46 protein-coding genes, 2 pseudogenes and 1 other annotated feature (2 of these 49 only partly in view) are annotated in these 57,671 nt (G+C 51.9%); of the genes and pseudogenes, 10 read left to right on the top strand and 38 right to left on the bottom strand.

Translation table 11 applies throughout. The features are described from left to right. The 5 genes from ACI1P2_RS10310 to ACI1P2_RS10290 form a co-directional block, all read right to left on the bottom strand. Positions 1-443: the start of a YicC/YloC family endoribonuclease gene (locus tag ACI1P2_RS10310; protein ID WP_355319372.1), read on the bottom strand. 445 nt of this gene lie to the left of the window's left edge; the window shows 443 of its 888 coding nt (coding positions 1-443); the start codon lies at positions 441-443; its stop codon lies off the left edge, out of view. Positions 444-475: 32 nt separating this feature from the next. Then, the gene (locus ACI1P2_RS10305) at positions 476-2,365 is read right to left on the bottom strand and encodes a bifunctional homocysteine S-methyltransferase/methylenetetrahydrofolate reductase (RefSeq protein ID WP_355319370.1); all 1,890 of its coding nucleotides are present in this window, start codon (positions 2,363-2,365) and stop codon (positions 476-478) included. A 303-nt stretch (positions 2,366-2,668) separates the two neighbouring features. Then, positions 2,669-3,685 (bottom strand): hypothetical protein, encoded by a 1,017-nt coding sequence (locus ACI1P2_RS10300; RefSeq protein ID WP_355319368.1) that lies wholly within the window; start codon positions 3,683-3,685, stop codon positions 2,669-2,671. A 390-nt stretch (positions 3,686-4,075) separates the two neighbouring features. Beyond that, on the bottom strand, positions 4,076-4,912 hold the full coding sequence (dapF, locus tag ACI1P2_RS10295) for a diaminopimelate epimerase (protein ID WP_355319366.1): 837 nt from the start codon (positions 4,910-4,912) through the stop codon (positions 4,076-4,078). A gap of 138 nt (positions 4,913-5,050) precedes the next feature. Beyond that, positions 5,051-7,843, bottom strand: coding sequence for a calcium-translocating P-type ATPase, SERCA-type (locus ACI1P2_RS10290; protein WP_355319364.1), 2,793 nt, complete (start codon positions 7,841-7,843; stop codon positions 5,051-5,053). Positions 7,844-8,109: 266 nt separating this feature from the next. On the opposite strand from ACI1P2_RS10290, the gene ACI1P2_RS10285 reads away from it, so the two are divergent. Then, positions 8,110-9,864: an Rqc2 family fibronectin-binding protein gene (locus ACI1P2_RS10285; RefSeq protein WP_355319362.1), complete on the top strand. Its 1,755-nt coding sequence runs from the start codon at positions 8,110-8,112 to the stop codon at positions 9,862-9,864. A gap of 264 nt (positions 9,865-10,128) precedes the next feature. Here ACI1P2_RS10285 and ACI1P2_RS10280 read toward each other — a convergent pair whose 3' ends face one another. From ACI1P2_RS10280 to ACI1P2_RS10240, 9 genes are all read right to left on the bottom strand, one after another. Further along, the gene (locus tag ACI1P2_RS10280; RefSeq protein ID WP_355319360.1) at positions 10,129-10,980 is read right to left on the bottom strand and encodes a PHP domain-containing protein; all 852 of its coding nucleotides are present in this window, start codon (positions 10,978-10,980) and stop codon (positions 10,129-10,131) included. 3 nt (positions 10,981-10,983) lie between these two features. Beyond that, a complete protein-coding gene (locus ACI1P2_RS10275; protein WP_355319357.1) occupies positions 10,984-11,928 on the bottom strand; it encodes a selenium metabolism-associated LysR family transcriptional regulator in 945 nt (314 codons plus the stop codon). A gap of 139 nt (positions 11,929-12,067) precedes the next feature. Next, positions 12,068-12,505, bottom strand: a complete 438-nt coding sequence (locus tag ACI1P2_RS10270) for a hypothetical protein (protein ID WP_355319355.1) — start codon at positions 12,503-12,505, stop codon at positions 12,068-12,070. 301 nt (positions 12,506-12,806) lie between these two features. Beyond that, the gene (locus ACI1P2_RS10265) at positions 12,807-13,067 is read right to left on the bottom strand and encodes a YlbG family protein (protein WP_355319514.1); all 261 of its coding nucleotides are present in this window, start codon (positions 13,065-13,067) and stop codon (positions 12,807-12,809) included. A 40-nt stretch (positions 13,068-13,107) separates the two neighbouring features. Continuing rightward, complete coding sequence (locus ACI1P2_RS10260; protein WP_355319353.1) at positions 13,108-13,545, bottom strand: YlbF family regulator; 438 nt, start codon at positions 13,543-13,545, stop codon at positions 13,108-13,110. A gap of 104 nt (positions 13,546-13,649) precedes the next feature. After that, complete coding sequence (locus ACI1P2_RS10255) at positions 13,650-15,527, bottom strand: helicase-associated domain-containing protein (RefSeq protein ID WP_355319351.1); 1,878 nt, start codon at positions 15,525-15,527, stop codon at positions 13,650-13,652. A gap of 7 nt (positions 15,528-15,534) precedes the next feature. Continuing rightward, on the bottom strand, positions 15,535-17,238 hold the full coding sequence (locus ACI1P2_RS10250; protein WP_355319512.1) for a DNA repair helicase XPB: 1,704 nt from the start codon (positions 17,236-17,238) through the stop codon (positions 15,535-15,537). A 308-nt stretch (positions 17,239-17,546) separates the two neighbouring features. Beyond that, positions 17,547-17,972, bottom strand: a complete 426-nt coding sequence (locus tag ACI1P2_RS10245; protein WP_355319349.1) for a CBS domain-containing protein — start codon at positions 17,970-17,972, stop codon at positions 17,547-17,549. A 95-nt stretch (positions 17,973-18,067) separates the two neighbouring features. Next, positions 18,068-19,255 carry an amidohydrolase gene (locus tag ACI1P2_RS10240; protein WP_355319347.1) on the bottom strand — a complete coding sequence of 396 codons (1,188 nt, stop codon included), beginning with the start codon at positions 19,253-19,255 and terminating at the stop codon, positions 18,068-18,070. A gap of 197 nt (positions 19,256-19,452) precedes the next feature. Here ACI1P2_RS10240 and ftsW point away from each other — a divergent pair, with 197 nt between their 5' ends. Then, on the top strand, positions 19,453-20,712 hold the full coding sequence (gene ftsW / locus ACI1P2_RS10235; protein ID WP_355319345.1) for a putative lipid II flippase FtsW: 1,260 nt from the start codon (positions 19,453-19,455) through the stop codon (positions 20,710-20,712). Between the two features lie 65 nt (positions 20,713-20,777). Here the strand turns inward: ftsW and ACI1P2_RS10230 are convergent, their stop codons facing one another. Further along, entirely contained in the window at positions 20,778-21,140 is a 363-nt protein-coding gene (locus ACI1P2_RS10230) for an Asp23/Gls24 family envelope stress response protein (protein WP_355319343.1), read from the bottom strand. A 198-nt stretch (positions 21,141-21,338) separates the two neighbouring features. On the opposite strand from ACI1P2_RS10230, the gene cax reads away from it, so the two are divergent. Next, positions 21,339-22,409 carry a calcium/proton exchanger gene (cax, locus tag ACI1P2_RS10225; RefSeq protein ID WP_355319341.1) on the top strand — a complete coding sequence of 357 codons (1,071 nt, stop codon included), beginning with the start codon at positions 21,339-21,341 and terminating at the stop codon, positions 22,407-22,409. A gap of 70 nt (positions 22,410-22,479) precedes the next feature. Here the strand turns inward: cax and ACI1P2_RS10220 are convergent, their stop codons facing one another. The 5 genes from ACI1P2_RS10220 to ACI1P2_RS10200 all read right to left on the bottom strand — a co-directional run bounded on the left by ACI1P2_RS10220 (position 22,480) and on the right by ACI1P2_RS10200 (position 27,404). After that, positions 22,480-22,770 (bottom strand): YlaN family protein, encoded by a 291-nt coding sequence (locus ACI1P2_RS10220; RefSeq protein ID WP_355319339.1) that lies wholly within the window; start codon positions 22,768-22,770, stop codon positions 22,480-22,482. Between the two features lie 138 nt (positions 22,771-22,908). Then, the gene (locus ACI1P2_RS10215; RefSeq protein WP_355319337.1) at positions 22,909-23,154 is read right to left on the bottom strand and encodes an HPr family phosphocarrier protein; all 246 of its coding nucleotides are present in this window, start codon (positions 23,152-23,154) and stop codon (positions 22,909-22,911) included. 113 nt (positions 23,155-23,267) lie between these two features. After that, on the bottom strand, positions 23,268-24,383 hold the full coding sequence (locus tag ACI1P2_RS10210) for an aminopeptidase (RefSeq protein ID WP_355319335.1): 1,116 nt from the start codon (positions 24,381-24,383) through the stop codon (positions 23,268-23,270). Between the two features lie 74 nt (positions 24,384-24,457). Next, on the bottom strand, positions 24,458-25,285 hold the full coding sequence (locus tag ACI1P2_RS10205) for a hypothetical protein (RefSeq protein ID WP_355319333.1): 828 nt from the start codon (positions 25,283-25,285) through the stop codon (positions 24,458-24,460). 145 nt (positions 25,286-25,430) lie between these two features. Beyond that, positions 25,431-27,404 carry a sensor domain-containing diguanylate cyclase gene (locus tag ACI1P2_RS10200; protein WP_355319331.1) on the bottom strand — a complete coding sequence of 658 codons (1,974 nt, stop codon included), beginning with the start codon at positions 27,402-27,404 and terminating at the stop codon, positions 25,431-25,433. 471 nt (positions 27,405-27,875) lie between these two features. Between ACI1P2_RS10200 and rpsD the strand changes: the two genes are divergently transcribed. Then, complete coding sequence (gene rpsD, locus ACI1P2_RS10195) at positions 27,876-28,475, top strand: 30S ribosomal protein S4 (RefSeq protein ID WP_355319329.1); 600 nt, start codon at positions 27,876-27,878, stop codon at positions 28,473-28,475. A 66-nt stretch (positions 28,476-28,541) separates the two neighbouring features. Here the strand turns inward: rpsD and tyrS are convergent, their stop codons facing one another. Next, the gene (tyrS, locus tag ACI1P2_RS10190) at positions 28,542-29,795 is read right to left on the bottom strand and encodes a tyrosine--tRNA ligase (protein ID WP_355319327.1); all 1,254 of its coding nucleotides are present in this window, start codon (positions 29,793-29,795) and stop codon (positions 28,542-28,544) included. Between the two features lie 53 nt (positions 29,796-29,848). Beyond that, positions 29,849-30,106, bottom strand: a binding site (T-box leader). Positions 30,107-30,249: 143 nt separating this feature from the next. Here tyrS and ACI1P2_RS10185 point away from each other — a divergent pair. Further along, a complete protein-coding gene (locus ACI1P2_RS10185) occupies positions 30,250-33,291 on the top strand; it encodes a transglycosylase domain-containing protein (protein ID WP_355319325.1) in 3,042 nt (1,013 codons plus the stop codon). A 693-nt stretch (positions 33,292-33,984) separates the two neighbouring features. On the opposite strand, the gene acsA is transcribed toward ACI1P2_RS10185, so the two are convergent. Then, positions 33,985-35,700, bottom strand: coding sequence for an acetate--CoA ligase (acsA, locus tag ACI1P2_RS10180; RefSeq protein WP_355319323.1), 1,716 nt, complete (start codon positions 35,698-35,700; stop codon positions 33,985-33,987). A gap of 217 nt (positions 35,701-35,917) precedes the next feature. On the opposite strand from acsA, the gene ACI1P2_RS10175 reads away from it, so the two are divergent. Beyond that, complete coding sequence (locus ACI1P2_RS10175; RefSeq protein ID WP_355319321.1) at positions 35,918-36,550, top strand: GNAT family N-acetyltransferase; 633 nt, start codon at positions 35,918-35,920, stop codon at positions 36,548-36,550. A 1-nt stretch (position 36,551) separates the two neighbouring features. Here ACI1P2_RS10175 and ACI1P2_RS10170 read toward each other — a convergent pair whose 3' ends face one another. From ACI1P2_RS10170 to ACI1P2_RS10155, 4 genes are all read right to left on the bottom strand, one after another. After that, a complete protein-coding gene (locus ACI1P2_RS10170) occupies positions 36,552-37,253 on the bottom strand; it encodes a 5'-methylthioadenosine/adenosylhomocysteine nucleosidase (protein ID WP_355319319.1) in 702 nt (233 codons plus the stop codon). 96 nt (positions 37,254-37,349) lie between these two features. After that, on the bottom strand, positions 37,350-38,357 hold the full coding sequence (ccpA, locus tag ACI1P2_RS10165) for a catabolite control protein A (protein ID WP_355319510.1): 1,008 nt from the start codon (positions 38,355-38,357) through the stop codon (positions 37,350-37,352). 99 nt (positions 38,358-38,456) lie between these two features. Further along, positions 38,457-38,804, bottom strand: coding sequence for a bacillithiol system redox-active protein YtxJ (gene ytxJ, locus ACI1P2_RS10160; RefSeq protein WP_355319317.1), 348 nt, complete (start codon positions 38,802-38,804; stop codon positions 38,457-38,459). A 208-nt stretch (positions 38,805-39,012) separates the two neighbouring features. Further along, positions 39,013-39,429, bottom strand: a complete 417-nt coding sequence (locus tag ACI1P2_RS10155) for a hypothetical protein (protein WP_355319315.1) — start codon at positions 39,427-39,429, stop codon at positions 39,013-39,015. 294 nt (positions 39,430-39,723) lie between these two features. Here ACI1P2_RS10155 and ACI1P2_RS10150 point away from each other — a divergent pair, with 294 nt between their 5' ends. Further along, positions 39,724-40,254 carry a type 1 glutamine amidotransferase domain-containing protein gene (locus ACI1P2_RS10150; protein ID WP_355319313.1) on the top strand — a complete coding sequence of 177 codons (531 nt, stop codon included), beginning with the start codon at positions 39,724-39,726 and terminating at the stop codon, positions 40,252-40,254. Positions 40,255-40,343: 89 nt separating this feature from the next. On the opposite strand, the gene ptsP is transcribed toward ACI1P2_RS10150, so the two are convergent. The 9 genes and pseudogenes from ptsP to ACI1P2_RS10105 all read right to left on the bottom strand — a co-directional run. Further along, positions 40,344-42,077, bottom strand: coding sequence for a phosphoenolpyruvate--protein phosphotransferase (ptsP, locus tag ACI1P2_RS10145; protein WP_355319311.1), 1,734 nt, complete (start codon positions 42,075-42,077; stop codon positions 40,344-40,346). Then, entirely contained in the window at positions 42,074-43,957 is a 1,884-nt protein-coding gene (locus tag ACI1P2_RS10140) for a glucose PTS transporter subunit IIA (RefSeq protein WP_355319309.1), read from the bottom strand. Before ACI1P2_RS10140 ends, ptsP begins: the two co-directional genes overlap by 4 nt. A 274-nt stretch (positions 43,958-44,231) precedes the next feature. Beyond that, positions 44,232-47,123, bottom strand: coding sequence for a glycoside hydrolase family 78 protein (locus tag ACI1P2_RS10135; RefSeq protein WP_355319307.1), 2,892 nt, complete (start codon positions 47,121-47,123; stop codon positions 44,232-44,234). Positions 47,124-47,160: 37 nt separating this feature from the next. Then, positions 47,161-47,994, bottom strand: coding sequence for a carbohydrate ABC transporter permease (locus ACI1P2_RS10130; protein WP_408976194.1), 834 nt, complete (start codon positions 47,992-47,994; stop codon positions 47,161-47,163). Beyond that, positions 47,991-48,857, bottom strand: coding sequence for a carbohydrate ABC transporter permease (locus ACI1P2_RS10125; protein WP_355319506.1), 867 nt, complete (start codon positions 48,855-48,857; stop codon positions 47,991-47,993). The genes ACI1P2_RS10130 and ACI1P2_RS10125 overlap by 4 nt, the downstream gene beginning before the upstream one ends. Before the next feature lie 16 nt (positions 48,858-48,873). Continuing rightward, the gene (locus ACI1P2_RS10120; protein ID WP_355319305.1) at positions 48,874-50,199 is read right to left on the bottom strand and encodes an ABC transporter substrate-binding protein; all 1,326 of its coding nucleotides are present in this window, start codon (positions 50,197-50,199) and stop codon (positions 48,874-48,876) included. A 126-nt stretch (positions 50,200-50,325) separates the two neighbouring features. Next, the gene (locus ACI1P2_RS10115; RefSeq protein ID WP_408976193.1) at positions 50,326-52,008 is read right to left on the bottom strand and encodes a cache domain-containing sensor histidine kinase; all 1,683 of its coding nucleotides are present in this window, start codon (positions 52,006-52,008) and stop codon (positions 50,326-50,328) included. Between the two features lie 82 nt (positions 52,009-52,090). Next, entirely contained in the window at positions 52,091-53,581 is a 1,491-nt protein-coding gene (locus ACI1P2_RS10110; RefSeq protein ID WP_355319301.1) for a response regulator, read from the bottom strand. 595 nt (positions 53,582-54,176) lie between these two features. Continuing rightward, positions 54,177-54,446 (bottom strand): annotated as a pseudogene (locus tag ACI1P2_RS10105) (sigma factor-like helix-turn-helix DNA-binding protein); the annotation flags it as partial. Between the two features lie 20 nt (positions 54,447-54,466). Here ACI1P2_RS10105 and ACI1P2_RS10100 point away from each other — a divergent pair. Further along, positions 54,467-54,616 (top strand): annotated as a pseudogene (locus tag ACI1P2_RS10100) (aldo/keto reductase); the annotation flags it as partial. 63 nt (positions 54,617-54,679) lie between these two features. Next, positions 54,680-55,081 (top strand): hypothetical protein, encoded by a 402-nt coding sequence (locus ACI1P2_RS10095; RefSeq protein WP_355319299.1) that lies wholly within the window; start codon positions 54,680-54,682, stop codon positions 55,079-55,081. Between the two features lie 67 nt (positions 55,082-55,148). Here the strand turns inward: ACI1P2_RS10095 and ACI1P2_RS10090 are convergent, their stop codons facing one another. Together ACI1P2_RS10090 and aroA are read right to left on the bottom strand one after the other, a co-directional pair. After that, positions 55,149-55,598, bottom strand: coding sequence for a CoA-binding protein (locus ACI1P2_RS10090; protein ID WP_355319297.1), 450 nt, complete (start codon positions 55,596-55,598; stop codon positions 55,149-55,151). A 34-nt stretch (positions 55,599-55,632) separates the two neighbouring features. Further along, positions 55,633-56,925, bottom strand: a complete 1,293-nt coding sequence (aroA, locus tag ACI1P2_RS10085; protein WP_355319295.1) for a 3-phosphoshikimate 1-carboxyvinyltransferase — start codon at positions 56,923-56,925, stop codon at positions 55,633-55,635. 163 nt (positions 56,926-57,088) lie between these two features. On the opposite strand from aroA, the gene ACI1P2_RS10080 reads away from it, so the two are divergent. Then, entirely contained in the window at positions 57,089-57,397 is a 309-nt protein-coding gene (locus ACI1P2_RS10080) for a rhodanese-like domain-containing protein (RefSeq protein ID WP_355319293.1), read from the top strand. Between the two features lie 253 nt (positions 57,398-57,650). Here ACI1P2_RS10080 and ACI1P2_RS10075 read toward each other — a convergent pair whose 3' ends face one another. After that, positions 57,651-57,671, bottom strand: the end of a protein-coding gene (locus ACI1P2_RS10075; RefSeq protein ID WP_408976192.1) for a shikimate kinase. It continues 498 nt past the right edge of the window; the window shows 21 of its 519 coding nt (coding positions 499-519); its start codon lies beyond the right edge, outside the window; the stop codon is at positions 57,651-57,653.

Below are 57,671 nucleotides of genomic sequence, written 5' to 3'. Positions count from 1 at the left end.
TCTAGCATTCCGGCGACAGCCTCTCCCAGGCCGTCAAGAAGAAGCTGCTCCCATTCCGGGTCATCCGCTTCGTCGATGCTGTCCCGGTCGACCCACACATTCGGGAGGGAGAGCAGCTCGCTGACTCCGATCCTCCTGTCGAGGCCGTATTTGTCAGCAAGCAGCTCGGCGGTCTCCAGATATGCTTGCACTACCGGTTCGTTTAACTGTACGTACGAGTCCTGTCCCTCATCCCGTTCCTTTTGAATGAAGACATCTACGCGGCCTCTCTTCACCTGCCGCTGTACCTCTTTTCTCAAGCCGTCTTCAAAACGGGCCCATTCACGCGGAATCCGCATCATCACCTCGCAATACCTGTGATTTACGGACTTCACCTCAAAGCGCACTTTATAGCCTCCGTGATAAAGAACGGCTTGACCGTATCCGGTCATACTCAATGACATCGGCATCACATCCATTACACTATTTTAATGGATTATGTTGAACGAAACAAGTGGGACGGACGGTGTCCGGATTTTTCCCAAATGTAGGAGGTCAGCTCGGCGGACATTTCATAGAACATGAACGGTGTCATAAGATAAATTCCGTTAAAATGATCCATTGCGGCATCTACCAATTCCTTGGCGATTGCAACGCCCATCGCCCGTCCTTCCGGCCCCTGCAGGCCTGACATCCGGGAGCGTACCGCATCCGAGAGCTGAATGCCCGGTACCTCGTTATGAAGATATTCCGCATTGCGCCCGCTGGCCAGCGGCATGATGCCGATGAAGATCGGTGTCTCCAAATGGGCCGTCTGACGCTTGATCTCCGCAATCAGCTCGATATCATAAACCGGCTGCGTCATGATGTAGTCCGCCCCTGCGGCGATTTTTTTCTCAAGCCTCTCCACAGCCTTGTTCAAGTGCTTGACGTTCGGATTGAAAGCTGCGCCCACAACGAATTTTGCCTTTTGCTTCAGCGGCTTGCCCGAGAAGGCAACTCCGTCGTTCAGCTGTTTGATCATACGGATGATTTCAAATGAGGTCATATCATAAACGGAGCTGGAGCCCGGCAGATCCCCGAACCGCGCCGGATCTCCCGTCACCGCAAGCACATGATCGATACCGAGGGCGTCAAAGCCCATCATATGCGACTGGGTTCCGATGGAATTGCGGTCACGGCAGGCGATATGGATGAGCGGGCGTATCCCCACTTCACTGCGGACCAAGTGGCCGAGCGCCATATTGCTCATGCGTGTCACAGCCAGCGAGTTATCCGCCATCGTTAACGCATCCACTCCTGCGGCCTTCAGGGCACGTGAGCCCTCCATAAACTTCGTGATATCCAGATCACGAGGCGGATCCAGCTCTACAATGACCGTATGCCGCTGCTTTACAAGATCAACAATCGTAGGTTCCTGCGGGGGAGCGCCAGCCGCTTGATCCTCTACACCGTTAGCATTCATAAATACCGATGGGCGGATTGATGCCGCCGCAGGCTTTTCAGGCAGCGCCGCCGGAATATATCCCTGCAGTGCAGCCGTGATGGCAGCAATATGCTCAGGTGTTGTGCCGCAGCAGCCTCCAATCAGTCTGGCTCCCCGGTCTGCAAAGGAAACCGCACACTCCGCCATATACTCCGGCCCTGCTCCGTATACATACCGGCCCTCTACGTAATCCGCCAAACCTGCATTAGGGAAGACGGACAGCGGGACTTCCAGAGGTCCGTCCAGTGACTCCACTACGCTCATAATACCTTGCGGTCCGGAATGGCAGTTGAAGCCGAGCACATCCGCCCCCTCATCGAGCAGAGCGGCAAACGCCTCCTTGATGCTGTAACCGTCGCGGGTCATGCCAACCTGATCCACAGCGAACTGGCAGATGACCGGCAAATCGCTGTATGCCCGGATACAACGCAGGGCTGTGCGCATTTCCTCCAGCTCATAAAACGTTTCCAGCAGCATTCCGTCCACACCTTCTGCAAGCAAAGCGGTAATCTGCTGATCAAAGTTTCGGTTCAGTTCCTGATCCGTAATATTAATGCGCTTGGCTCCATAAATAGAGCCCATGGCCCCCACGACATAGTTATCTGGCCCGGCTGCCTGGCGTGCGATTCTGACACCGGCCCGGTTGATTTCATCCACCTTGGATTCGAGGCCAAACTTGCCAAGCTTATAGGCATTGGCCGAATACGTATTGGTCTCCAGCACACGGGCGCCAGCCTGCAAATAACGGCGGTGAACATCCGCGATCACCTCCGGAGAGGTCAGGTTCAGTTCCTCATAGGAAATTCCGACCGGAAAACCCAGCTGATACAAAAATGTTCCCATAGCGCCGTCCCCGACCAGTACTTCCTTTTTCCATGCCGTGCGCAAATCCGCTTTCATCTGCTTCCTTCACCCCGTCATTTTGTTTCATACTAATGTAACATAAACCTTACCGGAACATAAGAAAAACATCTATCGACGTACATTCACAGAAGCCAGACCGCGTTTAGCGGTAGTTTTTCTTGCGATATTAGGATGATTATTCCAGGAAGTTTATACTTTCTAATATCTTAAGAAAAACATCTATCGATGTACACTCAAAGAAGACAGACCGCGTTTAGCGGTAGTTTTTCTTGCGATTCCAGGAAGCTTATACCAAGAAGTTTATACTTTCTAATATCTTAAGACAAAAGATTAACATCGTTATTGAAGCTTTCCATTGGACGGAGAGAGACTCAGTTCATAAAAGACGCCTTTTTTGTTTATTTTGGCGGTGAGGACAGCCTGCCCCTTTCTGGTGAAGGTGTAGGTATTCTTATCAATCTCTACGGTGTAGCCGGACAAACTCATGTTAAATAACCTTTTTGCTTTGACTGCCGCTGCTTTCTTGGCTTGCTCCGGCGTATATTTCGGCACGGAGAACGAAGCCGCAAAGTCACGGTCACTCTTCCAGTCGGTCTGAGGAGTGGATACCTTGAGCACTCTTCCCGTCACGGCCCCAATCTTAACGCTGCTTGATTCATTCGCATCCTCGAACAGCCAGTAAAAGCCCCCGTCTGCTTCGTCTTTATGCCGCGAAGCATGGGCGATGGCAACCGATTTGCCCCAGGTGTTCCGGATGGCATTCTCCGCGCGTGTCACCAGCTTGGCATTCACATTTGCGAGCGGATATTCAGCATGAATGGAAATGCGGTTTTCGTCTGCAATGTCCACATACAGTGATGAAGAGCTGTCCCCCGCTCCCCAGAATACCCAGTAGTCCTTCGGTTCGTTGTTCTGATACGGCGAATGCACGCGCCAAAATGCTTCAAACTCCAGGCTTTTGTTCTTGTCAAAGGATTCGATGGCCCTGAGCACTTTTTTCTTCAACTCGGAAGGCAGCACCTGGTCCATACTCCCTATTTTGTATCTTAAGGTGGTGGACTCCACTCTGCTGTTCACTTTATTGTATTCCGTCTGGAACACGGCCGACCCATCATTCAGTTCTCCTTCAACGATCCATGTTTTCCCCATATCCATGACCGTATCAAAAGAGAAAGCCTCGCTCCCGGCCATTTTTTTCACAGCTTCCTCCAGACGGCTGGTTACCGTCGGTGTCAGAGATGAAACGGTTTTGACCGTCGTTTCTCCGGTTGAAGGAACAGATGCCGCTTGGGCAGGAACCGCAGCCATAAGCAAAATCACCACCGTCGCTGCAACTAACCATCCTTTTTTCCGCATTCGTCTTACTGCCTCCTTCTCGCTCATTCCCTATGATTATAACGTTTTTTTGCACGCAAAACAGACAGGAGTTTCTGAAAAGTGACAAAAATTCCTGTCCTATGATGACCTGGGGCATATTTTCGAAAGTTGTGTGGCGCTCCGAGAACGAAGCATTCCTACAATCGCTGTTGACCCGCCTCCCCCCTCATTCAAACGACCTGAAAAAGGCGTGTGAATGTACAACTTAAATGGGCCAAAGGGAAGGAGAAAGGGCGAATGTTGGTGGATATCCAGCCACCAATACTCGCCCTTTTAAATCATGAGGATTTTCGTAGTCGAGGCTGCTTGTTAACTTTGAAAATCACTCATGGAACAGCCTCTTCCTATAATCCTGCATCAATCAGCTTGTTACACTTGCATGGTTCCGGTAAAAACGGTCTCAGCCGGACCTGTCATGTAGACACGGTTGTCCCGTTCATCCCACTCGATCCACAGATCTCCGCCCTTCAGGCTGACAACCGCCTCCCGGCCGGTATACCCGTTCAGCACTGACGAGACAAGTGTGGCGCACGCGCCCGTGCCGCAGGCCAGCGTCGGACCCGCGCCTCTTTCCCATACGCGCATCTCAATGCGCCGACGGTCGAGCACAGTTGCAAATTCCACATTCGTCTTTTTCGGAAACAGGGGATGAACCTCTAAAATTGGCCCCCAGGTATTCAGATCAAATTTCGCCGCATCGTCCACATAAATGACGCAATGCGGATTGCCCATCGATACGGCCGTAAAGCGGAAAGCAGACCCGCCTGCCTCCAGCAGCCGGTTCTGCACCGGCTTCTCATCCAGCACCGTCGGAATAAGCAGCCCGTCCAGCACGGGCTCGCCCATATCGACCCGCACGAAGCTCACCTGGCCGTTCTCAACCGTCAGATCAACCTGCTGAACCCCCGCACCCAGCGTTTCAATCGTCAGCGTTTGCCTGTCCGTATATCCGTGATCATAGACATATTTGGCGACACAGCGAATCGCATTTCCGCATTGCTCTGCTTCAGAGCCATCTGAATTGATAATTCGCATTTTGAAATCAGCCTGCTCCGAGGGCAGAATGAACACCAGTCCGTCTGCACCTATGCCAAAAAAGCGGCTGCACCATTTCACGGCCCAATCAGACGCTTCCTTCGGCAGCTCCCGCTCTCCGTAGATCATAATAAAATCATTACCTAATCCGTGCATTTTCGTAAATTGCAAGCTTCCCCACTCCTTGCCGGCTGCATTCAATCCGGTCGGCGGCCGCCGGCGCTCAGCGCCGGCATGCCTTACCGATCATAAGCTCATGATAGCACACCGCCAAGCCGGGGGAAAAGAGCTGCGCACAATCGTTTCGACTTATGCGGATAGATTCGGGTTGCCCTGCAGGAAAGATCTTCTGCGGCGGTTGCGGCGCCCTCCCCATACGCTGCCGGCACCCATCAGGAATGTAGGAATGCCCGCACCTACAATGGCAATAGCCCATTCGCGCATGCCAAGCGGCACCGTTTTGAAGATCGGTTGCAGCGGCTCGAAGTACATAACGACCAGCATCAGAACGATCGAAGACAGCACAGCCAGCACAAGGTAACCGTTCTGCAGCGGGTTGCGGTGAAAAATGGATCTGGAGCTGCGGCAGTCAAATACATGAATGAGCTGTGCCAATACCAGCGTGGCAAAAGCGACGGACTGTGCTTTGGCCAGCTGTGCCGCATTGTCCGGAGCCACTCGAAGCGTCAGCCAGAACGCGGCAAGTGTGCAGAGGCCGATCAAGAGGCCGCGGCTGATAATTTTCCAGCCGAGCCGGCGGGCGAAAATATTTTCCTTGGCCCCGCGCGGGCGATGCTCCATCAGATCCTTCTCGGGCTGATCAACCCCGAGCGCCATGGCCGGCAGCCCGTCTGTGACCAGATTGACCCACAAAATTTGAATCGGCAGCAGCGGCAGCGGCAGCCCGGCCATCATCGCGAAAAACATCGTTAGAATCTCACCAACATTGGAGGCGAGCAGATAGCGGATAAACTTGCGGATATTCTCGTAGATGTTTCGCCCTTCTTCAATGGCCGCCACAATTGTCGAGAAGTTGTCGTCATTCAGCACCAGCGAGGCCGCTTCTTTCGTAACGTCCGTCCCGGTAATACCCATGGCGATACCGATATCGGCCGCCTTGACGGCAGGCGCGTCATTGACACCGTCGCCCGTCATCGCGACCACATGCCCCTTGCGCTGCAGTGATTTAACAATCCGCAGCTTGTGCTCCGGAGAAACTCTCGCGAACACGGACGTGCTATCCACCGCTTTGTCCAGCATATCTTCGTCCATATTGTTCAGCTGCTGGCCTGTAAGAACCTGTGAACCGCGCTGCAGAATGCCGAGCTGCTGGGCGATCGCTTCGGCAGTTGTACCGTGATCGCCTGTAATCATGATTGTGCGGATGCCGGCGCGGCGGCATTTCAATATCGCTTCTCTGACCTCGCGCCGCGGAGGGTCGATCATGCCGGTCAAACCGATGAACACGAGCTGGGACTCCGCATCGGATTCGCTGCCGATATGCTCCTGGGAACGCAGCTCGCGATAAGCGATCCCGAGCACACGCAGCGCCTCGGAGGCCAGGCCTTCATTCGCCGCCATCACCTTCTGGCGCAGCGTGCCTGTCAGCGGAATTTCTTTGCCTTCCCACAGAATACGGGTGCACTGCTCCAGCAGCATGTCCGGAGCGCCCTTGCTGAAGATGAAGCGCCCGCCGCTGCTGTTCGAAACAAGCACAGACATCCGTTTCCGCTCCGAATCAAAAGGGTACTCCTGCTCGCGCGTATAACTCTCTGCGAGCTCCTGTTGCGTGACTCCGCCTTTGGCTGCGAGCGTAACGAGGGCGCCTTCCGTAGGATCACCCTTGAGCTCCCACATGGGCAGCAGTTCCTGTTCCCCTTTCTTTTTCTTTCCCCGGGCTCCGCCTGCTTCCGCCAGGGCGATTTCCGCATTGTTGCACAGGGCCGCGCCCTGAAGCAGCCTGTTCAGTGCCTCATCGTTCTTCAGATCGGCAGGATGGCTTCCCGCAAGAATGCTTCCTGCCGGTTCATATCCCTCACCGGTAACCTGCAGCTCGTGTCCGCCGAGCCAGAGCCGGGTAACCGTCATTTTGTTCTGCGTCAGCGTTCCTGTTTTGTCAGAGCAGATGACCGAAGCGCAGCCCAACGTTTCCACGGAAGGCAGCTTGCGCACGATAGCCTTGCGTTTGATCATGCGCTGGACACCGAGGGCGAGGGCGATCGTAACGATCGCGGGCAGCCCTTCCGGAATTGCCGCCACCGCCAAGCTGACCCCTGCAAGAAACATGGCGACTGCAGGCTGTCCATGCAGAATGCCTGCTACTACAACGAGCACTGTCAAGGCCAGGGCCACCAAAATCAAAATTTTGCCAAGCTGCTCCAGTCTGTGCTGAAGCGGTGTCTCCTGGGCTTCGGTGTTTTGGATAAGGTCTGCGATTTTCCCCATTTCCGTATCCATGCCCGTGCGGACGACAACGCCTTTGGCCGTACCCCGTGTGATCATCGTTCCCATGAAGCCCATATTTTTCATATCGCCGAGAGGAACCTCTTCCGCCGGAATCGGCCGGCTGTGCTTGCTTACCGGTACCGACTCACCGGTCAAAGCCGATTCTTCCACATCACAGCTGCTTGTATGCAGCAGCCGGAGATCGGCCGGAATGCGGTCCCCGCTTTCCAGCTGCACAATATCTCCCGGAACAAGCTCTCTTGCGGGAATCAGCATGCTTTTTCCGTCCCGGATCACCTTGGCGGACGGAGCGGACAGCTGCTTGAGCGCCCGCAGTGAGCGCTCTGCCCGAAATTCCTGGACAAAACCGAGCAATCCGTTCAGCAGTATGATTGCAATGATGGTAATGGCGTCAAGGTACTCGCCCAAGAGGCCTGACACAAGCGTCGCGCCCATGAGGACAAGCACCATGAAATCTTTAAATTGATTCAGCAGCAGTGTGATCGGTGAAATCCGCTTTCCCTCTGAAAGCTCATTCCACCCCGCCTCTTTGCGGCGGAGCGCCGCCTCGTCCTCCGTCAGACCGCGCTTCGGATCCACGATCAAGCTTGACTGCAGCTGCTCCGCGCCCAATTGGTGCCAATGCCTTTGTTCCATTCTTCCGTTTCCCCTCCCGGTCTCTCATAATCCGTTCGTTCGTCGGCTGATGCAGTTCCGTCCGGCACATTGTCCTCATAACTTGCATCGCCTATTCACAGCGGCCGGACAGCCTCTAACTTCAATCTATTCGGACAGGTCTGTAATTATCACAGAGGCTGGTCTTATGTTTTGGGCCAAACTTATGTATCATATAAGGACGGGTAAATCATATATATCCGATCCAATGAGCGCTATCTATCATTCATGACAGGAGAACTACAATTATGGCATTAGACGGAATCGTTACGCGCGCCATCGTGCAGGAACTGCAGAACTGCCGTGGCGCACGCATTAATAAAATTCACCAGCCCAATGAAAGGGACATTGTATTTAACCTACGGGTTCAGGGAGGCAGCGGGAAATTGTTGCTGTCCGCCAATCCCACTTATCCGCGCGTTCACTTTACGGCCCAGACCTTTATCAATCCGGCAGAAGCTCCCATGTTCTGCATGCTGCTGCGCAAGCACTGCGAAGGCGGCATCATCGAAGAAATCCGGCAGGTCGGCATGGAGCGCATCATCCATATGGATATAAGGCAGCGCGACGAACTGGGTGATCTATCCCAGAAGCGCATCATTATTGAGTTAATGGGACGGCACAGCAACATCATCCTGGTAGACCCGGCATCGAATACAATTCTTGACGGCATTCATCATGTAACGCCTGCGATCAGCAGCTACCGTGTGATCATGCCGGGATTTTCCTACACGGAACCGCCGCAGCAGCACAAGCTTGACCCATTGGAGACGGATAAAGCCGCCTTTCTGGAGGCATTCCAGATGGAGCAGGCAGACGCGGCACAGTGGATCGTGAACGCCTTTACCGGGGTCAGCCCCCTGATTGCCGCAGAGATTGCACTGCGGTCTGCAAAAGCTGGAGGTCTCAATTCAAGCGAACAAACGGAGAATACTGAGCGTTTGTGGCAGGCTTTTTCAGATATCATGAGTGATGTCAGGGAGCACCGCTACCAGCCTGTATCCGGCCTGAATGCGAAAGGAAAGGACGTTTTCTCCACCATCCCCTTGAGATTGATTGAAGGTGAAGCAAAGACGTATGACTCCATCAGCCAATGCCTGGAGGATTTTTATGGAGATAAGGCGGAACGTGACAGCGTCAAGCAAAGGGTAGGCGACCTGCTGCGCTTCCTGCAAAATGAACGCAGCAAAAACGTGAAAAAGCTCGACAACCTGCAGCGGGATTTGGAGGAAGCTGAGGATGCGGACCAGTACCGCATTTATGGGGAGCTGCTTTTTGCCTCTCTGCATGCCATATCCAAGGGGGATAAGGAGACCGTGCTTGTCAACTTTTACGACGAAGAGCAAAAGGAGATCGCCATTCCGCTCGATCCGCTGCTCAGCCCCTCCGACAACGCCCAGCGCTATTTTAAAAAATACAATAAATACAAAAACAGCCTGGCCGTGATTGAGGAGCAGCAGCTGAAAACCCATGAGGAAATCGCCTATATCGACAATTTGCTTCAACAGCTCTCGCATGCGTCCATGAGCGATATTGAAGAAATCCGGGAAGAACTGGTGCAGCAGGGGTATTTGCGGGACCGGGCCAAGAAGGTCAAAAAGAAGAAAAAGAACGACCGCCCGTCGCTGCACCAGTACATTTCCTCCGAGGGAATCGAGATTTATGTGGGCAAAAACAACCTGCAAAACGAATATCTCACCAACAGACTCGCCGGACCAAATGACACATGGCTTCACACCAAGGATATCCCGGGCTCCCATGTGGTGATTCGCTCGGACAGCTACGGGGATGCGACCCTGGAGGAAGCGGCACAGCTCGCGGCCTACTTCAGCCAGGCCAAGCAATCGAGCAGCGTTCCCGTCGACTGTACCCTGATCCGCCATGTCCGCAAGCCGAGCGGCGCCAAGCCGGGCTTTGTCATCTACGACCGTCAGCGGACGCTGTATATTACGCCGAATGAAGAGCTTGTCAAGCGGCTTCCCGGCAAGGTAAAAAGCAGCTGACAGCCTGTCTTGCTTATAAATTAAAAACAGAGGATGAGGCCAATGCGCAAATTGCGCGGCTTCATCCTCTGTTTTTCTTAAGATTTGTCTTCACATGCTAATTTCTGCAAAGACAACCCAACGTTACTTGGCGCCAACCTTCTTGAGCTCGTTCCAAACTTCATGTAATTCAGAGTTTCGAGGCCACTTAGCCGGGTTGGAGCTGTCGTTAATAACACCAAGGCATGGTCTGGGAATTACGATTTTAGTTAGGTATAGGTGAAGTTATTTTTTCGCAGCCTGCAGCAGATCAAGCGTCTTGATGCCGACTGTACGCCCGCCCAGTTCTCCGTGAAAGACTACGCCCTGCCGGACACCGTGAAAATCGGAGCCACCGGTGGGGATGAGTCCATAGCTCTCCGCCATGGCCCTGTATTTCGCTTCGGCAGCCGCATCATGATCAGAATGGCTTACTTCCAGTCCGGCCGGCTTATCCTGCTCGATAATGGAGCGGACCAGTTCGTCGTCCCCATATAATCCTGGATGGGCCAATACCGGCACACCCCCTGTCTCGCGGATCCAGCGGCAGGCCTCGCCGGGGGAAAGGCGGGGAACGGAGACAAAGGCAGCTGCTCCTTCCGCCAAATATTTGTCAAAGGCGTCCCTGAGATCGGCGGCAAAACCCTTGGCCACCAACACATCGGCAATATGCGGCCGTCCCAGCGTTTCATCCGGCTCCAGTGCCCTGCCCAGCCGGTTCCTGACCTCTTCCATCGTGATTGGAATCCCCAGTTCATTCAGCCTGGCAATGATCAGCCCGTTGCGCTCATCACGGGTCCGCCGCAGCCCTTCGAGCCGCTCCAGAAACACAGGATCCTCGTAATTAACATAATAGCCGAGCACATGAATGTCCTTTCCCTTCATGCGGGTGCTGATTTCAATCCCAGGAACAACCTTGATTCCGTACTGCCGCCCTGCCTCAAGGGCTTCCCGGATGCCTGCCACGGTGTCATGATCGGTGATAGCTAGGGCTACCAGCCCTTTTTGCTTGGCAAGCCTGACGTTTTCGGCCGGGGATAACATGCCGTCCGAAGCCGTAGTGTGCGTATGCAAATCGCATAAACCTTGAGCTTCCATCGTTTACGCCTCCTCTGTCCGTGTCTGTTCCTTGTCCAGTGCCAGGCTCATCTGCTCCGGCTGCTTTCGGCGCAGATACGTCAGGAAGGTGACCGCTGGTATGGGAAGCAGCGAAGATTTTAAATGTATGGCATAAAACGGGCGCTTGAATGAAACATCTTCAATGTCCACAATCTTGAGCAGACCGAGGGTAACTTCATGCTTGACCGAAGATGGGGACAGCATCGTAATGCCAAGCCCTTCCTCAACCGCCGATTTCACCGCTCCGCTACTGCCGAGCTCCATCACGGCATCGAGCCGGGAGAGATCAAAATTTTTGCGCCTCAGCTCCTCCTCCATCACCTGACGCGTGCCGGAGCCCTGCTCCCGCAGCACGAAGGGATAAGCGAGCGCATCCTCCATTGTAACGATTCGCTGCTTCGCCAGAGGATGGCCTGCAGGAACGATGAGCTTCAGCTCATCCTGCATGACAGGCTCCACCGCGATATCGGCATGCTGCACCGGCCCTTCAATCAATCCGAAGCTCAGCTGGTTCTTCAGGATTTCATCCATGATCTGGGCAGTATTCATTACCTTCATCATCACCCGGATGTGGGGAAACTCCCGTCCAAACGGGCCCAGCAGCCGAGGCAGCACATATTCTCCGATTGTCAGGCTGGCTCCAAGCTGAAGTCTGCCTTCCAGCATGTGGGTGAAGGAGGACATGGACTGATCCGCTTCACGGACAAGGTCCATGCTCCTTTTGGCGTATGGCAGCAGCGCTTTTCCCGCCTCGGACAGCTCGATCTTTTTGGTGGAACGGTTCAGCAGCTTGGCGCCGAAATAATCCTCCAGGGACTGTATCTGCATCGTTACGGCAGGCTGGGTCATATGCAAGGCTTGAGCAGCAGCGGAGAAGCTGCCTCTTTCCGCAACGGTGTAAAAAATATGAAGCTGGTGAAAGTTCAATCGATCCCGCTCCTTTCTTGTACTCCTATTTTAACCGAATCACGTTCTTCCCACAAAGCATACACCGATTACTTCTCTAGAAACACCAAAAAGAGCGTGCAGTCGTCTGCACGCTCTGACCATGTAAGGATCGGGGGGATTATCTCCGCTTGCGGCTGTTCTTGATCAAGGCCATGCGTCGCGAATGCCGCAGCCATGAATAATAGGATTTCAAATCTCTAAGCTCGATCGTCTCTGACATGCGTCCAAGAAAAGTTACAATAATCATTTTATGTAATTGATTCCCTGTAATATCCATTTCCCCGGGAAGCTCGCCAAATTCGGCGACAACAACGATGTCTTTATCGACAAGATAAACATCCTGTTCATTGCGGTAGTAAGAGGTGATTCTGTTCTGCTTTAGACATTCCCACAGCCATGAGGCAATCTGATCCGTCCCGGTTTCCTTGTTCTCCACGCGATCACTATAACGTATTTTGGCATGATTCGTTATGACAATGTCGGCTACTCTCTTGTCGCCCAAAGTTATAAAGAAAGGCTCATAGGTGCTCCAACGCTGCATCGCTTTATCCCGCATGGGGTATCACTCCCGGTAGATAGGTCTTACTATCTAAATATATCCAATATATTACATCAATAGTCCCGGTGCTACAAGCTCTAAATCCGGAACCGTTACTCGGAACATCAGCTCAAGCATTCATCCGCATGTACTTATAGACCTAGTATACCCTGCTTTCCTCCCAGGGGCAAAGCTGACACAGGATGGTAAAGGCTCAAATATCAGGGTGTCGCAAAGCGACTTGGAAGTTTTAATCAAAAAAACAGCCCTGGGGCTGTTTTTTTTGGATGTTCTTATGTCTGAAAGAAGGACCGCCGTCCTACATCCCGTAAAAATTCGTTTTATCCTGGCTTTTGGAGTACTCTGTCTTGATTTCATTCCTGAAGGAACGCTCAATTTTACGTACGTATGGAAGCCTGCGGATGTTTTTTATCGTATCTTCCGCACGGTGTGCGTCCATATACATGACGACATATTGAAGGCGCTTCGAAATATAATGCACGCTTCCGTACTTCTCCAGATTGCGCGCGGCCTTTATATCTGATACCCAGATGATATAACCTGTCCGTTCGGCAAACATGCTTTTTCCCCCTTTTCCATCAAGCAGCAGGCCCGGCAGGTCAGCCGCAGGAGCATTTGCCGCCGCTTCCGCATCCGCCTGTCGGAAGCGGGTCATTGCTCGGTACTTTGATGCTGTCAGAAACAGAATAAGCAATCGTTTCCGACATTTCGTGCAGCAGATCGTCCAGCGCTTTCTCTGCCTGCTTGAAACGGCGCACCTCTTCAAACTGCTCCAGCTGCGCCTCCATAGCCTCTACCTCTTCCTTGGCTGCATGATAATTCGGATGAAAATGTCCGAAACGCTTTGTTTCCTCGAACAGCTCCTTCTTGGCTTCCAGCCTGCGGACCCACTCCGCAATTTCAGGGTTTTCCGCCACATGCTGCTTCCAATATAGATAGTCCGACACTTCGGCGGACTCGTTGATCATGTCGCCTAATTCATAGGCGTATATCAGCACTTCGGCCATATTAACCGTGTTCAGCTCGGCTACGTCCATGAATATTCATCTCGCTTCTTTTAAATTTTTACGCAAGGTAGACTAATTCATCATAGCACATCATGCGTCGGGAAAGAAGCGGTTTTAGCAAAAGCGCTATCGGTTTACCCAAGCGAAATGGGCAGCAGCAGCCGCATTTCCTTCCAGTCGGATGGTTTCAGCACGGTTTTGGCCTGCGGCTCTGTTCCATCGGGGCTGCGGAACCAGCCCGTAACCTGCCACTCTGCTCCACCGCTGACCGCTTCCGGCAGCAACTCCATATCTTGATCACCGCTGCGCAGCACGACCGCCGTCTGCCATTCAACCGCCTGCTCCATGATCTGTCTCGCTGTGGAAGAATGGTAGGCACGGAACTGGGTAGTCCATGAAGAAGGAACGGATGACCTGCCCGGGAAAAAGGATTCAGGCGAAGGTACCACTGCGTCCTTGTCATAAAAATGCAAGGTTTTCCCCGTATACACAAGCCCGGGTCGCCCTTCCGCATAAAAATCAGCATGTGCCGGTTCGGCAGATGCCCCGGGAGCTTCCTGCGAAGGCAGAGGGAAAGAAAGAGCGGTGCTGCCGCTGCCCTCCGTCCCTTTGCGCGGCGTAAGTCCGATGGCGGCCAGCACCTTGCGGGCACGCTCTTCCTCACCGGGCGCAACGATAAAATCAAGCTCGCCCAGCCGCTCCAGTAGTCCATTGAGCCGGGGATCGCCTGCCGCAGTATCCGCATCCTCCCGGCTGCGGCAGCGCAGCAGCGTGACAGCTGAGAAAGTGGTGCGGGCGGTCCCGCCAGCCCACTGCCGGACAGCATGCAGAACGTTGTCCGGCAAGCCTGTGAAGGAATTAGTCGTAAGAAATTCCTCCAGCGCCGGCAGCTCCATGCCCGACTCCACCGCCTCCGTAATGCTCTCACGGCTGAGCCGGTATATGGACATCCGGCCCGCGCTCGTCTGCTCGGCACAGCATTCCAGGAGCCAGCGAACATCGAAGCTACATTCCGGCGGAACAATGATTTCGAAATCCGGCTGTACATAAAAGCCGTTCTGCCCCGGTTCGGCAGGCGAGAAATCCGGCTCCAGCATCTCTGCGGCCGGAACCCTCCAGCGGATGAACAGCGAGCCGTCGTCTGCCATGCCTTTTTCCGCCAGGCCGAATTCCGCCAGCACCGTCAGCCATTGATCCGCCTCCTCCTTCAGATCAAGGTCGCCGGCAGCCCCCGCCTGCTGCAGCAACTCCAGCAGCGGATCCACGGCCAGCCACTCTTCTGTCCGGGTCCCTGCCAAGCACAGAAGACCGCGCACATGTTGTGCGGCAGGATGCGGCCGGCCGTAACGCTCCATGACTGTCAGCAGCAGCCAGCGGCTCATTTGCGCCTGCGGCAGCCTGATCCATGTGAAGAGGGCAGGCGTATGAACGGTATACGCAGAGGTGTCCTTCATCAGCAATCCGAGGCTGAGCAGCAGATCAAGCAGCACCGCAGCCGGCAGCGAATAAATATCGCTGTGTGCAAACTGCAGCCCCAATCCCTGCAACGAGCTCTCCTTGAACGGCGATAATTCGTTCATTTTGGCCAAAGCCCTTTTATGGACCGTGCCTTTGGAGGTCAGCGGCAGGCCGTTTCTGGCGATCCAGGCGAGCGCATGCAGCAGACGGGCTTCCACGCCTTCCCCGGCCTCAAGCAGCTTCTCCGGCTGTCCGCCCGCAGCCGGCATGGCCTCCTCCGCGAGCAGCAACCTGTGCAACTCAGGCAGCCTGTCCGCAGGGATGAACAACAGCCGTTCCCCCCACGTTTTCACGACGGCATCCAACCAGCTCTTCCGGCGGAGCCCCAGCACTGCAATTCTGCATTCGGCTCCGCTCAGCCTGCCCGTTAGCAGGCGTGGGGGCGCTTCTTCCTCCATTGGCTGTCCGGCATAGCGGATAAAGCAATGCTTCAGCAGCAGCTTTTCCTCCGGCGTCAAACCGAACAGCGTATCCTCCGCTTCCTTTGGCACCATTCCGCCATCATGCCTCCCTCTTCACAGGCTTATCCGTTTCCGCAAGCTCCGGTATCCGATCCGGTCCAATCAGGCGATATTCATATCCCTGCTCAATGAGGAACAATTGCCGTTTGGCGGCAAATTCCGTTTCCTTGCTGTTCTCCGTTACAAGGGTATAGAAAAATGCTGTGTTCTCCCCCGACTTGGGCCGCAGAATCCGGCCGAGCCGCTGGGCCTCCTCCTGCCGGGAGCCGAAGCTGCCCGATATTTCGACAGCGACAGCCGCATCCGGCAGGTCCACTGCAAAATTGGCCACCTTGGATACGACAATGGTACTGATTTCTCCCCGGCGAAAAGCTTCAAACAAGCGCACTCTTTCGCTTTGCGGCATGCTGCCCGTAATGAGCGGTGCCTTCAGTTCCCGTGCCACGTGGCGCAGCTGGTCCAAATACTGTCCGATCACCAGCGCCGGCTTGCCCTCATGCCGGCGCAGCAGGCTACGGACAGCCTCCAGCTTGGCAGGGTTCTCCGCGGCCAGCCTGTAGCGCTGTTTCCCTTCGGCAAGACTGTATTTTTCCTTAAGCGGACTGGTCATCAGAATTCGCATTTCCACGCATTCCACCTTGGCGATCCATCCTTGTTGCTCCAGCACCTTCCAGGGCATTTCATAACGTTTGGGGCCGATCAGGGAAAAGACGTCCTGCTCCGCTCCGTCCTCTCTTACCAATGTCGCAGTCAGTCCAAGACGCCGTGTAGCCTGGATGTCCGCCGTCGCTCTGAACACAGGGGCGGGAAGCAGATGCACCTCGTCATAGACGATCAACCCCCAATTCCGTTCACTGAGCAGCTTCATATGCTCGAACTCGCCCTCTTTGGAGCGGCGGTGGGTCAGAATCTGGTAAGTGGCAGTGGTTACGGGCCGGACCTGTTTTTTCTGTCCGGAATATTCGCCGATACAGCTCTCCGGAATGTCTGTCTTGTCCTTCAGCTCCTCAATCCACTGCCGCACGGATGTCGTATTGGATGTCAAAATAAGCACCTCGCACTGCAGACGCTCCATGACCGCCATGCCGATTACCGTTTTGCCCGCACCGCAGGGAAGCACCAGCACACCGCTGCCGCCCATGCCATCATTTCCCTCGAAGGCCTGAACCGCTTCCGCCTGATAATCTCTGAGCTCAAGCCTGCCCTTGCGTCCTCCTAGCGAGAAGGACATTCCGCTCCCCTGGTGGAACCCGGCCACATCAATAACCGGATATCCAAGACGGGTCAGCTCCTGCTTCAGCATCCCCCGTCCGATCGCCGGAACGTAAACGGTGTGCCTGTCGATTCTCTGCAGCCCGTACTTACCCATCTCGTTCAAAGCGAGAAGCTCACTGAGCAGCCCTTCATCCTCTGACACCAGCTTCAGCCCGTCTCCCCCGTTTTGCTCCAGCCGCAGCTTTCCGTACCGGGTTGCAAGCTTCCGAATGTTATCGGCAACTGCTGCAGGAACCTCCCATTTGGACAGGCGCTGAAGTGTGTTTACAATCCGTTCTGCGGTCCAGCCCAGCGCGGCGGCGTGCCAGAGGGAAAGCGAGGTAATCCGGTATGTATGAAAAGCGGCCGGACTTTTGACGAGCTCGGCAAAGTGCTGCAGCTCGGACCGGGCCTGCTCTGCTGCCGGGGAATCGGCAGCCAGAAGCACCGAACCGTCGCGCTGTACAATACAAGGCTTGTCCTCTTTCATGTCTGTCCCCTTTTCTCTGATTCTCACTTGCTTGTTATGTAAATACTCTCCAAAAAAGCCCCTTTTAGTGCGAGTTCAAAAAGTCAGGTTTTCAGCACCGAGAAGGTTGGATGAAGCAGGGACTGAGGAGCGGAGCGTACGTGGGGTACGTGAGCACCGGAAGGCCCGGCTGAATTCAAGATTCGATGTCGAATCCGCTTCCTGATTTACTTCGTGATCAAAAGATGACTTTTTGAACAACCTTTTAAGACAAGAAGCCCAATCCCGCGGGATTGAACTCCGTGTCGGCCATTCGTAACTTAGGCGAGCTAATGAACGTGCTCCGAGATGCGGCTTAACGCCTCCCCCGCGTTATCGACGAAGATATCGCGTACAGCGAGATCCCCGATTGACACCACGCCGACCAGATTGCCATTTTCAACGACAGGAAGACGGCGGATAAGCTCGTCTGCCATAATGTGGGCGGCATCATGCACATCTTTGTCAGGGGAAATGGTGCGGATATCCTTGCTCATCACCTGATCCACCGGAGTTGTGCCAGGATGGTTGTTGGCGTACCCGCGCACGGTCAAGTCCCGGTCGGTCAGCACCCCCACCAGCTTGCGGGAGCCCTGCTCAATTACGGGAATAAAGCCGGTATCATTTTGTCTCATTTTCATGGCTGCCTCGTGGAGCGGGTCCTGAGGGGATACCGTCACACAATCCTTGGTCATTACATCCTGAATGGTTCTCATGGGAACATCCTCCTTTCGAACAGTAGGGTGCCCAAATTTTCATGACACATTCGTTGGACGTTAGGCGACTTTAACGGAGCACCCGCCATGCAGAATTATGCCTTGCGTGCAGAATGTTCATCTGCATATGCTTCACTCATCCGGATGAACAGCTTCACTCCGCTCAGCATGACATCCTCGTCAAAATCAAACTTGGGATGATGATGCGGATAGATGGCCCCTTTCTCCGGATTGCCGGCTCCGACGAACATAAAACAGCCGGGCACCTGCTGCAGGTAATATGCGAAATCCTCGGCAGGCATCAGCTTAGGCGACTCCTGTACGCGGGAAGCGCCAAACACATACGCCGCTTCCCTGAAGAAACGCCCCGCTTCCTCCGTATCGTTCACCAACGGCGGGTAACCCATAATGTACTGGATCGAAGCGCTTGTTCCGTAGGCTGCGGCGGTCTGCTCCGTCATGGTATGCAGCCTTTCCTTCATAACGGAGCGGCTGTGCTCATCAAATGTGCGCACCGTTCCGCTGAGTTTGCACGTTTCGGCGATCACGTTCTGCGCAGAGCCGCCATGGATCGTGCCCACGGTCAGCACGGCAGGCTGAAGCGGGTCAACGGAGCGGCTTACTACACTCTGCAGCTGCATGACGAGAGCAGATCCGGCAACCACGCTGTCTATCGTCGCCTGCGGCATGCCGCCATGGCCGCCTTTTCCCGTCAGCTCGATATAGAAGTCATCGGCAGCGGCCATCATGGCCCCCGCACAGCTGGCCGCTGTTCCGGAGGGCAGCGGCGTCCACAAATGGATGCCGTAGATCACGTCGACACCTTCCAGCCCTCCTTCACGGATCACACTGACCGCTCCGCCGGGAAGCAGCTCTTCCGCCGGCTGAAACAGAAAGCGGATTTCCCCTTTGATGCTGTCCCGGTGGCGGCTGAAATACGCGGCCGTGCCGAGCAGCATCGAGGTATGCCCGTCATGCCCGCAGGCATGCATCGCCCCTTTTACAGTGGAATGGTACTCGCAGTCTTTCTCATCTTCAATCGGCAGGGCATCCATATCCGCACGCAGCATGACGACAGGACCCGGCCGGGTACCGCGGATCGTTCCGATGACGCCGTGGCCTGCCACGTTTTCCCTAACTTCAATATCCCATTGCTTTAGCTTGTCGGCTACAAACGCAGCCGTGCCGCTTTCCTGAAAGGAAATTTCCGGGTTCATGTGAAGGTGCCGCCGCCATTGTACCATTTGCTCCTGCAGTTCCTTCATCCATAATTCTTCTTTCATCCGTTATTTCCCCTTCCGTACGGTCTGCCAATTCAATTCTATCTTTTCATTGTAGCAGATCAGTATGCTTTACGGTATATAACAGCCTTGTTTGGGTTGCAGAAGGCAGGCAAACATACTATGATGGAAACTATTAGACTATACCAAATGAACGCCTGAAGCCTAAGCTTGATAGGCGAAATCAAGGGGAACGGGATATGAAAGATAAGAAGCCGGAGCGTCGAAGAGGCACACCGGATTTTCAGCTGCTCATCCTGACGCTGCTTTTGGTCGGATTCGGAGTGGTTATGATTTACAGCTCAAGCTACAGCGTTGCACTTATGAATGACAAAATAGGCAACGACCCGTTTTATTTTACCAAGCGGCAGGCCGCATTCGCCGTGCTCGGCACCTTCGTGATGTTCGTTGCGATGAATATCCGAATGGAGAAATATAAAAAGCTATTCAAACCGATGTTCATCTTTACGATAATCCTGCTCGTCCTGGTCCTGTTTGCAGGCAGACTGAACGGTGCGAGAAGCTGGTTTAATGCAGGTACGTTCGGCATTCAACCGACAGAGTTTGCCAAAATCACAATTATTCTGTATCTTTCCGCCCTGATCGCCAAAAAGGGTGAGAAATTCCGGGATCTCAAGACAGGTTTTCTGCCGGTCACTGTAATTGTCGGATTCGTGGCGGGCCTTGTCATGCTCCAGCCTGACTTTGGCTCCTGCCTCATCCTAGTAGCTACCAGCGGATTGATCATTTATGCCGGCGGCGCCAGCCTGAAGCACATTTCCGGCTCGCTGCTGCTGCTCGTGGTGGCTGCATCGATCGTATTCGGCGTCGGCTCGCTGCTGGACTCCATATCCGCTGATCCCAACGCGGTTACGGATAAAAAGGATTACCGGGCAGGACGTGTAGAGGCCTTTCTTGATCCCAAGAAAGACCCGCAGGGCTCCGGTTACAACCTGCTGCAATCCCTGCGCGCCATCGGGGATGGAGGATTTGCAGGCACAGGCTTTGGACAAGGCATTATGAAGCTCCACTATTTGCCGAACTCGTTTAACGATTTTATCTTCTCCGTCATCGGCGAAGAATTCGGCTTTATCGGCACAGGCCTGTTCCTCATCCTTTATCTGTACTTTATCTGGAGGGGAGTGCTGATTGCCTTAAGGTGCCAGGACCCGTTCGGGACGTTAGTGGGAACGGGAATTATGGGACTTATCGCCATCCAGGCATTTATTAATATCGGGGGAGTTACACAGACCATTCCGATGACTGGCGTAACCTTGCCATTTATCAGCTACGGCGGCTCTTCCCTGCTTGTGATGATGCTGTCCATGGGGATTATGCTGAGTATTTCACGTGAAAATTCCAGGGAGGTTATTCAGGAGCGCACCAAGGAGGTTGCCATCCGCAACAGTGCTCCTACCCGGTTCGAGAACCGGAGAATGAACCGTTTCAGACAAAACTAGATACAGGCAAAAAAAAGACTGGCGGAATATGCGATCCGCCAGTCTTTTTGCCATATAAACCAGTTTTACTGCTCGTCGTCCTTGAAGGCCACGCCTTCAACCTTGACGTTTACCTCCACAACGCGCAGGCCCGTCATGCTTTCGACGGCTTCCCTTACGTTCTGCTGAAGCATCCGGGACACTTCTTGGATCGGTGTTTCATACAGAACAATAATACGCAGGTCAATGGCGGCTTCCAGCTGTCCGACTTCCACCGTCACGCCCTTTTGCACATTTTTCCCGCTAAGCCTCTTGGCCCAGCCCTCGGACAAACCTCCGGACATGGCTGCAATACCAGGTGTTTCCAACGCCGCCATGCCGGCAATTTTCGATACGACGTCATTGGAGATGCGAATATTGCCCATTTCCAATTCCAGCTGTTCTGCCATACCAATATCCCCCTTTGCTTCCTTAACCGTATTGTAAATCGTTCCCCCCCAAAAATGCAAACCGGACTTTGGAGGATTGTCGTGAAACAATGAATTCCGTTTACAAAGTATGTCATTCTGGGTATATTCATAAGGCGTGCTTTTATTCATCATACCTGATCCAACAAAATACATACATCAATGAGGTGGAAAGTTACAATGAAAAAGTGGTTATCTCCCGCACTGCTGATTATCGCCTTTTTGTTGGCAGCAATCGCGCATTATGCGCACTGGAATCCGATCCTTCAGTTTGTTATTGCAGCCATAGCCGTCATTTTTGTGGCCGGCTTCCTCGGACGTGCGACCGAAAGCGTAGCCCATTATGCCGGACAGCGCCTGGGCGGCTTCCTGAATGCCACTTTTGGTAATGCCGCAGAATTGATCATTGCGATATTTTTGATTAAAGAAGGCCTTTACGACATGGTTAAAGCCAGCTTGACCGGCTCCATTATCGGCAACCTGCTGCTTGTACTTGGAGCCAGCCTCTTTGCCGGCGGCTTGAAGTATAAAGTGCAAAATTACAATGTTTCGCTCGCCGGCCTGAGCGGATCACTGATGATTGTAGCGGTTATCTCCTTGTTCGTACCTGCCGTATTTCTGAACACACACTCCATTACAGAAGGGGAAGCCGATACGCTCAGTCTGGTTGTGGCAGGCATTCTCATTCTCGCCTATTTGGCTTGGCTGCTGTTCTCCATGATTACGCACAAGGACTACCTTTCCGATGTAACAGACGATGAGGATCAGCAGCTCGCACATGAGCATGAGCCAACATGGTCCAGAGGCAGATCAATTCTATATCTGGTGCTGGCCACCGTCATGGTCGCCTTTGTCAGCGAATGGCTGGTTGGTACGTTGGAGGTCTTCACAACCCGATTCGGACTGAGCGAGCTGTTTGTGGGCGCATTCCTGGTGGCCATTATCGGCAACGCCGCCGAACATAGCGCCGCCATCATGTTGGCCATGAAGAACAAAATCGGCGCTTCCGTCGAAATTGCGGTCGGCAGCAGCCTTCAGATCGCCCTCTTTGTCGCGCCTGTGCTGATTTTTGTAAGTTATTTTACAGGGGATACCATGGACATCGTCTTCTCTACCATCGAGCTCGTGGCCATAGCCGTTTCGGTGTTCATCGCCAAATCGATCACCCAGGACGGCTCAACCAACTGGTATGAGGGCTTGATGCTGCTTGTTGTATACGCCATGCTTGGCGTGTCGTTCTTCCTTGTATAGATAATTCAGAAGCCAAAAAAGCATGCGGCCATATGGCCGCATGCTCCTTCTATAGTTGCTCGCGCCGGAGTTACTCTTCCTTCTTATTCATAGCTTCGTAGAGCATCGCAAGGTTCCGTTCCAGCTTGCTTACCAACTGTTTGCCTACCATTTCAGGGAGAAGTCCGGCACGGACGGCAAAATCGACTTCTTTGGAAAAGCCGTACATTTGAGTATCCAGCACTTCCTCGTAAAGAGGACAGTAACGGGTAGCCAGGTTTTCCATCTGCACTTCAATGAGCTTCTGTATTTTATCCGCATCTTCTTGAAGCAGAGTAATTGCTTTCAAATTAAGCTGTTCCTGTAAATCAGATGAAGTCACATTTTTCCCCCCTCTGTCTCAAAAATCACATACGCGTCCTACAGTTCATATTAGACGAAATTGCTGGCTAATACAAGAACCTGCTAAAAAAAGCATTCCTGCCGGAACCGGCAGGAATGCTTTCTTCGAGAGTTAAAACTAGTCTTCAGCGATCGTAATTTTCAGTCCATGCTTGGCGAACACTTCCGCCATCGCAGCTTTGGCTGCGTCGGCATCCGGTCCGTGGACATGAAGCTCATAGCTGTGGGTGTCCACGAGTGTAGTGAACAAGCCCAAAATACTTTTCACATCAATGTACTTGTTCTCGGAATGGAGCACGATGGATGAAGTAAATTTGCCTGCTGTCTGAGCAATTTCAACAACGGCCGCATTGTTACTGGACATAAGGAATCCCTCCGCTTTTCAACTAAATGATCATGCAGTTTCGTTTATTCATATATATAGTAATTACACCTACATGATACATTGAAATCGCTTTCCCAGCAACAATATTATGTTTACTTCAAGTTCTCAGGATTTAGAGCTTCCAGCTCAGGCAAAACAAAAATCCCGTCCTTGCGGATCAATACATCGTCAAAGTAAATTTCTCCGCCGCCGTAGTCCGGACGCTGAATCAGCACCAGGTCCCAATGAATGGAGGAGCGGTTCCCGTTATCCGCCGTTTCGTACGCCTGTCCTGGAGTGAAGTGCAAGCTGCCCGCGATTTTCTCGTCAAACAGAATATCCTTCATCGGATGCAGGATGTAAGGATTAAAGCCGATGGCAAATTCGCCAATGTGACGTGCTCCCTCGTCCGAGTTCAGAATCTCGTTAATGCGCTCCGTATTATTGCTGGAGGCTTCCACAATTTTGCCGTTCTCAAAACGGAATTGTACATTTTCAAAAGTAACGCCGTTGTACAATGTAGCCGTGTTATAGCTGATCGTTCCGTTGACGGAATCGCGGACAGGCGCCGTATACACCTCACCGTCAGGGATATTGCATTGGCCGGAGCATTTGACGGCCCCGATTCCTTTAATGGAGAACGTGAGGTCCGTACCGGGCCCGGTAATGCGAACCTTGTCGGTCCGGTTCATCAGGTCGGCCAGCGCATCCTGCGCCCGGTCCATTTTCGCATAATCCAGATTGCAGACGTCGAAATAAAAATCTTCAAACGCCTCTGTGCTGGTGTTGGCCAGCTGGGCCATACTGGCATTCGGATAACGCAGCACCACCCATTTCGTGTGCTTTACCCGCTGCTCGCTATGTACCGGATGGGAATAAACGGAATTATACAGCTTCATCTTCTCTTCAGGCACATCGGACAGATCATTCACATTCTCCCCTGCCCGGATGCCGATATAACAATGCATCTGCTTCATCCGGTTCAGATCGATATCCGCCCAGATCTCCATTTGCTTGCGGGTAGCATTCTTGAGCATCGCCCGCTGTACCGTGCGGTCTGTCAGCTGTACGAATACGTTGCCGCCCTTCCGTCCCACTTCCTCAATTATGGCGTTCAGCAAGTCTCGCTCCGAACCGATCATTTCCACCAGCACATTCTCGCCGGGTTGAACATCAACAGAATAACCGACCAGGTTCTGAGCCAGTTTAACAATTCGCGGGTCTTTCATGGGCATGTCTCTCCTCTGCAGCGTGTTTATTAAACACTGGTAAATTCAGAACCTATTGTAGCACGCCACAGCTTTTACTTATAGTCCTGAAAAAAAGTATCCGACACCAGCGACTCCTCCTGTACTCCTCCGCCCTGGTCCTGGTACAGAATATGTGTCTCTGAGGACAACCGCTGCGGCAAAAGACTTCTGCGGTCAACCGTCAGATGATATACCGTGCGCACCTGGGCGGTATCCAGCCTCCGGCCAAGCTCGTCGTTCGCCTTTGTCCATGCGGTATCCAGTTCGGTATTAAGCTTGCTGCGCTCCGGTGCGGTCTGTTTGGCTGCAAGCCGCCGGAATCTGCTGTTCACGTCGTCCATCTCTTGTTGCAGGTCAGCGGCCAGCCATTTTTTCGCATCCTTATCCGACACCTCGATCCTGAACATACGCGTGCCGCGCGGAGCCGCTTTTTCCAGCGTAATTTGCTTATCCAGTTTTCCGAGCTCCTCCAGCCGGCTGACTGGATTCATTCTCCCCGGCCTTCCCGCCAACGCATCCGTTCCTCCCCGCCACGCTCCGCGGAGTCTGTAAAAGTTCTCGGTCAACCCCGGCTTCCCTGCCCATTCCTCTGATGCTGCTTCCATCTCTTCATCTGCGGGAGTCACCGTGCTGACTGTAAGCCGGTCATGGCCGCGAAGCTTGCCCTCAAAGTGCACCTGCTGGTGAAATTCGCCGCTTTCGCCCAGGCGCAGAGCCGACATCCCGTGAAAATGAAATTCTTCTTTGCCCGCAAGGCCTGACATTGCCAGGCTGTAGTATTCTTCAGGGGTGCGGCCATTGTCCATGGATGTGCAGCCTGTAATATACAAGGCGGTTAAGCAGATCAGGAAGGCAGCCGCTCCGGACACTGCTCTGAACATACATGACGCTCCTTCCGTTATCATTTCTGTCAGCGTAGTATCCTCTCCATACGCGCCAAAATATGCATCGGAGAACAAAAAAGATGACGCCCAAAAGCATCATCTTTCTTTGTTTATGATCCGTTATCGAAGCAAACCGCTACGGCTATGACAATTCAGTTACCACCCGGTTGCGCCCCCTTGCCTTGGCACGATAAAGAGCCATGTCCGCTTTATTAAACAGGGTTTCAACACTGATATCCCCGTCGTCACGGCTCCAGGCCGCAATGCCGCAGGACACCGTCACGGCCGGTTCTATTTCTGCGGAAACCCTCGTCCTGATCAGCTCGGCGCACTGAACCGCCTGCTGAATTCCGGTTTCCGGCATATAAACGGCAAGCTCTTCCCCTCCCCAACGCGCACAGATGTCTCTTTCGCCCACCGCAGCGAGCACAACGCGGCTTACATGCTCCAAAACCGAGTCTCCCTTCAGGTGACCGTATGTATCGTTAATTTTCTTGAAGTGGTCGATATCCAGCAGAATCAGGGAACCGCAGAAGTGCTCCTTTTGACAATCCATGATTTTCGTATTCAGATAGCGGCGGTTGTGTAGTCCGGTCACCATGTCTGTATTGGCCAGCTGCTTTACCTGCGCGTGCAGCGAAGCATTCATAATGGCAATGCTGATATGGGGCGCAAACATCTGCAGCAGCTTGTAATTATCATAGGAAAAATAATGAGACTCAGGGTGAGAGAGTAAAATTGAACCTTTTACTTTGCCGTTGATCGTCAGAGGCACACCCATAAGAGAGCGTGACAGCGTAGCTTCCATAAAAAACGAGATTGCAGGAGTCCGCTCCATGTAATCTGCCAAAATAATCGGTTCCCCGGTCGTGTACAAAATGCTCGAAAAGCCGTAATTAACGGGAAACATGCTCCCTTTCAGCTGCTCCTGGGTACTGCCCATCACCTCAAAACAGTTTTTCTCCTCATTCAGTTGCACGATACAGCAATGCTCGGCGCTGAATACGTTAATCAGCTCCTGCACCGCGAATGTGAACATGTCGTTCAGCCGCAGGCTCCGATTCAGCCGCTGTGCCAGCACATTGATCAGCCTGAGTTCATGGTTCAGCATATTGGATTGCTCCAGCAAATTGGCATTTTCAAACGCTGTACCGGCGGTGTCCGCCAGCATCGTAATAAGGTCCAGCTCCTCCTGCTCCGGATACTTGTGGCTTGCCGGCAGTTCCATGAGAAAAACACCGTAGATCCCCTGCTTCCCACGTAAAGGTATGCCAAACTCAAATGCTGCCGTATCCTCTCCCTGAACCCTGCTCTCGTCGTCCAAATGCCAGCTGGCAACAAGCGCTCCCTTCATGAAGGCCCGCAGACATATATTATCTTCTCCCTGATGAAGCAGGAGCTGCTTTACCCGGGGATTGCCGCTGCGGCGGTCATGAGACAGAAACAGGGTAAGCCGGACATTTGGAAACAAGTTTTCAATGCTGCTGAACACTTCGTCCAGCAGGGCATCCACATCAGTTTTATCATGCATGTTCCTTGCGATCTGGAACATCGTGGAGCGAAGCTTCGCTTCCCTTTCCGATTGATTTCTTTTTTTCAGCATGGTCGGCAAAAGCTGATATTCGAACTGCTGGTAAAAGCATGAGCGAAAGTGAAGGGCGGTTGTTTGGAGCAATTCAGGCTCAGGCAGTGTCCCGCCGGCACGGGCCGTGAAAATCAGCACCGCAAATATTTCCTCATGATGTCTGCTGAATACCGGCAGGGCGGCAGCACGGCGCTTGGAATCCGGCGCGGAGAGCTGTAATTTCGCTGTCTTCAATACCAGTTTGATCAGAAGCGGCAATTCCCCGTCTGCCCGCCCCGGCCCGACCCTTGTTCCCAAAGGGGTGAACACCGCCATTTCCAATGCGCTTATCCATTGCAGGCCCGAGCACTGCTGAAGCCATCTGGCATGCGCATACGACAAAAGCTCGTCAAGATAAGGAAAATCAAAGGAGGTTATGTCCATGTTATTCAGAAATGGCATAATTACCGGGTATTGTGCCATGAACACATTTGATTGGCCAACGCTATCATCATCTCTGCCGTTCTGACCCGTCATATGGAACTTTGACATGAAGGACACCGCCCTTTTTGCATTACTGATCTTATGAAATTGCATTTATCTGATCATCAATGTATTTTTTTCGGGATGAAAATGAAACTGACTTCTATTATATTACATTGTAATCTATGACTTTGCACCTACTATTTATAGTCAAAAAGGCCTATCGACAAAATACGACGCGTCCCGCCAACCAACGCTCGCTGTCTTTGAACGTACTTTGATAGACGTTTTTCTTGTCCGCTCTTGACTTTGATCTTCCATTTCATATAATATATATTGTTGATGAAGACTGTATCTGCCCACGGGCAGCAGTCTTAAATTTTGGGCGTAACGGTTGTGTCACCCTCATCTTTTTTGTTGCTGACAGGACAGCGGCTGAACTTTCCCGTCAGTTAGCGCGCATGCAATCCGGCGCCGAACAAAATGGAGCGCAAAGAGAAGCCCCACTCAAAATTTAATTATGAAGGAGTTAACTCTATAATGGCACGTTACACTGGTCCTAAATTTAAATTGAGCCGCCGTCTGGGCATCTCCCTGAGCGGTACCGGCAAAGAATTGAAACGCCCTTTCCCTCCGGGACAGCATGGTCCCAACCAACGCAGAAAAATAAGCAACTACGGCATGCAGCTGGCTGAAAAGCAAAAACTGCGTCATATGTACGGTTTGGGAGAGAAGCAATTCCGCACGCTCTTTAACAAAGCACAGAACATGCAAGGTATTGCTGGTGAGAACTTCATGTTCCTGCTGGAAAGCCGTCTGGACAACCTGGTATACCGTCTCGGATTTGCAAATTCCCGTGCGGGCGCGCGTCAGCTGGTATCCCATGGTCATGTGACTGTAAACGGCAAAAAAGTCGACATCGCTTCTTATCAAGTAAGCCTTGGCGACGTGATCGGTCTGCGTGAAAGAAGCCGCTCTTTGTCTTCCGTCAAAGAAGCTGTTGAAAACCGCAACCATCTGCCTGCTTACCTGGAGTACAACGATGCTGCAGTGGAAGGCAAGTACATCCGTCTGCCTGAGCGCGCTGAACTGTCCCAGGACATCGACGAGAAGCAAATCGTCGAATTCTACAACCGTTAATTCGGAAGCATGCAAGAAGAACCCGGAATTTATTTATTCCGGGTTCTTTTTTTACTTCTCACAGATTCAGACCAGCTTGAGCTTGGCGAACTTGCGCTTGCCGACCTGAATGATGTCCCCATCCTGCGGTGTGTAATCCGCATTCGGGTCCGCCCACTTTTCTTCATTGATCTTGACGGCGCCCTGCTGAATGCTGCGTCTCGCGTCACCGTTGGAAGCAGCGAAACCAAGCAGCGTCAGCAGCTTGATGACACGGATGCTTCCGTTCTCAAGCTCGCCGGCCTCCAGATTGAACTCCTCAATGTCCTCCGGAAGCGCGCGCTGCTGAAATACTGTTACGAAATGCTCCTGGGCCGCGTTTGCCGCTTCTTCCCCATGGTACATCCGGACAAGGGTGCGTGCCAGCAGCATTTTGGCATCACGGGGATGCACGCTGCCGTCCTTCAGCCCCTCCTTCATCTTATTAAGCTCCTCGTTGGAAATATCGGTCGCCAGCTCAAAGTACTTGAGCATCAGCTCATCCGGCACAGACATGGCTTTCCCGTACATCTCATTCGGTTCCTCGTCGATTCCGATGTAGTTGCCAAGGCTTTTGCTCATTTTCTGAACACCGTCCAGACCTTCCAGCAGGGGAAGCATCATGGTGGCCTGTGTATTCACGCCATATTCCTTTTGCAGTGTGCGTCCCATGAGGAGGTTGAACTTCTGGTCCGTACCGCCCAGTTCCACATCGCTCTTCAGTGCGACGGAGTCCATGCCCTGCATGAGCGGGTAGAAAAATTCGTGAATGCTGATCGGCAGGCCTCCCTGGAACCGTTTCGTGAAATCATCTCTTTCCATCATGCGGGCCACAGTCACTTTGGCGGAAAGGTTCACCACGTCAGCAAAGGACATAGGTCCGAGCCATTCCGAATTATAGTAGACATTTGTCTTCTCAGGATCGAGAATTTTGAAAAGCTGCTTCTTGTACGTCTCCGCATTGCGCTGCACATCCTCTTCGGACAGCTGCTTGCGCGTCTCAGATTTACCTGTCGGGTCGCCGATCCGGCCCGTGAAATCGCCGATAATCAGCTGCACCTGGTGGCCAAGCTCCTGAAACTGCCGCAGCTTGTGCATCACGACCGTATGCCCGATATGCAGATCCGGAGCCGATGGGTCAAGCCCGAGCTTGACCTTCAATGGCTCGCCGCTCACGACCGATTTCGCGATTTTTTGCTTGAATTCATCCTCTGGAACAATTTCCACCACTCCGCGCGTCAGAATAGTGAGCTGGCGTTCTGTTTCCGCCTGCTGCGCAGGGGTAAGCTCTTCCCATTTCATATTTGCTGATTCCTCCCGTGTTTTAAAAATGCACAAAAAGGCTCCTTCTCATCCCAAGGGACGAGAAGGAGCCTGCTCGCGTTACCACCCTAATTAAAGCGCACGCCTTAAAGAGCGATGCACTTTCACTTCATTCCAATAACGGGCCTCTGCCCGGTGCCGGACTACTCCAGGAACGCTTGCTTCGCCTCCCTGTTCATCCGGACAGCTCCAGACGGTAATTCAAAGGCGGGACGTCTACGGTTCGCACCAGCCACCGTCTCTCTGCGCACGTCTTGCCGCCTTCTACTTCAGTCTTTCTCAGCTTTTATCCATATGTATTTTTAATTACTTTGAACTATTTATAACATAATTTTTTTGCGTAAGTCAACGTGCTGGAAGTCCGGCTTTAAGCTTATGGGTTGAAATAGCAATTTTATGCTATAATAGTGCCTGTTAAAAGGAGGATAGCTTGATGGTTGATGAGAAAAAAATCCCCCCTGACCGACAGGGTTCCCGTGCAAGAACCATTTTTCGCAGAATCGGTGTCACGTTGAAATGGATCGTGGTGCTGGGCTGCATGGGGATATTGTTCGCCGGTGGAGCCGTGTCGGGGTATGTGGCCTCCATCGTAAAGGATGATCCCGTACGCTCCAGGGAGATGATCGAGCAAAAGGTGGGCGAAAACGCCATTACCGGGTTTGCCTACTTTGAAGATGGCTCACCGATCGGACAGCTTCGTACCGAAGAGGACAGACGTCCTGTCACCTATGAGCAAATCCCGCAGATCGTCATCGATGCGGTTGTCGCCATTGAGGATAATCGTTTTTATGAGCATAAGGGCGTGGATTTCTCAGGTACTATGCGCGCGGTCAAACAAAAGGTGCTGAACGAATCCGTCCAGACCGGCGGCAGCACGCTAACTCAGCAGCTGGCGCGGCGCGTGTTCCTGAATCTTGATCGCACCGAAGACCGCAAGATCAAGGAAATTTTGCTGGCACTGCGCCTGGAACGGTTTATGACCAAGGAACAGATTATGACCGCTTATCTAAACAAGGTTCCATACGGCAACGGCTCCAACGGATACAATGTATTCGGTATTAAAGCTGCAGCCAAGGGCATTTTTAACATTACCGATTTGAGCAAGCTGAACATTGCCCAAGCGGCGTATCTGGCCGGGCTTCCGCAGCTGCCAAGTACTTATTCCGCCTTTAACGGCAAAGGGGAATTTAACGAGTCTGCCTTTAAAAAGGCCATGAACCGGCAGAAGCTGGTACTCTCCCGCATGCTCGAGGAAGGCAAGATCACCCAGGCGCAATACGATGAAGCCCTGGCGTTTGATATCAAGAAATCGCTGGCAAAGAGAACAGTCAAAGCCTACAATACTTATCCATATCTTATGATGGAAACAGAACGGCAGGCTACCCAAATCCTGATGTCTCTCCAGAAGGGGACGGAGCAGCAATCAGGAGCGGAAACGGGGAAATCTGCGGCTAACCAGATCAATCAGGAAGAAGCGCTGCAGCAGCTGCGCACAGGTGGGTACAGAGTTTATACGACCATTGATAAAACCGTATATAACAAGATGCGGAACATCGCCGAAAATGCCAACAATTTCTCGCCGACCAGCCAGACAAAAGGCATGGAGCAGACGGCCGCCATGCTGATCAATCATAAGACAGGCGCTATTCTCGGCATGATCGAGGGCCGTGATTTCAATGAAGAGCAGATGAACTATGCCACACAGATGGTACGTCAGCCGGGTTCGGCTATGAAGCCGATCGCCGCTTATCTGCCGGCACTGGAAGCCGGGCTGGTTCAACCGGGCAGCGTATTGGACGATGCGCCTATTATTCTTAAAGACGGAGTGAACGGATATCATATTCCGAAAAACTCCAATAACCGCTACGAAGGACTTGTAACGGCGCGTCATGCGCTCAATAAATCGATTAATACAGTTGCGCTAAAAATATTCAACGATAAAGTAGGCATTGATAAAGCCTGGGCATTCGTCAAAAAGCTCGGCATTACGACCATTGAAGATAGCGATTACCAGGCCACGACCGGAGTTCTCGGAGGACTGAAATATGGTGTGACCGTAGAGGAATTAACGAACGCCTACGGCGCTATCGCCAATGGCGGTGTGTTCAATGATGCTTATATGATCAGCAAAATTGTCGATTCCAAAGGAAATATCGTCTACCAGCATAAAGCCGAGCCTGTAAAGGCATTCTCGCCGCAAACTGCCTACCTGATGACGGATATGCTGAAAACTGTCGTTAGGGATGGCACAGGGTCGCTCGTTAATCGTAATTTCAAGCACAACGATATTCCGATCGCGGGCAAGACCGGAACGACACAATCCTACACTGATGTGTGGTTTGAAGGATTTACACCGGACGTCACGCTTGGCGTTTGGGTTGGTTACAAGCAGCAAATCCACAAGCTTGAAACGAGTGCGCAGAAGGAGCGGGCACGGCGGCTGTGGGCAACCATTATGAACGAAGTGGTCGATTCGGACCCGCAGCTCTTTAAAGATGATGAATTCGAGAAGCCGGACGGCATTGTGACCCGTACCGTGTCGGCGTACAGCGGCAAGCTGCCGACCTCCTTGACCAACAAGTTCGTTACGGATATATTCAATGCCAAGTATGTTCCGACCCAAAGCGATGATGCGGTCGCAAGAGCAAAATATATTACGTACAACGGAGTCAACTATATTCCGCGTGACGGCACACCGGATGAATTCCTGAGCCAGCAGACCGTCATCAAACGTGAAAAGCCGATTTCCGAGCTGATTAAGGAGCTGCAGAATGCATTTTCCAAGATGAAAGAGCATAACTCCCTTTCCTATTATCTCCCGGCCGACGCGGATGATGAGCTTCCGACCCGGGTAGACCCAAGGAAGGACAACGGGAGTGACCCTGAGCCTCCTGCAAATGTTCAGGCAAGCATTGAAGGCGGAAAGGCGGTTATCAGCTTCTCCCCTAGCGGGGATGATGATGTCGTCGGCTACCGGCTGTACCGCTCTTCCGGCGAGGGCTTCAGTCCTACCGGAAAAATCGTTATGGCTGATGGCTCCAAGGTGTTCACGGATTCACCAGGGGAGTTTTATGTCACGGCAGTGGATGTAGCAGGTCGTGAATCGGCGCCTAGCACCAGCACCACCGCGGTATCGGATCCTGAACCTGATCCTGTGTTGGAGGATCCTGCTGCCGGTGAAGGTGAAGTTGAACAACCGAGCGCCCCTCCTTCCGCTCCAGGGCAGCCTGTGGCGGAAGCGGCTGGCGGCGGGATCAGGCTTCAATGGCCAGCCAATGGACCAGAACAAGGTATTATCGGCTACAACGTATATTACAGTGAGAATGGAAAAGAGCCTTTTAATTTAGTCGGCTCCGCCCGTTTTACACAGTTCGACTATAACAAGGGCGGGAAAAAGAAGGCGAAGGGGTGGTTCCGCATTACCGCAGTGAACACACTGGGCGAGTCCCCTCCTTCATCTCCAGTTCATCAGTGAAATTAATAAGTATTAACAAGATTAAGGGTAGAATTGAATCACAACAAGAGCCATTTATGATTTCAAAGAGCGAGTATCGGTGGTTGTATTTCCACCAATACCCGCTCTTTTTTCATCACTCTGACCCATTTGAGCCTTATATTCACTCTTAAGAAGTAGGCTCGCATCACCTCAACGCTAACCCCAGAACTATTCTAACGGTTACCACAATCGCTATTTGTTCCAAGAACGTTAATTTCAAATTATAGCGGTTGCCATGGCGCTTATTGCGCTTAACCCGGGTATTTTTGCCTAGATTAAAGCAAATAACAGCGGTCACATCCGTTAGATTTAGAAAAGGGCTTTTTTGTGTAAAATAGCGGCTGTTACACCCGTTAGATTTCCAGCGGGAGTAATATCGGCTCGAAAACCTGAGCTGTTGCGGGAAATCAGGGGCATGAAGTACAAAAAGAGGAGAACTGGGGATACTTGCTCCAGTTCTCCTCTTTTATGCAACTCAGAAATCGCAGGAAATTGGAGATTTCTGAGTACTAGCTTTAAAGTTTGGGTGCGCACGGAGCAGCGGAGAGGACGAAGCAATTCCGGAAAAGCGGCAGCGTTCGCCTTTGGCCCGGAGGGTCAACAGCGATTGTAGGAATGCTTCGTTCTCGGAGCGTCTCACAACTTGCGAAAGCAGCACCTCAGCCAATATCATCAATCCTCAATAGTCGACAGATCTCCTGTAGGAAGCTCAAGCTCCCATGCCTTCAGCACACGGCGCATGATTTTGCCTGAACGCGTTTTCGGAAGTTTGTCTTTGAACTCAATTTCCCGCGGAGCGGCATGAGCCGACAGACCTCCCCTGACAAAACGGTAGATCTCCTCCTTCAGCTCATCGGAAGGCTGATATCCTTCACGCAAAGCGATAAACGCCTTGATAATTTCACCGCGCATCGGGTCAGGCTTACCGATAACCCCTGCCTCAGCAACTGCCGGATGCTCGACCAGCTTGCTCTCCACCTCGAACGGCCCGATTCGTTCCCCGGAAGAATTGATGACATCATCAATCCGTCCCTGAAACCAGAAATACCCGTCCTCATCCATATAAGCGGAATCACCGGATACGTACCAGCCGCTGAAGCGGAAGTATTCATCATACTTCGCCGGATTGTTCCAGATCTTTCGCATCATGGACGGCCAGCCCGTCCGGATTGCCAAATTACCCATCCGATTCGGCGGAAGCACATTGCCTTCGTCATCAAGGATGGCGGCTTCGATGCCAGGCAGCGGTTTGCCCATGGAGCCGGGCTTAATGGCCATTTCGGGATAATTGCAGATCAGCTGCCCACCGGTCTCCGTCATCCACCATGTGTCATGAATACGCTGCCCGTAAGCCTTCCAGCCCCAGCGCACTACTTCGGGATTGAGAGGTTCACCTACTGAGAGCACATGCCGCAGGCTGCTTAAATCGTATTTATCGAGTATTTCTTCGTTGGCCCCCATCAGCATGCGAAATGCGGTGGGAGCACTGTACCAGACGGTTACCTGATAACGCTCTATCGTTCTGTACCAGTTTTCCGGACTGAACCGCCCGCCCCGGATCACATTCGTGGCTCCGTTAAGCCAGGGGGCAAAGATCCCGTAAGAGGTCCCCGTTACCCAACCTGGGTCTGCCGTGCACCAAAAGATGTCGCCCTCACGGAGATCAAGCACCACCCTGCCTGAGTAGTAATGCTGGATCATCGCGTTTTGTACATGGTATACGCCTTTGGGTTTCCCGGTCGAACCCGATGTATAGTGAATGATCATTCCGTCCTCACGGTCCAGCCACTCAGGCTCAAATTCATAGGAAGCCTGATCCATTTCCGCTTTGAAGTCGATGACGTCACCTGCCAATTGTGAGCTGTCCCCTACTACGAAGACATGCTTGAGCTCCGGCAGCTCATCTCTGGGGATGCGGCCCAGCAGCTCCGGAGTAGTTACAATAGCGACTGCCCCGCTGTCTTCAAGCCGGTCTTTGACGGCTGTTTCCATAAACGCTTCAAAAAGCGGTCCTACCACAGCCCCAACCTTCAAAATGCCCAAGAGAGCAATAATCAGCTCGGGCGAACGCGGCATGAAAACAAACACCCGTTCTCCTTTGGCAATATTGTACTTGCGCAGCACATTGCCGAACCTGTTGGATTCCATGCAAAGCTGCATAAAAGTGTAGGATTCCTCACGCTGTCCATCACAATAGAGCAGCGCGGTTTTATGGCCACGGCCTTCATAGACATGCCGGTCTATCGCTTCGTGAGCCATGTTTACCTTCCCTGTTCGGGACCATGTAAAGTGATTCTCAACATCCTTCCACTGAAAACGCTTGCAGGCTTGTTCATATGAACCCATGTTTGATGCGTAAACGACACTTTCCAGTTGCTCGCCCTTCATGTCCTTCAGCCTCCTCTTGGTACAAATGTGAGTACAAATCATAGTCAGAACTTGCTCAAAGAAGAATCCAGATACTCAGCCAAAAATATGAATTTTTTATGTCATCGACAGTATATCACAGGCGGACTGTGACGGTCATCCTTTTCAAGCCAATGTTTTTTTGATATAAGTAGGTTGATACGGGGGAGCGCCAGTATGGTTGGGAAAGGAGCCTGCTATGGAGCATACAAAGCTGTACAGGGTTCATGAGATGGCTGCCGTTCAAGAGAATTTAACCGTTGAAGGACCGGTACTCGAATCCTATCTGCGGGATCTGCTGATGCACAAACAATTGGATGCGTTCCGCGTTCCGCGAGAGCAGCATAACGCTCTCATGGATATCGCCTCACTGCCTGAAGGTCGTGTGATCATCGCAAGAGACGGAAGTGTCATTGTCGGTTATGTCACCTTTCACTATCCGGATGAGTGTGAACGCTGGTCGGAAGGCGGAATGAAAAATTTGCTTGAGCTTGGAGCCATTGAGGTAGCGGATGATTACCGTTATGCCGGGCTGGGCAAGCAGATGCTGCGGACGGCGTTTGAAGACGGTCAACTGGATGATTATATCGTATTTACGACAGAATACTACTGGCACTGGGATTTAAAAAACACGCAAATGAGCGTCTGGGACTACCGCAAAATGATGGAGAAGCTGATGAAAACGGTGGATATGGTCTGGGTTGCCACCGATGATCCTGAAATTTGCGCTCACCCGGCCAACTGCCTGATGGTGAGAGTTGGAAGCCGGGTGCCTCTCAGCTCGGCAGAGCAATTTGACCGTGTCCGGTTCCGCAACCGTTTCATGTATTAAATCATTTGTCAAAATGCTGAAGCATATATTCTACAATTTGATGTGAGCGATGGGACGCCTCCACCGTAAATTCTGCAAAATTCACATGTGCGGAGCCATCCGCTTTATCGGACATGGAGCGAAGCACAACAAAAGGCACACCGTTCATATGACAGGCTTGCGCCACCGCCGCTCCTTCCATCTCCGTACAGGCTCCGCCCATTTCCGAATACAGGGCGGTGACGGTTTCCCTATCCGCCACAAACTGGTCGCCGGAAAGCACCTTGCCTGTCAGATAGTGGTCTCCCCTGGCCTGGCAGGCCTGCTCCGCCAATTGAATCAGCCTGTGGTCGGCCGCAAACTCAGAGGTGTCCTGGTAAGGAATAACCCCCTTCGCAAAACCGAGCGGCGTTACATCCATATCATGCTGCATACAGGTTGAAGAGATTACGATGTCGCCTATGTTCAATTCGGGGTTCACCGCACCGGCCACACCGGTAAAAATAACGCTGTTCACGCCAAACCCGTCAATCAGAATCTGTGTCGTGACCGCAGCGTTCACTTTGCCTACACCGGATTTGCATACAACTACATGGTGACCGTGGAGGGTGCCCTCCGTATATGTAATGCCCGCCTTGACGGTCTTACGAGCTGTCTGCATGCCTGACAGCAGCAGTTCTATTTCCTCATCCATTGCACCTATAAGACCAATGACCTGACTCATTCGTTCATCCCCTCCTGCCTGCAAAATACAATTTTCAAAACAAAATGATTGAAAAAAGCCCCTTACGGAGCTTTTTTCAACGTTGTATGCCATTGTTTAATCCAAATGACTGACGGACAGGCGCAGAATCGTTTCATGCGGCAAAATGACCCGCGGATTTTCGACATTTTCCTTCTTCATCAGCTTAGTCAAAAGACGCATCGCGACAGCCCCCAGATCATACATTGGCTGGGCAACCGTCGTCAGCTGAGGACGAACCATGGATGCCATGCGGATATTGTCCACACTGATGATGGAGAAATCATCCGGCACCTTCAGCCCCTCATCCTGAATGCTGTGAATCGCACCAATGGCCATTTCATCCGTTGCTGCGAAAATGGCCGTTGGCTTCTTCTTCAGACCGAGGAAATATTTCATGGCCTCAACCCCGGACTCATAGCGGTAGTTGCCGATGCGTACAAGGTCTTCCTGATATTCGATACCTGCTGCTTCAAGAGCTTTCTTATAACCCTGGAAGCGGGCATAACCGTTAGCCGGATCCTGCAGCGTGCCGCTGATCATCGCAATCTGGCGGTGTCCGTGGCGCACCAGCGTGCTCACCGCGTCAAATGCGGCGCTTTCGTGGTCAATGTCAACAGACGGATACATTCCTTTCTCATCGCTTGTCGCACACAATACGATAGGCACGGCTGCTGTCTGGAAAGCCTGAATATGCTCATCCGTTACAGTGCCGCCCATAAAGAGAAGTCCGTCCACCTGCTTCTCCAGCAAGGTGTTGATGACACGGATCTCTTTCTCCTTGCGCTTGTCGGCGTTACACAAAATGATGTTATAGTGATACATGTTGGCGATATCTTCAATTCCGCGCGCAATTTCAGCAAAAATGGAATTGGATATATCGGGAATCACGACACCGACCGTCGTGGTTTTCTTGCTTGCCAGTCCGCGTGCAACCGCATTCGGCCGGTATCCCAGCCGCTCGATGGCCTCATATACTTTCTTGCGGGTTTGCGGTTTTACGTTCGGGTTATTGTTGACTACGCGGGATACCGTCGCCATTGAGACGCCGGCTTCGCGAGCAACATCATAGATGGTTACCGTCACATTCCTTCTCTCCATTGCCGATAAATTTTCATTACATGACCCAGCTTCCAATTAAAAACATGATACGACAAAAAACCGCTTTATGCAATCAAAGTGCGGTCAGATCCCGCTTAATGTCTCCTGCAAATGGACGCTGGTGATGCTGCCATGAGAGGTATCCCATACAGCCTTTCCGTCCCTGACCAGAATAACCTGTGGCGACTCATGCTTCACGCCCAACCTTACCGCAGCCTCGTTGGAGACAGGACGGTCCTCCACTACGTAAATGATACCGTATTCAACATTGGACGCAGGTGTCCCCTGCAGGTAGGCTTCCATCTCCTGATGCGCTCTTGCACTGATTGGACAGCGCGTACTGTGTTTAAACAGCAGCAGCGGCTTTGCGGCCGAAGCTGTCAACGCACTGTCCAGCTGTTCGATCGTGCTTAACTTATACATGGTTGCCATTGGACATACATCCTTTCGCATGAAAGAGTCTTAAGACTATGGAAAGAAAAACATCTAGCGACGCACTTTCACAGAAGACAGACCGTATTTAGCGGAAGTTTTCTTGCAACTAAAGAAAGCTTCAGCTCTGCTGAAAGCTAATGCCTTCTCTAATCTTAACAAAAAGCTTATGTAAAATCCAATGATGTCCATGAAAATTTTCATTTATTCATCTTTTTATGTCCGATAACAGCAAATCGGGTGCTGCCATAGACAGCTGCTTAAGCCTGCTTTCCACATCATTCATCCAGCGGGTATCCCCGGAATCACTGGCATAACGGTATAAATCAAGCAGTAAATTAATGCGTTCCTGCCTCGCCTCCTCCAGCGGCTGGTCCCACTCTTCAAGCTCCTGGTCTTTCGTGTCCATGAGCACCTGTCGAATGACATCCGCCCACTCATGGATTTCCGCGAATGAAATTTGCTTTATTTCAGCTTCCTTGTCCGATTTCTTGATGAGTTTCTTGATATCATCTGCCACCTGCGTCGGCACCTCACTTTCAGTGCAGGACAGGCAGGTCAGCACCGGCACATGCCTGATCTCCATCTTTCGTCCGTAAACCAAAGTCCTAAGTTCCAGGTTCATGCTTGCGCCGCATTCACAAAGCTTGCGCATTTTAACACCCCATTAGACATCATTTGCAGTTTTATGTATCTGTATATCTCTAATCTCAATTCGACCTTTCCGGCCTTAATTCCTTCTCTATACAAGGAATTGAACAAATTACCATAGGAGCTCGAAATAACCATGTCTTTTTCTGTCGAATCAACTCGCCATAAAAAAACGCGCCAGCTTGAAACATGGACTTGTGCTTCCATTTTTCTTAAAATGAAGAGGATTGGCATTTCAGAAACAAACTTCGGAGAGGAAGTGTGTAAAATGAGGCTTGCAGGCAAGAAAGTGATCGCCTTAGTCGATGAGGAATTCGAGGATCTTGAGCTTTGGTACCCGGTGTACCGGGTTCGTGAAGAAGGGGCCGAGGTTCATCTCGCCGGTGCCGAGAAAGGCAAAACCTATACCGGAAAGTATGGTGTTCCCGCAAAGGCGGATTATGCTTTTGACGAACTGGACAGCAGAGACTATAACGGCATTCTCGTACCGGGAGGCTGGGCGCCGGACAAGCTGCGCAGGTATCCCAAGGTGATACAGCTCGTACAGGAAATGCACAGGGACCAGAAAGCGATCGGCCAAATCTGCCACGCGGGCTGGGTGCTTATTTCCGCCAAAATTCTGGACGGGGTAACCGTAACCTCCACCCCGGGCATACGTGATGATATGGAGAATGCGGGCGCCATATGGAAGGATGAAGCCGTGGTCCGGGACGGACATATCGTCTCCGCCCGGCGTCCGCCGGATCTCCCGCCGTACGGCCGCGCATTCTGCGATCTGCTGGCGGAAATGCCAAATTGAAATAATTCAGCCTTATTAGAAAGGACCTCAAGCTCCACTTGATTGCGGAGCCCGAGGTCCTTCTGATCATTTTACGGGATATTGTCGTTCTACGGATTCAACGGCACGCTGCTCGCTGCTGCCGCAAGCTTCTGCTCGATCAAGGCGGCCTTGGACAACTTCATGCATTCTTGCGCCGTGCGTCTCGCATCCGCGGCCGTCGTGTTCAGCAGCCTGTGCTTGACACGAAGCAAAGACTGCGGCGACATGCTCAACTGCCGGATGCCGAGCTCCAGCCAAAGCGGGATGGAACGCTCATCTCCAGCCATTTCCCCGCACACACTGACACTGATGCCCGCTCCTTTGGCAGCCTCGGCCGTCATACGCAGCATGCGGAGCACCGCCGGATGATAGGGGTTGTACATATGGGCAATCTGTTCGTTCATGCGGTCGACCGCCAGCACATACTGCACCAGATCATTCGTGCCGATGCTGAAAAAGTCCACCTCACGCGCCAGCTCCTCGGCAATAAGGACGGCGGCGGGAATTTCGATCATAATCCCTTTTTCCGTTTTTTTGTTGTAGTCTATACCCCGTTTGTCCAGCTCCTCCATCGCTTCCTGCAAAACGGCCTTGACCTGCAGCAGTTCCTCGATGGAGGAAATCATCGGAAACAGAATTTTAACCTGTCCAAAGGCGCTTGCCCGCAGAATGGCGGTCAGCTGGGTTTTGAACAAATCCTTGCGATCCAGGCTGATGCGGATGCCGCGGTAGCCAAGGAAAGGGTTCTCCTCCTCCTGTAGCTGCAAATAATCGAGCTGCTTATCGGCCCCGATATCAAGGGTACGGATGACGACCGGCTGCCCGCCGGCCTTCTCGGCGACGAGCCTGTACACGTTAAACTGCTCCTCTTCGCCGGGGAAAGCAGGCCGATCCATGTACAGGAACTCTGTCCGGAACAGCCCGACACCCTGGGCGCCGTTTTTGATGGCTGTCTCCATATCCTTGACCGAGCTGATATTGGCGGACAGCCTGATCTTCTCCCCATCCTTCGTGATAGCCTCTACGGAAGCCAGCAGTTGGAGCTGCTCCTTTTTGCGCAGTTGTTCACTCCGCAGCTCGGTATAACGCTCCAGAGCAGCCTTCTCCGGATTAACGTACACCCGTCCGTTATCCCCGTCGACAATCATCATATCCCCGGTTTGGACAGGCAGGTTGCTGCTGCTTTCCAGACCGGATACGAGCGGAATGCCCAGCGCTCTGGCCATGATGGCCGAATGGGAGGTTTTCCCTCCGCTCAGCGTGACAATGCCCAGAACATTACCGGGGTTCAGATGCGCAAGCTGGGAAGGCGACAGCTCCTTCGCTACCAGAATGTAAGGCTGTGTGTCCCTCGGAAGCGTGACCTCGGGCGCGCCCAGCAGATGCTTCAACAGACGGTTGCCGACATCCTTGATATCCATGGCCCGTTCCTTCATATATTCATCGTCCAGCAGATCAAACATGGCTACAAAATGGTCAATGGCTTCCTTCACCGCCACCTCGGCTGCTTTGTACTGCCGTTCAATAATGCCGTGAACCTCATTCATAAAGGCCGGATCGTCCAGAATAGCCAAATGCGCGTCAAAAATACTGGACTCCTCCGGCCCGACCATTTCACGAAATTCATTTTTGATCGACTTGATTTCATCCTTGGAAGTACGAATGCCTTCATACAATCTTTCAAATTCCTTGGCCAAATCCACCGGGTCCATCTTCTGCTCCGTCAGGTCCCATTCCCAGCTTGGCAGGACAAATGCCTTGCCGATCGCAACGCCCGCGGCGGCGCCAATGCCGTCTATCATGATTCTACCCCTCCAACATTCCTATCGTGCAGTACAACGGACATCACCGATGCCTGACCTTTTTTTACATGCTTAAATGGAGCGTAGCTCCAGGATTTCACGCGGTCCGGATTCGTGATCACCATCGGCGTCGCGAGCGAAGGAGCCTGTTCTCGGAGCGCCTGCAAATCAAATTTGATCAGCAGCTGCCCCGGCTCCACCGTATTCCCGGCCTCCACGAGGGCGTTAAAGTGGCCCTTGAGCTGAGACGTATCAATTCCGATGTGCAGCAGCACCTCAATCCCCTCAGGCGTCGAGATGCCGATGGCGTGCATGGTCGGATAAATATGCATAACCGTGCCGTGCACAGGCGATACCAGCTCTCCTTTTTCAGGAATAAAAGCAACCCCGTCCCCGACCAGCTTGGCCGCGAAAATTTGATCAGGCACCTCCTGGATCGGCAGCATTTTGCCCTGCACGGGAGCGTTGAACATGACCTGTGGAAGATCCCGCTCCATCAGTTTGGCGATTTCCTCGCGGATCAGCTCCGAATAGGTGCCAAATACGACCTGAACGTTGCCTCCGCCCAGTTTGATCAGTCCGGCGGACCCCAGCGCTTTCATGGCACCCGAATCGATCAAACGGTCATTATGCACTGTAAGGCGCAGCCGGGTGATGCAGGATTGAAGCTGAATGATATTTTCCTTGCCGCCAAGCGCCTCCAGAATCAATGGAGCCCTGTAAGGGATGCCCCCGGCCCAGTCGTCCAGCATGGAGCCTTCTTCCCTGCCGGGTGTCGGAATCCGGAATGTGCGGATGGCCCAGCGGAACAATACATAATACACAAGCCCGTACGCCACCCCGACGGGAATTAGCAGCCATGCGTTATGGGACAAGTGAAAGTTGAGCACATAATCGATAAAGCCCGCCGAATAGGAGAACCCGTGCCTGATGTCCAGCGCATAGGTAATCCACATCGCAAGTCCGGACAAAACGGCATGCAGTAAAAACAGATATGGTGCCGCGAACAGGAACGCAAACTCAATCTGCTCTGACACACCGGTCAGGAAGCAGACGAATGCGGCGGTCAGAAACGTTTTTCTGATTTTCGGCTTCAAGTCCTCCCTGGCCTCATGTATGATGGCCAACGCAATCGCCGGCAGGGCAAACATCATGATCGGGAACAAGCCGGACATGAAGTATCCCGCGGTCGGATCTCCGGCAAAGAAGCGCGGCAGGTCCCCCTGCACCAGATTCCCGTCGGTCGTCTCGTATGTACCAAGCTGAAACCAGAATATATTGTTAAGCAAATGATGCAGCCCGAAAGCAACCAGAATCCTGTATAAGACGCCATACAAAAATAAACCGAATCCGCCCATAATACCTTCCATGGAGGCAAGCCGTACAAGAGCACCCTGCAGTACCGGAGCGATGCCCAGCATCAGAAAAGCGAATACGGCCGAAAAGAGGCCGATAAACAGCAGCACGAACCGTGATCCGCCGAAAAATTGCAGCACCTCCGGCAGCTTGATGCTCTTGAACCGGTTATGCGTATACCCGGATATAACACCCAGAATAATGCCGATCAGTGTCGCGGGATGCACCATCCCGCTTCCGAAATGCTTCGTTACCTGATCATATATCGCCATTCCGGCCAACGCGGCCAGTCCGGCCTGCCCCGCCTGATTGGACATGCCCAGAGCGACGCCGACAGCAAAGATGTATGGCAAAAAATTAAAAATGCCGTGACCTGCGGCTTCAGCCACTTCACCGACGGCAGGCAGCCCCCAGCCTACCCAGGGAAGACTCGCCAAACTCAGGAGAATAGCCGCCGCCGGCAGCACCATCGTCGGGAGCATAACGGCACGCCCCAGCTGCTGAAGCGATCCGAGCCAGTTCATGGCGATCCTCTCCTTTCTACCACTGATGGTAAGGTGTAGGGAAGTATTTGTCAAAGTCTGAATTCCACTCCTGCTTTGATGCCGTATTCATAATTCCCATTTGTCCTATGCCAACATACTCTGCTTCTGCAAAAGCAGAAGTATGCTGGTGGGACAACGGTATGAAAAATCCCCTCCGCAGACAAGATGATTTCACTTGTCTGCCAGAAGGGGATAACCCGTCACAGTTGTATGTTAACTATGCAAAATCGATGATGAACCTGCCGACCCGCAACTATAAATTAGACAATTCCTCCAGAATGCTATCAAGCTGCTCCTGCGAGACACGCATCATGCTGTTTTCACGAATTTGCTTAAGTGAAAACGGTTTGGCGATATGAATCAGCGCTCCGTTAAGTAAGTGCGGAACATGATGCTCTATCACCTCAATCGCAAGCTCATCCATTAACAACTCGTAAAGCTTGCTCTTCTCGCTGTACGTTTCTCTGAACAATACCGTGTTCTCATAAGCGAAGCAGTACGAACCTGATCCGGCCGTAATAAACAATCCTTCGGAGTTTTCTGCGACCGAATGGATTCCTTCGACATTTTCCAAAGCGAGTCCGTCTTCTTTAACGCTGGTCCTGGTGGCCCCTTTAAGCACAATCTCTGCAGTCGTATTCGCGGGAATCACAACATCCACCTCAATCCGGGAGCCGCTAACCCTCCATCCGGATTCGATCCGGCCGTACATCGATTCATGTGAGGCTTTGGCATGGGTCAACAGCGTTGAACCGAACAACGGTGCAATACGTATTCGTTTGAAAGCGGAGGCCGACGGAGCCATATCAAGTCCCGCCACCTTCCGGTACATCCAGTCCCCGATCGCCCCATAGGCGTAATGGTTGAAGGAATTCATATCGTCACTCCAGAAGGAACCGTCCGGTTTAATACTGTCCCAATGCTCCCAAATGGTCGTAGCTCCTTTGGAGACCGAATACAACCAGCCCGGATAGCCTTCCTGGAGAAGAAGCCGGACTGCCGTCGTATGATAACCGCTGTTCGACAAGGCAAAACAAAGGTATGGCGTGCCGACAAATCCCGTCGTCAGGTGGTAATCGTTTTCAATAACCAGATTATTGAGGTCCTCGGCAACACGGGCCTTGACACGGTCATCTGCCAGATCGAACATCAATGCGAGAACATGGGCGGTCTGTGTCAGTGACGCGATTCTTCCCGTCTCCGTTACAAATTCAGCGCGAAATGCTTTCACAATGTTGTTATACAGCTGGTTGTATTGTTCCGTCTCTTCCGTAAATCCGAGCGCTTTGGCGGCTTCCATCACCAGCCGGGTGGAGTAAGCATAATAGGCTGTGGCGACCAGCTCCGTCGGCGTGGCACCCACATAGCTGTCTTCCTTCGCGTCAAGCCCCAGCCAGTCTCCGAAATGAAAGCCGGTATTCCACAGATATTCATTCTCCCCTTGCCCCCGGATGTATTCCACCCAGCGTTTCATACTGTCGTACTGCTCAGCCAGCAGCCTCAGATCACCATAATACTGATATATCGTCCATGGACAAATGACGGCGGCATCCCCCCAAGCGGCCGAATTGGCTCCTCCTACGATATCCGGAACAACAAACGGAATCCCACCGTCTTCATGCTGCTCCGCCTTCACGTCATGCAGCCATTTGGTAAAGAACGGAGCTCCCTGATAATTAAACAATGCCGTACTGATAAATACCTGGGCATCGCCGGTCCAGCCCAAACGCTCATCGCGCTGAGGACAGTCTGTCGGGACATCCACAAAGTTCCCCCGCTGTCCCCACCGGATATTGCGCTGCAGCTGGTTTACACGCTCGTCGGAGCATTCAAACTCACCGGCTGACGGCATATCGGAGTGAATGACCTCCCCCTGAAAGGCTTCCAGCGGAAGCCCGTTCTCCTGATCAGGAAACCCTTCCACTTTAACATAACGGAATCCCTGAAAAGTAAAATGGGGAGCATAGCTCTCGATACCCTCGCCTTTTGCGGTATACTCCACCGTCTGTTTAGCCGAACGAAGATTCCCAAAATAAATATTGCCGTCCTTATCGAGGACTTCGGCATGGCAGAGAATAATGCGCGAACCGGCCGGGAACTGTGCCGCAAACCGCAAGCGGCCCACCATATTCTGTCCCATGTCCAGCACATGATCACCTGCCGGAGTGACAAATGCAGATACCGGCCGAATGATTTCCGTAACCCGAACCGGCCAGGCCTCCTGTGCCACCAGCTGATCGTAAGGCAGGTCGAGAATTTGTACGGAGCTCCAGTTATCATCATTAAACAGTACGTTGCTCCATCCGTTTTGCTCAAGCTGTGCGTCATATGTTTCACCATGGTATATATTTGAATACCGTACCGGACCGAGCGACGCTTTCCATGTCGGGTCCGTACCCACCATCGCCTCTGTGCCGTCCTCGTAGCTTATATGAAGCTGTATAAGGGCTGCGCGGTGATCCCCGTACATATAATTTCGGCCATCGAAGCCAAGACCACCTCTATACCATCCGTCACCGAGCATGACACCGATACCGTTCCCGCCCTGCTTCAGCAGATCCGTTACATCATAGGTCTGATATTGGATACGATGATGGTAACTGGTCCATCCCGGAGCGAGCAGATCTTCCGATACCTTCGAATCATTGATGAACAATTCATATACGCCGAGGGCGGTACCATAAACACGGGCTGACAAAACACCCTTCCTTACTTCAAACTCTCTGCGAAGCAGGAAAGCGGGCTGTGCATCTCGCGGTATCTGCCCGATATCCGGCGTAATCCACTTCGCCTGCCAGTCCTCAGGGCCCAGCAATCCTGTTTCAAGGACGGCCGGCATGCTCCAGTCCGATTCCTGACCGGCGGTGTCCCAGACTTTAGCGCGGTACCGATAGCCGGTACGTGCAGTAAGCTCAGGACCCGTATAGTCAATATGAATCGATTGATCCGATTCAACCCTGCCTGTATCCCAGATGGGCGATTCAAAATCTCCATTCGCACCGGTTACCTGCAAGCGGTAAGCCTTTTGCATAGTTCCTCTGCGGCTGGAGTGCAGAATCCAGCTGAAACGCGGTTTCCGCTGATCGGTACCGACGAGGTTCGTACGGTATTCACAGGTGATTTGAGCAATGTAAAGATTGGACATCTCGTTCATTCCCCTTTTCGTTTCAAATGGTTGACCGCTACCCTTTTACCGATCCAGCCGTCATCCCTGCTACGATGCGCTTATTAAAAATAAGAAACAATACGAGCGGCGGGATTGTGATCAAGAGAATATTCGTGAACAAAAGGTTATACTGCGTAACGTACTGGCTCTGGAAATTGTAGAGCGTTAGCTGAACGGTCACATTGTCCGAACCTGGCAGGAAATAGAGCGGGTTCGTAAAATCATTAAAAATCGTCACCGAAGACAGAACGATGACCGTTGCTGTCACCGGCTGGAGCAGCGGCAGGATGATACCGAAAAACAGCCGGATCCCGCCGCAGCCGTCAATCACCGCGGCTTCGTCAAGCTCACGCGGAATGGCTGCCAGGAAGCCTTTATACAGGAGCACGGCAAATGGAAATCCTAATGCCACCTCTACGAGAATGAGACCGAACAGCGTTTTGAATATACCCAAACTGTCCATGACCCAGATGGTGGGCACAATAGCCGGCGGAATAATGAGCCCTGCGAGGATCAAAAAATTAAATACCGGTGTCGCCCGGTCCGTTCTGCGCTGCAGCACGTAACCGGCCATTGCGCAGAGGATCACTAAAATGGCTATGGATACTACGGTTAGAACCGTGCTGTTAAAGAAAGCTCTGATCAGCATATAATCACGGGCCGCGATGACGGTTTTGATGTTATCCCAGATGTGGAAGGCCGAAGGAAGCGATAGGTTGAGCAGTGACGATTCTTGAATATCTTTGCTCGCATTGACGATGATGAAATAGAAAGGCACCCAGAATGCGGCAATGGTAAACAGAATCCCCGCCGTTTCAAAGGCGAACTGTCTGATTTTTTTGCCTTTCACAAATCTACCTCCTTTCGGTTCAAATACGTATAGAGGGGAAATGCCAGCGCGGTTACTACCACAAACAGAATGACATTACCTGCCGTTGCAAGCCCGTAGAAGCCGCCCTGGTACTGTTTGTAAATAATGGAGGCGATCAGGTCCGTGGTAAAGCCCGGTCCTCCTTTCGTCATCGCCCATACCAGATCAAAGGAACGCAGTCCCCCGATAAACGCCAGAATAATGACCGAATTGGTTGCGGGGCGGCTCAGCGGTACGATGATATTCCAAAACTTGTGCCACGCGCTGCCGCCATCGATCTGAAGGGCTTCGTAATATTCATGGGGAATGGACAAAATACCGGCGATATAAATGACCGTCGCGAATCCGACCCCCTTCCAGACATCTACAAATGCTACGGACAGCAGCGCTATCCTGACATCTCCCAGCCAATCGGGACCCGCAATCCCCATCCATGCGAGCGACGTATTGATGATTCCCTGCGTGGGGTGCATCATCATGCTGAACGCAATTCCAACAGCGATCGTACTGACGAGCGTAGGAAAAAAGATGACAGATCGTAAGTAATCCTTAGTACGGATTTTAGAGGTAAGCAGCACGCCCAGCAGAAGCCCCAGCACCACCTTCATTCCACAGGTAACAACCGCATAGATCAAGGTGTTCTTAAAGCCAATGCTCAGCGATTGTTCATTAAAGAAGGTCATGAAATTTTCAAGCCCGATAAACTCCCATTCGGTCAACGTCCATCGGGTCAGGCTGAAGAAAAAAGACAGCAAGGTCGGAAGGATAAATATGACGAGATAAATAATGGCCGCAGGCACCAGAAACAGATACGAATACGTGCGTTTAAATATTTTGTTCATGCCCGTCACTTTCGGGTCACCAGCCTTCAAGGCCAAGCTGCTTGGCCTGCTTTTCAACATCCTTGTCGTAGGCGGCTGCTCCTTCCGCTGCCGTCTTGATGCCAGCGCCAACCTCTACGGTTATTTGTTCCAGACTCGGCCCTTTAACAGGGGAAACGAATTCCAAAGCAGGTGCGGTTTTTCCCGTTTCAAAATAAGGCAGCATATCCTTAACAAGAGCCGGTACGTCCTCTGGAATCTGGGCCTCCTTGATCAGATAGGGTCCTGTTGGTTCGGACACCTCTGATACGACCTTGGTACCTTCAACGGAAGCGATAAAAGCGAGGAATTTCTTTGCTTCTTCAATTTGCTTGCTTTCCTTGTAAATGTAAGCTGCTCCTGGCATCCAAATCGTCAATCCATTCTGCGGTGCATCCTCACCGGGCTGCGCAAAAAATCCAATATCATTCATGGCATCCGGATAGTTTTGGGCAAGGGCAGGAGTCGCAAACGAAAGCATAGGGTAATGGGCCCCTTTTCCCTCCGCAAGCATTTTCAGACCTGCATCATAATTGGTTGCCACCAGATCCGTATTCATAAATCCTTTGTCATGCAGCTCCTGCAGTTTTTCAAAGCTTCTTAAAGCAGCCGGCGTATTGGCGTAGCTCGCTTTATGGGCTGTAAAATCCTGTGCAAAATTGGGGGCCTCTGTCTGTACATTGTAAAAATCCGCCAATACGACGAGCTGCGAAGTCCACGTATCTTTAAACGTCCCGATGACAGGCGTAATACCAGCTGCTTTGATTTTTTCGTTATTCACCATCAGCTCGCTCCACGTTTTGGGAACGGAAAGCCCAAGCTCGGCATATACTTTTTTGTTGTAAAACCACCCTCCTGCGGTGGTTGAGGAGGATGGGACGCCATATACCTTGCCCTGATAGCTGACCGTCGGCTTGAACGAATCCATCACGTTGGCCTGAAACGGTTCATTGGTAAGATCCAGCAGGTTCTTTTCCGGAGAAAGCGCCTGCATCAGGGAACCGGAGTTATAGAAAAAGACATCTGTCATATCCCCCGTCGCCAGCCGTGTTTTGACGATATTGTCTCCTTCGGCACCACCAGGACGGGTTTCCAGTTCAACCTTGATGTCGGGATTCTTCGCCTGGAAGGCCTCAATGTAGGCATTGGCTGTATTCACCGCGTCTTGCGAATTATCCACAAGAAGCGTCAGTGTAACTGCTTCAGCCGATCCATTCCCGCTGCCTGAAGGATCAGAGCCGGGACCTCCACAGGCCGCCAGAATTCCGATCAGCAGCGTAGTGCAGCTCAATAACGACAGAAACCTCATTGACTTGATCTTCATACGTTTATTCCTCCTGTCGATCTTTCATCATGTCTATTGCAGAACCGGTGATTTCTGCTGAACTTATTGTACGTTCGGCGGAGGTTTAATGTAAGCGCTTTATTTTTAAGGTACCGTCTGTTTTTTTTAGGTTTGCCGCGGCGGCTTGAATCGAAGTGTAATGCGGGTACCGACATTTATGCGGCTTTGGATTTCGAGCGTGCTGTCCTCCCCGTAGAAAAGCGCCAGCCGGTCCCGCACATTTCTTAGCCCGTATCCTTGATCGGCCATGCCAATTTCCTCCATACCAACACCATCGTCTTCAACCTGAAAGACAATGTAGTCATCTTCGCTATACCCGGTGAGACATACCGTTCCTTCACCCAGCTTCGGTTCCAGGCCATGGTAAATCGCATTCTCTACAAGAGGCTGCAGGAGGAGCTTCAGCATTTGCATGCCCATCAGCGGTTCATCAACCATCCTGACGTAGCGAAAGCGGTTATTGAACCTGATGTTCTGAATTTTCAGGAAGTGATCAATATGCTCAAGCTCCTTGAACACCGGAATGGTATCTTTGCCTTTATTCAGGCTGAGCTTAAAGCTTTCAGACAATGAAATGGCCACCTCGGCTATTTGGGTATTATTCTGCAGTAAAGCCATCCAATAGATCGAATCAAGCGTGTTATACAGAAAATGGGGTTTGATCTGGGACTGCAGCGCCCGCAGTTCTGCTTCCCGTTCCTTTAGCTGGGAATCAATAAGCCGCCGATTCAACTCCTCATGCTCAATCGCCATGCGCTTGAACGTTTCGCCAAGCATGCCCACTTCATCCTGCGTGAAATGTTCCGGGAAGCTCCGTGTGCCCTTTGTCCAATCCATCATCATTTTCTTCAATTGCATCAGCGGTCTGGTAATGCTGCCGGATATGAAATAGGAAAGCACCAGGGCGATTGCGCCGATCAGAACGGCAAGAGCAGTTGTAGCCCAACCTATACCACGGGACTGCTTGAGCAGTTGCTTCGTTTGTACCAAATGCACAAAAGTCCAGTCCGCCATCTGGTTCCGGTAGGTGGTAATGAGGTATCCTTGACCTGCGAGCCTTTCAAGCACTTCGCTGATATCTCCTTCCCCAAGAGCAATCGAATCCGCATTGCTGAACACCACTTTTGCAGATCCGGGAGACGGATCAATCGCCATATAAGCCCCGTAATTCGTGCTCTCGTTAAAGATTTTATGAAAAATGGTGTTGGACACATTAATTACGATAAGCCCAATCGCCTTTCCAGCAGGATCGTCCGCATCCCGGAACAGCTTTACGGTCGAGAACGATTGATCTGATGTTCCGAAAATATCGGAATCGTAGAAGACGACCTTTCCTTTGGATTCATAGGCGCTCCGGTACCAATCCGATGCGGCTATCCTCTCTGCCTTTTCCTTGCCCTCATAGATACCGGCATCATCCGAACGCCCAAGGCAGTACGTTTGGAATCGAAGATCGATCAGACAGATGGAGGTGACAAACCGGGTATCCGTAAATCGGCTGCTGATAATCCGCTGCAGACGGCTCGACGTGCGCTCGCTTAAGCTGCCGGGCTGCACTTTCTTTTCAAGCATCTCACCGCTGGCACGCAGAGCAGTCCTTATTTCTTCGTTAACGACTATGGATAAGTGTAAATTATTGATATTCCGAAACAGTAAATCAGCCACCTCGCTGGATGTCGTCAGTTGACCCATATTGCTCTTAGCGTTCAAGTCCAGCAGCGTCTCTTTTGTAATGCTGAAGGAAATATAACCCAACAGAAATATGGAGGGAAGGGATAGTAAGATCATTGCCGTCAGAAATCGGCTTCGAATCCGTTTGAACCGCAACAGCTTGAGTAATGATTTTATTTTCATCCGAGGGAACCCTTCCTTATGATCCAGTATGGTAGATATCGCGGTAACGGCCAGGCGTCATTCCAACATGCTTTTTAAAGATTTCATTAAAATGCCTGTAATTGCAGTAACCTACCTTCTCGCTGGCTTCGTTCACCCTCATGCCTTCCTGAAGCATTGCTTTTGCACGCTCAATACGAAAGCTGGTCAAATATTTGATATAGGAGCTGCCGGTTTCCTCCTTAAAGAGCAGACTGAAATAAGCTGAATTTAAGCCAACCTGCTCCGCAAGTTCTTGAAGGGATAAATCATGACCATAACGCTCCTCAATGATAGTAAGCGCTTTCAATATTGCGGGATGTTTCTTGCTTATCCGTGCTTCCTCTATCCAGGCGCACAGCTTTTCCATTCGTTCCAACATCCATTCAACCATCTCTTCTCTTGTTTCCAGCGCGCTGAGTTCCCGATGTGGTGCCTCGCCGAAAATCCCCCTTTCATATGGGGTTTCTTTGGCTGCCTCCATACCGATATAGACAAGTTTGAGCATTTCCCGCTCAATTTGATCCGGGCTCAAAATTTCTGTTTTTGTCCACCTCTTGATTCGTTCAAACGCCTGCCCTAGCCCTTCGCGGTCTCCGCTACGCAAACAGGAGAGCAGGCTTCCCTGCAGCATCACCAGCTCTTCTGTCCGGACTTGACCCTCCTTGACATCCTGAAATGTTACCCAGCCTCTTGTATGATGAAATCTGCCAAACCGCAATGCCCTTAGCGCTTCCCGGTAACTCTTGGGTGTATCTGTCAAGGATGTGTATGTGCATCCTGAGCTGAATACCGCTGCGGTACGGCCGGAAAGCCGGTCCAGATGCTCAATTAATGAGGGTGCGGGGAGTTGGAAATGAAAGATGACCGACAGGATTTCATCCCCATTCGTCACTTCAACTACCCGGTAGGAACGATCGATAGGGATTGCAGCACGCTCCGAAGAGAAAGCGACCACTGTAACACCCATTACCTCGCTCCATTCCGTTCCAAAGCTTTCCCGCCATTTGCCGACGGCTTTTTCGCCAAGCAAGAGCAGGTCCAGTGTTGCCTTCTCAAGAAGTTCCGCCTGACTGGCATTCCATTTCACCTGCATCGTGCTGTACTCCTGCCTCAGCCTGATTCGCTCAATCGCCTTTTGTACAGCCTTATCAACATTCGATACCGTGATCGGTTTTTCCAGATAATCTACGACTCCCAGCCCTATGGCACGCCTGACATGTTCGAATTCATTGAAACCGCTGAAAACAATAAACATGGCTTCGGAAGCTTCTGCGGCTGCGGTCTCGATGAGCTGCAGACCATCCATACCAGGCATTCGGATGTCCGTAAGCACGATATCCGGACGAATATCTCGGAATAACTGCAGCGCCGACAGGCCGTTGTCCGCCGTTCCAACCAATTCTATCCCGTACTGCCCCCAGTTGATCATCGTTTTCAGGCCCTCCAGCACGATGTATTCATCATCGAACACCACAGCCTTGAGCATGCTGATCTCTCCCTCGTATAGTATTTCTTGAAGGTTGTTCTTCCGCCTATTTCCAGTACCCTAGGATACTGGAGGCCTCCTTCATAATTTCCAGTTTTGGCCTTTGAAAATTTGAAATTTTATTTGAGAGTGGATTTTTCGGACTGCTTCCATAACAATGAATCTTAGGGTTCATTCGGGGGAATTCTTTTCTCTCCTTTAGTTCGAATAGCTCCCAAAGTCTTTTTCCCTGGCACTCATGCGGCACTTCTTACCCGCTAGTTCTTCCCTCCGGCAACAAATGCCCGAAGATAGCAGCTTCGAGGCAGCTCATGGACCGGAGGATGTTCTCCTTTGCAAAGTCCTTTACAGAATTACCAGTTGAAATATGGTAAAAATCTCGATCTCCGACTAGGTTTAGTTTAGTGTTGCCATTTTTCCCGACTCAAGTGTTTAATAGCTGCGAAAATTTCCAATTCTCAAAATCAGGGACTTGACATTTTACCGCCGGATTTTCTAGCACTGATGGTAAGGTCTAGGGAAGTATTTGTCAAAGCTATAGTGAATCATTGGTATCGGTATCCATAATGGCCCTTGAAGTGATTGTCAACACACCTCATGGATTTAAAATGCGGAAGTCGATGATATTGCCGTATCGGTCCGATTCAATGTGACAGCACCCTAACAGCAGTCCCTTTAATTGCTGCCGTCCCCGCTGGATTCTGGATTTCGCCCCGGAATAAGAGAGGCCGAGCCGATCACTGATTTCCTTTTGCGATAATCCTTGAAACTCTGAGAGCTCGAGAGCTTCCGCATATTTTGCCGGTAACCTGCGCATCGTCTCCCTGATACATTGTGAAACTTCCAGGGTAAAGTTGTCAGCTTCATGATCAGCGGGAGAAGGAACTGGAAGCTTCAGCTTGCCAAGCTGGGTATAACGCTTTCCGGATTATGGATGAAGCGCTGGACGCAGGCATTAACTTTTTCGATACCGCCAATATATATGGCTGGGGAACGAATGCAGGTTTGACCGAGACTCTGATTGGCCGCTGGTTTTTGTACATAATTATGGTAACATTGTAAACGAGATGTGTAACCCCCTAAGTTTGGAGGAGGATTATGAGTAAGAAGTACATTCTTTTAGTGGTTATTACGATACTAGTAGTGTCTGTAATTGGCTTACTAACCTATAAAGCCAGTAATACCCAAACAAAAAATTATACTGCCGAATCCAATAATTGGAGGATTAACTTGTCTGTACCTAAATCCAAAGATCTATTTGGATCACTGTCATGCGAGTATATTCGAAAAATGAATGGGGAAATTAATCATTTTGAATATAATTTGAAGGGTGAAAGCAATTCAATTTCCGGTTCGGAAGAAGGAAATTGGAGTTCAGGTTATAAGTATGAACACGGGGGAATAAACGTCAGTTCTCTTACTCCAAACGAAGATGATCAATATGAAATCACACTTACAGTCGATGGTAAAACGGAAAAATTAATATTAACAAGCAAATGAGCAAATCATCTTTATCAGAAAGGGCTGTCCCATTTGGGACAGCCTCTTTGAAATTAGATAGTCTGCATTAGACACCTGACGGAGCGTTGGGGCGAACAGGCCGTGTGATGGCTTCCTCCACCTTGATGCAGCGGTCCATGATCACGGTCATTCCGTGCTCATGGGCGATGGCAGCGGCCTCCTCACTCACGATGCCCTGCTGCAGCCATAATGTCCGGGCGTTGACTGCGACCGCATCCCTGGCTACATCCGCGCAGTATTCGCTGCGGCGGAATACGTTCACCAAATCGATCGGCTCGGGCACCTCCTGCAGGGACGCATAACAGGTTTCACCCAGAATCTTCTGCCCCGCAGCCACTGGATTGACCGGAATGATCCGGTAGCCCCTGCTCTGCATGGCTCCCGCAATCATATAGGAAGTACGGTCTGTTTTATCCGATAAGCCCACTACCGCGATATTGCCGACCTGCTCCAAAATTCGCTTGATTTCTTCTCGTGACGGATTTTCAAAAGCCATGGAATATTCCCTCCTCATCACCTATGCTGCAGTATTATTTTACCCATTCCACATTGGCGCCAAGCGCGGTCAAATGCTCAAAATATTGCGGATAGGATTTCGCCACATGATGCGCATCCTTGATGACGAGCGGCTGCTTCGCCCGCAGGCCGACCACCGTCAAAGCCATGATGACACGGTGATCAAAGTGCGCATTGATTTCCACTCCGCCTTCCACGCCCTCCGGACGGCCATGCACGATAATCTCCGCTTGCCGCTCTTCCACCTTCGCACCCGCTTTCGCCAGTTCAGCGAGGTAATCCGTAATGCGGTCACATTCTTTGTAGCGCAGATTTTCAACGTTATAAAAGCGGGAGGTTCCCTCGGCAAACACAGCCGCAGCCACCATAGCCAGCACGGCATCTGTCGCCACATCGCCGTCGAATTCAACCGCCTTGAGCTTGCCGTTCCCCCGTACATGTACGGTATCGTTCTCGTGCGTCAGTGGGACGCCCATCATTTGCAGCACATCCACAATCGCCCGTTCTCCCTGCTTGCTGTGTACCATCAGGCGTTCAACCGTCACATCCGACTGCGTCACGGCCGCCGCCGCAAGGATTGCGGCACTTCCCGGGTAATCGCCTTGCACCGTATAACTGCGCGCCTGATAAGACTGGCGGCCCGGCACCTTGAACGACATGTAATCATCGCTCGCCTGGATCGTAATTCCGGCCTGCTCCAGCACCTCCAGGGTCTGGCCAATAACGACCTTGGACTTCAGGTCATTCAGCACTTCGATCTCGCTGTCCTCCTCCAGCAGAGGGGTCAGGAACAGCAGCGCACTCAAATATTGCGAGCTGACCGAGCCGGATACTTTGATCTTTCCGCCCTTTGGCTGCCCGCCCTTGATCCGGATCGGAAGCCGGCCCTGCTGATGCTCCACTGCCACGCCCAGTTGACCAAGCGCATCAATCAGATCGTCATGCGGCCGTTTTCCGAGCGATTCCGGATATGTATTGACAAAGGTCACGTCGGGCAGGAAGGAGGCAATGCCCATGAGAAAACGAAGCACCGCTCCCGCATTGCCCACATTCAGCTCAGATACATGACGCGGATGGCGACCGAAGCCTGTAATGACGATTTTCTCATCATCTTCTTCAAGCACGGCACCCAAATCCTTGATGCAGCGGCGCATTGCATCGCTGTCTTCGCTATGGGCTGGATAATAAATCGTGCTTGTGCCATCCGCCAGCGCGGCTGCCAGCAGATAACGGGTGGTGTAGTTTTTGGAGGACAAAGCCCCGAATTGTCCCTTGAGGGAAGGCGTAGGTTTTACGATAACATCCATTTTCAATAAGCTCCTTCGGTCTGAATTGGCGCAAGGACCGCAAGCTGTGCCCGTTGACAGCACGGCTTCCGCTTGTCTACACTGTTTATAGTGCGCTTATGTTTATCATCATACAATTGCACAACCATTTACGATAAATTCAAGGAAAAGAGAGGTCTCACATATGAATCCGATCCCCCAAATTGAACCCGCAGAGCTCAGACGGCGTCTTCAGGCCGGAGAGCAGCTGAATCTGATTGACGTCCGGGAGGATGAAGAAGTAGCTGCCGGCATGATTCCGGGCGCCAAGCATATTCCCATGAATCAGATTCCGGCAAAGCTTGCAGAAATCGACCCGGATCAGGAAATCATCTTTATCTGCCGCAGCGGCTACCGCAGCGAGCGGGTCTGTGAATATCTGCAGCAGCACGGTTATGATAACTGTGTCAATATGACCGGTGGCATGCTGCAATGGTGGGACGAAGAAGAGTAATCGGCTGCTCCACCCGGACGAACCATTCCTTCAATCGCTGCTGCCCCCGAATTTTTTTAATGGTTTTAAAACAGATAAAATTCGGGGACAAAGGCGAATGCTTCGTTTTCCCGCATCCTGTTTCATTCCCTCCCCTGCATCCAGCGTGTCCCTCCCTACAAAACACAAGGAATTCACTTTTTCGCCCACTAACGTTACATTATCTCTTGCACAGGACAACTTGTAGCCCCTTTATAAGCTTTCCTTTAAAAGCTTAGACGCGGTAACGCGCTAA

The sequence above is a fragment of the Paenibacillus jiangxiensis genome (genome assembly GCF_046098255.1).
Taxonomy (GTDB): domain Bacteria; phylum Bacillota; class Bacilli; order Paenibacillales; family Paenibacillaceae; genus Paenibacillus; species Paenibacillus jiagnxiensis.
Note: the sequence above shows the minus strand (reverse complement) of the source record. Positions and strands in the feature narration are given on the sequence as shown.

Excerpts from the sequence above, each read along its gene's own strand:
- ACI1P2_RS10170 (WP_355319319.1), bottom strand. The coding sequence starts at position 37,253 with ATGAGTCAGGTCATTGGTCTTATAGGTGCAATGGATGAGGAAATAGAA.
- ACI1P2_RS10090 (WP_355319297.1), bottom strand. The coding sequence starts at position 55,598 with ATGGCTTTTGAAAATCCGTCACGAGAAGAAATCAAGCGAATTTTGGAG.
- cax (WP_355319341.1), top strand. The coding sequence starts at position 21,339 with ATGAAAAAGTGGTTATCTCCCGCACTGCTGATTATCGCCTTTTTGTTG.
- ACI1P2_RS10125 (WP_355319506.1), bottom strand. The coding sequence starts at position 48,857 with ATGAACAAAATATTTAAACGCACGTATTCGTATCTGTTTCTGGTGCCT.
- ACI1P2_RS10255 (WP_355319351.1), bottom strand. The coding sequence starts at position 15,527 with ATGGTGCCAAAGGAAGCGGAGGATACGCTGTTCGGTTTGACGCCGGAG.
- ACI1P2_RS10205 (WP_355319333.1), bottom strand. The coding sequence starts at position 25,285 with ATGTTCAGAGCAGTGTCCGGAGCGGCTGCCTTCCTGATCTGCTTAACC.
- ACI1P2_RS10155 (WP_355319315.1), bottom strand. The coding sequence starts at position 39,429 with ATGAACCTGGAACTTAGGACTTTGGTTTACGGACGAAAGATGGAGATC.
- ACI1P2_RS10285 (WP_355319362.1), top strand. The coding sequence starts at position 8,110 with ATGGCATTAGACGGAATCGTTACGCGCGCCATCGTGCAGGAACTGCAG.
- ACI1P2_RS10115 (WP_408976193.1), bottom strand. The coding sequence starts at position 52,008 with ATGATCTTACTATCCCTTCCCTCCATATTTCTGTTGGGTTATATTTCC.
- ACI1P2_RS10095 (WP_355319299.1), top strand. The coding sequence starts at position 54,680 with ATGAGTAAGAAGTACATTCTTTTAGTGGTTATTACGATACTAGTAGTG.
- ACI1P2_RS10200 (WP_355319331.1), bottom strand. The coding sequence starts at position 27,404 with ATGTCAAAGTTCCATATGACGGGTCAGAACGGCAGAGATGATGATAGC.
- ACI1P2_RS10150 (WP_355319313.1), top strand. The coding sequence starts at position 39,724 with ATGAGGCTTGCAGGCAAGAAAGTGATCGCCTTAGTCGATGAGGAATTC.
- ACI1P2_RS10185 (WP_355319325.1), top strand. The coding sequence starts at position 30,250 with ATGGTTGATGAGAAAAAAATCCCCCCTGACCGACAGGGTTCCCGTGCA.
- ACI1P2_RS10120 (WP_355319305.1), bottom strand. The coding sequence starts at position 50,199 with ATGAAGATCAAGTCAATGAGGTTTCTGTCGTTATTGAGCTGCACTACG.
- ACI1P2_RS10175 (WP_355319321.1), top strand. The coding sequence starts at position 35,918 with ATGGAGCATACAAAGCTGTACAGGGTTCATGAGATGGCTGCCGTTCAA.
- ACI1P2_RS10250 (WP_355319512.1), bottom strand. The coding sequence starts at position 17,238 with ATGAAAGAGGACAAGCCTTGTATTGTACAGCGCGACGGTTCGGTGCTT.
- ACI1P2_RS10215 (WP_355319337.1), bottom strand. The coding sequence starts at position 23,154 with ATGTCCAGTAACAATGCGGCCGTTGTTGAAATTGCTCAGACAGCAGGC.
- ftsW (WP_355319345.1), top strand. The coding sequence starts at position 19,453 with ATGAAAGATAAGAAGCCGGAGCGTCGAAGAGGCACACCGGATTTTCAG.
- aroA (WP_355319295.1), bottom strand. The coding sequence starts at position 56,925 with ATGGATGTTATCGTAAAACCTACGCCTTCCCTCAAGGGACAATTCGGG.
- ACI1P2_RS10135 (WP_355319307.1), bottom strand. The coding sequence starts at position 47,123 with ATGTCCAATCTTTACATTGCTCAAATCACCTGTGAATACCGTACGAAC.
- ACI1P2_RS10265 (WP_355319514.1), bottom strand. The coding sequence starts at position 13,067 with ATGTTTGCCGAACGGACAGGTTATATCATCTGGGTATCAGATATAAAG.
- acsA (WP_355319323.1), bottom strand. The coding sequence starts at position 35,700 with ATGAAGGGCGAGCAACTGGAAAGTGTCGTTTACGCATCAAACATGGGT.
- ACI1P2_RS10230 (WP_355319343.1), bottom strand. The coding sequence starts at position 21,140 with ATGGCAGAACAGCTGGAATTGGAAATGGGCAATATTCGCATCTCCAAT.
- ACI1P2_RS10260 (WP_355319353.1), bottom strand. The coding sequence starts at position 13,545 with ATGGACGTAGCCGAGCTGAACACGGTTAATATGGCCGAAGTGCTGATA.
- ACI1P2_RS10080 (WP_355319293.1), top strand. The coding sequence starts at position 57,089 with ATGAATCCGATCCCCCAAATTGAACCCGCAGAGCTCAGACGGCGTCTT.
- rpsD (WP_355319329.1), top strand. The coding sequence starts at position 27,876 with ATGGCACGTTACACTGGTCCTAAATTTAAATTGAGCCGCCGTCTGGGC.
- ytxJ (WP_355319317.1), bottom strand. The coding sequence starts at position 38,804 with ATGGCAACCATGTATAAGTTAAGCACGATCGAACAGCTGGACAGTGCG.
- ptsP (WP_355319311.1), bottom strand. The coding sequence starts at position 42,077 with ATGATAGACGGCATTGGCGCCGCCGCGGGCGTTGCGATCGGCAAGGCA.
- ACI1P2_RS10210 (WP_355319335.1), bottom strand. The coding sequence starts at position 24,383 with ATGAAAGACCCGCGAATTGTTAAACTGGCTCAGAACCTGGTCGGTTAT.
- ACI1P2_RS10245 (WP_355319349.1), bottom strand. The coding sequence starts at position 17,972 with ATGAGAACCATTCAGGATGTAATGACCAAGGATTGTGTGACGGTATCC.
- ACI1P2_RS10290 (WP_355319364.1), bottom strand. The coding sequence starts at position 7,843 with ATGGAACAAAGGCATTGGCACCAATTGGGCGCGGAGCAGCTGCAGTCA.
- tyrS (WP_355319327.1), bottom strand. The coding sequence starts at position 29,795 with ATGAAATGGGAAGAGCTTACCCCTGCGCAGCAGGCGGAAACAGAACGC.
- ACI1P2_RS10110 (WP_355319301.1), bottom strand. The coding sequence starts at position 53,581 with ATGCTCAAGGCTGTGGTGTTCGATGATGAATACATCGTGCTGGAGGGC.
- ACI1P2_RS10140 (WP_355319309.1), bottom strand. The coding sequence starts at position 43,957 with ATGAACTGGCTCGGATCGCTTCAGCAGCTGGGGCGTGCCGTTATGCTC.
- ACI1P2_RS10240 (WP_355319347.1), bottom strand. The coding sequence starts at position 19,255 with ATGAAAGAAGAATTATGGATGAAGGAACTGCAGGAGCAAATGGTACAA.
- ACI1P2_RS10300 (WP_355319368.1), bottom strand. The coding sequence starts at position 3,685 with ATGCGGAAAAAAGGATGGTTAGTTGCAGCGACGGTGGTGATTTTGCTT.
- ACI1P2_RS10305 (WP_355319370.1), bottom strand. The coding sequence starts at position 2,365 with ATGAAAGCGGATTTGCGCACGGCATGGAAAAAGGAAGTACTGGTCGGG.
- ACI1P2_RS10280 (WP_355319360.1), bottom strand. The coding sequence starts at position 10,980 with ATGGAAGCTCAAGGTTTATGCGATTTGCATACGCACACTACGGCTTCG.
- ACI1P2_RS10270 (WP_355319355.1), bottom strand. The coding sequence starts at position 12,505 with ATGCGGGATAAAGCGATGCAGCGTTGGAGCACCTATGAGCCTTTCTTT.